The 57,671-nt window shown below is 40.3% G+C and carries 50 protein-coding genes and 8 pseudogenes (1 of these 58 running past the window's edge); 15 read left to right on the forward strand and 43 right to left on the reverse strand.

The genetic code is table 11. The features are described 5' to 3' along the window. From E0H80_RS09260 to E0H80_RS09270, 3 genes and pseudogenes are all read right to left on the reverse strand, one after another. Positions 1–158 (reverse strand): annotated as a pseudogene (locus E0H80_RS09260) (electron transfer flavoprotein subunit alpha/FixB family protein); the annotation flags it as partial. A gap of 17 nt (positions 159–175) precedes the next feature. After that, positions 176–307 (reverse strand): annotated as a pseudogene (locus tag E0H80_RS09265) (electron transfer flavoprotein subunit beta/FixA family protein); the annotation flags it as partial. A 68-nt stretch (positions 308–375) separates the two neighbouring features. Further along, entirely contained in the window at positions 376–1,731 is a 1,356-nt protein-coding gene (locus tag E0H80_RS09270) for an MFS transporter (protein WP_131365158.1), read from the reverse strand. A gap of 292 nt (positions 1,732–2,023) precedes the next feature. Between E0H80_RS09270 and E0H80_RS09275 the strand changes: the two genes are divergently transcribed. The 4 genes from E0H80_RS09275 (at position 2,024) to E0H80_RS17015 (ending at position 4,394) form a co-directional block, all read left to right on the forward strand. Next, positions 2,024–2,374 (forward strand): enoyl-CoA hydratase/isomerase family protein, encoded by a 351-nt coding sequence (locus E0H80_RS09275; protein ID WP_131365160.1) that lies wholly within the window; start codon positions 2,024–2,026, stop codon positions 2,372–2,374. Positions 2,375–2,700: 326 nt separating this feature from the next. Then, a complete protein-coding gene (locus tag E0H80_RS09280; protein WP_131365162.1) occupies positions 2,701–3,198 on the forward strand; it encodes a MarR family winged helix-turn-helix transcriptional regulator in 498 nt (165 codons plus the stop codon). Between the two features lie 95 nt (positions 3,199–3,293). Then, the gene (locus E0H80_RS09285; RefSeq protein ID WP_131365165.1) at positions 3,294–3,992 is read left to right on the forward strand and encodes a nitroreductase; all 699 of its coding nucleotides are present in this window, start codon (positions 3,294–3,296) and stop codon (positions 3,990–3,992) included. A gap of 270 nt (positions 3,993–4,262) precedes the next feature. Beyond that, positions 4,263–4,394, forward strand: a complete 132-nt coding sequence (locus E0H80_RS17015; RefSeq protein ID WP_265937227.1) for a hypothetical protein — start codon at positions 4,263–4,265, stop codon at positions 4,392–4,394. 102 nt (positions 4,395–4,496) lie between these two features. On the opposite strand, the gene E0H80_RS09290 is transcribed toward E0H80_RS17015, so the two are convergent. Beyond that, positions 4,497–6,170: a phosphoethanolamine transferase gene (locus E0H80_RS09290; protein WP_131365167.1), complete on the reverse strand. Its 1,674-nt coding sequence runs from the start codon at positions 6,168–6,170 to the stop codon at positions 4,497–4,499. Positions 6,171–6,541: 371 nt separating this feature from the next. On the opposite strand from E0H80_RS09290, the pseudogene E0H80_RS17070 reads away from it, so the two are divergent. From E0H80_RS17070 to E0H80_RS09310, 5 genes and pseudogenes are all read left to right on the forward strand, one after another. Then, positions 6,542–6,711, forward strand: a pseudogene (locus E0H80_RS17070) (hypothetical protein); the annotation flags it as partial. A gap of 87 nt (positions 6,712–6,798) precedes the next feature. Next, on the forward strand, positions 6,799–7,788 hold the full coding sequence (locus E0H80_RS09295; protein ID WP_131365170.1) for a phosphatase PAP2 family protein: 990 nt from the start codon (positions 6,799–6,801) through the stop codon (positions 7,786–7,788). Positions 7,789–8,560: 772 nt separating this feature from the next. Further along, positions 8,561–9,139, forward strand: a complete 579-nt coding sequence (locus E0H80_RS09300; protein WP_067870031.1) for a nuclear transport factor 2 family protein — start codon at positions 8,561–8,563, stop codon at positions 9,137–9,139. After that, positions 9,109–9,609: a chalcone isomerase family protein gene (locus E0H80_RS09305; RefSeq protein WP_131365173.1), complete on the forward strand. Its 501-nt coding sequence runs from the start codon at positions 9,109–9,111 to the stop codon at positions 9,607–9,609. Before E0H80_RS09300 ends, E0H80_RS09305 begins: the two co-directional genes overlap by 31 nt. A 17-nt stretch (positions 9,610–9,626) precedes the next feature. After that, entirely contained in the window at positions 9,627–10,313 is a 687-nt protein-coding gene (locus E0H80_RS09310) for a response regulator transcription factor (protein WP_067870025.1), read from the forward strand. Positions 10,314–10,318: 5 nt separating this feature from the next. Here the strand turns inward: E0H80_RS09310 and E0H80_RS09315 are convergent, their stop codons facing one another. From E0H80_RS09315 to E0H80_RS09430, 23 genes and pseudogenes are all read right to left on the reverse strand, one after another. Next, complete coding sequence (locus E0H80_RS09315; protein ID WP_131365175.1) at positions 10,319–11,641, reverse strand: sensor histidine kinase; 1,323 nt, start codon at positions 11,639–11,641, stop codon at positions 10,319–10,321. A gap of 45 nt (positions 11,642–11,686) precedes the next feature. Continuing rightward, positions 11,687–12,736, reverse strand: a complete 1,050-nt coding sequence (locus tag E0H80_RS09320; protein ID WP_131365178.1) for an SAM-dependent methyltransferase — start codon at positions 12,734–12,736, stop codon at positions 11,687–11,689. Positions 12,737–12,744: 8 nt separating this feature from the next. Continuing rightward, positions 12,745–13,524 carry a DUF1295 domain-containing protein gene (locus tag E0H80_RS09325; RefSeq protein WP_131365180.1) on the reverse strand — a complete coding sequence of 260 codons (780 nt, stop codon included), beginning with the start codon at positions 13,522–13,524 and terminating at the stop codon, positions 12,745–12,747. Positions 13,525–13,550: 26 nt separating this feature from the next. Beyond that, positions 13,551–14,747 (reverse strand): SAM-dependent methyltransferase, encoded by a 1,197-nt coding sequence (locus E0H80_RS09330; RefSeq protein ID WP_131365182.1) that lies wholly within the window; start codon positions 14,745–14,747, stop codon positions 13,551–13,553. Then, the gene (locus E0H80_RS09335; RefSeq protein WP_131365184.1) at positions 14,744–15,538 is read right to left on the reverse strand and encodes a DUF1365 domain-containing protein; all 795 of its coding nucleotides are present in this window, start codon (positions 15,536–15,538) and stop codon (positions 14,744–14,746) included. The genes E0H80_RS09330 and E0H80_RS09335 overlap by 4 nt, the downstream gene beginning before the upstream one ends. Before the next feature lie 9 nt (positions 15,539–15,547). Then, positions 15,548–16,834, reverse strand: coding sequence for an NAD(P)/FAD-dependent oxidoreductase (locus E0H80_RS09340; RefSeq protein ID WP_131365186.1), 1,287 nt, complete (start codon positions 16,832–16,834; stop codon positions 15,548–15,550). Beyond that, positions 16,834–17,817 (reverse strand): acyl-CoA desaturase, encoded by a 984-nt coding sequence (locus tag E0H80_RS09345; protein WP_131365188.1) that lies wholly within the window; start codon positions 17,815–17,817, stop codon positions 16,834–16,836. The genes E0H80_RS09340 and E0H80_RS09345 overlap by 1 nt, the downstream gene beginning before the upstream one ends. 137 nt (positions 17,818–17,954) lie before the next feature. After that, complete coding sequence (locus E0H80_RS09350) at positions 17,955–18,506, reverse strand: lipocalin family protein (protein WP_131365190.1); 552 nt, start codon at positions 18,504–18,506, stop codon at positions 17,955–17,957. A 640-nt stretch (positions 18,507–19,146) separates the two neighbouring features. Then, positions 19,147–19,564 (reverse strand): annotated as a pseudogene (locus E0H80_RS09360) (DDE-type integrase/transposase/recombinase). A 36-nt stretch (positions 19,565–19,600) separates the two neighbouring features. Further along, positions 19,601–20,314 carry a hypothetical protein gene (locus E0H80_RS09365; RefSeq protein ID WP_228259975.1) on the reverse strand — a complete coding sequence of 238 codons (714 nt, stop codon included), beginning with the start codon at positions 20,312–20,314 and terminating at the stop codon, positions 19,601–19,603. A gap of 262 nt (positions 20,315–20,576) precedes the next feature. After that, complete coding sequence (locus tag E0H80_RS09370) at positions 20,577–22,985, reverse strand: filamentous hemagglutinin N-terminal domain-containing protein (protein WP_131365194.1); 2,409 nt, start codon at positions 22,983–22,985, stop codon at positions 20,577–20,579. A gap of 64 nt (positions 22,986–23,049) precedes the next feature. After that, positions 23,050–24,717: a ShlB/FhaC/HecB family hemolysin secretion/activation protein gene (locus E0H80_RS09375; RefSeq protein ID WP_131365196.1), complete on the reverse strand. Its 1,668-nt coding sequence runs from the start codon at positions 24,715–24,717 to the stop codon at positions 23,050–23,052. Between the two features lie 265 nt (positions 24,718–24,982). After that, positions 24,983–25,180 carry a hypothetical protein gene (locus E0H80_RS09380; protein ID WP_131365197.1) on the reverse strand — a complete coding sequence of 66 codons (198 nt, stop codon included), beginning with the start codon at positions 25,178–25,180 and terminating at the stop codon, positions 24,983–24,985. A 78-nt stretch (positions 25,181–25,258) separates the two neighbouring features. Further along, positions 25,259–25,486 carry a hypothetical protein gene (locus tag E0H80_RS09385; RefSeq protein WP_131365199.1) on the reverse strand — a complete coding sequence of 76 codons (228 nt, stop codon included), beginning with the start codon at positions 25,484–25,486 and terminating at the stop codon, positions 25,259–25,261. Between the two features lie 109 nt (positions 25,487–25,595). Then, on the reverse strand, positions 25,596–25,811 hold the full coding sequence (locus E0H80_RS09390; protein WP_067869987.1) for a cold-shock protein: 216 nt from the start codon (positions 25,809–25,811) through the stop codon (positions 25,596–25,598). A 686-nt stretch (positions 25,812–26,497) separates the two neighbouring features. After that, positions 26,498–26,883 (reverse strand): annotated as a pseudogene (locus E0H80_RS16860) (DDE-type integrase/transposase/recombinase); the annotation flags it as partial. 160 nt (positions 26,884–27,043) lie between these two features. Then, complete coding sequence (locus E0H80_RS09400; RefSeq protein WP_131365203.1) at positions 27,044–27,691, reverse strand: 3-oxoacid CoA-transferase subunit B; 648 nt, start codon at positions 27,689–27,691, stop codon at positions 27,044–27,046. Positions 27,692–27,694: 3 nt separating this feature from the next. Further along, complete coding sequence (locus E0H80_RS09405; RefSeq protein WP_131365205.1) at positions 27,695–28,396, reverse strand: CoA transferase subunit A; 702 nt, start codon at positions 28,394–28,396, stop codon at positions 27,695–27,697. A 16-nt stretch (positions 28,397–28,412) separates the two neighbouring features. Then, positions 28,413–28,988, reverse strand: coding sequence for a VOC family protein (locus E0H80_RS09410; RefSeq protein ID WP_131365207.1), 576 nt, complete (start codon positions 28,986–28,988; stop codon positions 28,413–28,415). A 21-nt stretch (positions 28,989–29,009) separates the two neighbouring features. Further along, positions 29,010–29,660 (reverse strand): maleylacetoacetate isomerase, encoded by a 651-nt coding sequence (gene maiA / locus E0H80_RS09415; protein WP_131365209.1) that lies wholly within the window; start codon positions 29,658–29,660, stop codon positions 29,010–29,012. After that, on the reverse strand, positions 29,647–30,963 hold the full coding sequence (gene fahA, locus E0H80_RS09420; RefSeq protein WP_131365211.1) for a fumarylacetoacetase: 1,317 nt from the start codon (positions 30,961–30,963) through the stop codon (positions 29,647–29,649). The genes maiA (E0H80_RS09415) and fahA overlap by 14 nt, the downstream gene beginning before the upstream one ends. A 184-nt stretch (positions 30,964–31,147) precedes the next feature. Then, entirely contained in the window at positions 31,148–31,333 is a 186-nt protein-coding gene (locus E0H80_RS09425) for a hypothetical protein (RefSeq protein WP_131365213.1), read from the reverse strand. Continuing rightward, positions 31,330–33,039, reverse strand: coding sequence for an FAD-dependent monooxygenase (locus tag E0H80_RS09430; protein ID WP_131365215.1), 1,710 nt, complete (start codon positions 33,037–33,039; stop codon positions 31,330–31,332). The genes E0H80_RS09425 and E0H80_RS09430 overlap by 4 nt, the downstream gene beginning before the upstream one ends. Before the next feature lie 295 nt (positions 33,040–33,334). Here E0H80_RS09430 and E0H80_RS09435 point away from each other — a divergent pair, with 295 nt between their 5' ends. Further along, positions 33,335–34,543, forward strand: coding sequence for a multidrug effflux MFS transporter (locus E0H80_RS09435; RefSeq protein WP_131365217.1), 1,209 nt, complete (start codon positions 33,335–33,337; stop codon positions 34,541–34,543). A 547-nt stretch (positions 34,544–35,090) separates the two neighbouring features. On the opposite strand, the gene E0H80_RS09440 is transcribed toward E0H80_RS09435, so the two are convergent. The 3 genes from E0H80_RS09440 to E0H80_RS09450 all read right to left on the reverse strand — a co-directional run bounded on the left by E0H80_RS09440 (position 35,091) and on the right by E0H80_RS09450 (position 38,958). After that, positions 35,091–36,458, reverse strand: a complete 1,368-nt coding sequence (locus E0H80_RS09440) for an MFS transporter (protein ID WP_131365219.1) — start codon at positions 36,456–36,458, stop codon at positions 35,091–35,093. A 134-nt stretch (positions 36,459–36,592) separates the two neighbouring features. Further along, a complete protein-coding gene (locus E0H80_RS09445; protein WP_131365221.1) occupies positions 36,593–37,765 on the reverse strand; it encodes a CaiB/BaiF CoA transferase family protein in 1,173 nt (390 codons plus the stop codon). Beyond that, positions 37,765–38,958: a mandelate racemase/muconate lactonizing enzyme family protein gene (locus E0H80_RS09450; protein ID WP_067869952.1), complete on the reverse strand. Its 1,194-nt coding sequence runs from the start codon at positions 38,956–38,958 to the stop codon at positions 37,765–37,767. The genes E0H80_RS09445 and E0H80_RS09450 overlap by 1 nt, the downstream gene beginning before the upstream one ends. A gap of 433 nt (positions 38,959–39,391) precedes the next feature. On the opposite strand from E0H80_RS09450, the gene E0H80_RS09455 reads away from it, so the two are divergent. Next, positions 39,392–40,549, forward strand: coding sequence for an acyl-CoA dehydrogenase family protein (locus tag E0H80_RS09455; RefSeq protein ID WP_213073403.1), 1,158 nt, complete (start codon positions 39,392–39,394; stop codon positions 40,547–40,549). Positions 40,550–40,665: 116 nt separating this feature from the next. Here the strand turns inward: E0H80_RS09455 and E0H80_RS09460 are convergent. The 10 genes and pseudogenes from E0H80_RS09460 to E0H80_RS16865 all read right to left on the reverse strand — a co-directional run. Continuing rightward, positions 40,666–40,803: pseudogene (locus E0H80_RS09460) on the reverse strand (helix-turn-helix domain-containing protein); the annotation flags it as partial. Positions 40,804–41,210: 407 nt separating this feature from the next. Then, on the reverse strand, positions 41,211–41,885 hold the full coding sequence (locus E0H80_RS09470; protein ID WP_131365223.1) for a TetR/AcrR family transcriptional regulator: 675 nt from the start codon (positions 41,883–41,885) through the stop codon (positions 41,211–41,213). A gap of 327 nt (positions 41,886–42,212) precedes the next feature. Continuing rightward, a complete protein-coding gene (locus E0H80_RS09475) occupies positions 42,213–43,442 on the reverse strand; it encodes a CaiB/BaiF CoA transferase family protein (protein WP_131365225.1) in 1,230 nt (409 codons plus the stop codon). A gap of 186 nt (positions 43,443–43,628) precedes the next feature. Then, positions 43,629–45,095, reverse strand: coding sequence for an aldehyde dehydrogenase family protein (locus tag E0H80_RS09480; protein WP_131365227.1), 1,467 nt, complete (start codon positions 45,093–45,095; stop codon positions 43,629–43,631). 133 nt (positions 45,096–45,228) lie between these two features. Continuing rightward, a complete protein-coding gene (locus E0H80_RS09485; protein WP_131365229.1) occupies positions 45,229–46,467 on the reverse strand; it encodes an OprD family outer membrane porin in 1,239 nt (412 codons plus the stop codon). A gap of 261 nt (positions 46,468–46,728) precedes the next feature. Continuing rightward, positions 46,729–47,433: a fumarylacetoacetate hydrolase family protein gene (locus E0H80_RS09490; protein WP_131365231.1), complete on the reverse strand. Its 705-nt coding sequence runs from the start codon at positions 47,431–47,433 to the stop codon at positions 46,729–46,731. A gap of 36 nt (positions 47,434–47,469) precedes the next feature. Then, positions 47,470–48,108: a maleylacetoacetate isomerase gene (maiA, locus tag E0H80_RS09495; RefSeq protein ID WP_131365233.1), complete on the reverse strand. Its 639-nt coding sequence runs from the start codon at positions 48,106–48,108 to the stop codon at positions 47,470–47,472. Then, positions 48,105–49,325 carry a 3-hydroxybenzoate 6-monooxygenase gene (locus E0H80_RS09500; RefSeq protein WP_131365236.1) on the reverse strand — a complete coding sequence of 407 codons (1,221 nt, stop codon included), beginning with the start codon at positions 49,323–49,325 and terminating at the stop codon, positions 48,105–48,107. The genes maiA (E0H80_RS09495) and E0H80_RS09500 overlap by 4 nt, the downstream gene beginning before the upstream one ends. A gap of 23 nt (positions 49,326–49,348) precedes the next feature. Further along, positions 49,349–50,383, reverse strand: coding sequence for a cupin domain-containing protein (locus E0H80_RS09505; protein ID WP_131365238.1), 1,035 nt, complete (start codon positions 50,381–50,383; stop codon positions 49,349–49,351). A gap of 428 nt (positions 50,384–50,811) precedes the next feature. Further along, positions 50,812–50,978, reverse strand: a pseudogene (locus tag E0H80_RS16865) (IS6 family transposase); the annotation flags it as partial. Positions 50,979–51,109: 131 nt separating this feature from the next. Between E0H80_RS16865 and E0H80_RS09515 the strand changes: the two are divergent. Both E0H80_RS09515 and E0H80_RS09520 read left to right on the forward strand, forming a co-directional pair. Further along, positions 51,110–51,301 (forward strand): annotated as a pseudogene (locus E0H80_RS09515) (IS5/IS1182 family transposase); the annotation flags it as partial. A 270-nt stretch (positions 51,302–51,571) separates the two neighbouring features. Further along, positions 51,572–52,273, forward strand: coding sequence for a VIT1/CCC1 transporter family protein (locus E0H80_RS09520; RefSeq protein ID WP_131365240.1), 702 nt, complete (start codon positions 51,572–51,574; stop codon positions 52,271–52,273). A gap of 138 nt (positions 52,274–52,411) precedes the next feature. On the opposite strand, the gene E0H80_RS09525 is transcribed toward E0H80_RS09520, so the two are convergent. Continuing rightward, the gene (locus E0H80_RS09525; protein ID WP_131365242.1) at positions 52,412–52,924 is read right to left on the reverse strand and encodes a cytochrome b; all 513 of its coding nucleotides are present in this window, start codon (positions 52,922–52,924) and stop codon (positions 52,412–52,414) included. Positions 52,925–53,847: 923 nt separating this feature from the next. Next, positions 53,848–54,108, reverse strand: a complete 261-nt coding sequence (locus E0H80_RS09540) for a hypothetical protein (RefSeq protein ID WP_131365246.1) — start codon at positions 54,106–54,108, stop codon at positions 53,848–53,850. 233 nt (positions 54,109–54,341) lie between these two features. Between E0H80_RS09540 and E0H80_RS09545 the strand changes: the two genes are divergently transcribed. Further along, on the forward strand, positions 54,342–54,599 hold the full coding sequence (locus E0H80_RS09545; protein WP_131365248.1) for a hypothetical protein: 258 nt from the start codon (positions 54,342–54,344) through the stop codon (positions 54,597–54,599). Between the two features lie 318 nt (positions 54,600–54,917). On the opposite strand, the gene E0H80_RS09550 is transcribed toward E0H80_RS09545, so the two are convergent. Then, a complete protein-coding gene (locus tag E0H80_RS09550) occupies positions 54,918–55,112 on the reverse strand; it encodes a hypothetical protein (RefSeq protein WP_016165158.1) in 195 nt (64 codons plus the stop codon). 1,578 nt (positions 55,113–56,690) lie between these two features. Here E0H80_RS09550 and E0H80_RS09555 point away from each other — a divergent pair. Next, positions 56,691–57,671, forward strand: partial view of an OmpW/AlkL family protein gene (locus tag E0H80_RS09555; protein WP_131365250.1) — the 5' portion only. 144 nt of this gene lie beyond the right edge of the window; only the first 981 of its 1,125 coding nucleotides appear in the window; its start codon is at positions 56,691–56,693; the stop codon falls past the right edge of the window.

Consider the following 57,671-nt stretch of genomic DNA (forward strand, 5'->3'; position numbering starts at 1 on the left):
CCAGCCACTTGAGCCGCTTGGTCAGCAACGGCCTGAGCGCCCGAACCCGCAACCAATACAGTGATATCACCACCGATTTTTTGAGCTGCAGCAACAACGTTTAAAGTTGCACCGTTTAGTGCTTTATTGTCGTGCTCAGCGATAACTAAAATACTCATGATATTATCCTTCTGTATTAGATCACTTTCGCTTCGTTTTTAAGTTTTGCCACAAGCTCGTCCACAGATTTCACTTGTACGCCAGCTTTACGCTCTGCGGGTGGTTCAACCTTCACTGTTTTAAGTTTGGTGGTCGCTGAAACGCCATATGTCCGGTTTAACGCGAACTTTAACGTTGGCATCAACCACACGTTTTACAGCAACCACCGCTCTCATTTTATGCTTCCTCAACTTTTAAATTAAAATTGGTTTCACTCTGTACTTGCTCCATATCTGCACGTCTATGATTAATCAGAGATAAAGCTACCGCGCCAATTAAACCTGCCAAAGCAATGACAAAGAAGTTTTGCTGAATGGGTAAATTTAACGACACAATCAAACCAATTAATAATGGTGCGCCGATTGCTCCCAAGCGTCCCACTCCAGAGGCCATACCAATGCCTGTGGAACGAATAATACTTGGATAAAATTGTCCACAATAAGAATAGGCAACAATTTGTGCACCTGTTGAACAAGCACCCACGACAGCAATAATGAAATACAGCATCGTGATTGGCATAGGCAAGGTCATTAAATACAGGAAGACACTGCCTAAGGCATACATAATCACCAGTACCCATTTAATTGGGAAACGGTCTGCTAACCAGCCGCCACCGACTGCGCCAACAATTGCGCCCACATTCAAAGCGATCACAAAGGTAAGTGCTGAACCCAATGAATAGCCTGACATTGCCATTAACTTGGTGAGCCAAGTGCTCAGCGCATAAACCATAAACAGGCAGGTAAAAAATGCCACCCAAAACATTAAAGTACTGAAAGCACGTCCGTCACTAAATAACAGCCCTATCGTCGGTTTTAAATTACTATTTGATGAACCATTTACAAAAACTGCATCCGCAGGGAATTGTGCTTGCGGTGCCATTTGTTCTGCAATCTTACGCAGTTCTGCTTGTTTATTTTTCTTCACCAAATAAACCACAGATTCAGGCATAGATTTTAAGATAAAAGGCAACAAAACTATCGGTAGACCGGCAGCATAGAACACTACCTGCCATCCATATTGCACAATAAACTGTTTGCCTAAAACTGCCGCTAAAATTCCGCCTACGGCATAACCCGAAAACATTAATGAGGTCATGACATTACGCACTTTCTTAGGGGAGTATTCCGTCATTTGCGCAACCACATTCGGCATAACCCCACCAATGCCTAATCCCGCAATAAAACGCACGATACTGAATGTCACAGGATCATCGGTTAAACCTGCAAGCGCAGTAAACGCGCTGAATAAAAATACACAAATGGCAATAGTTAAGCGTCGACCAATTTTATCTGCTAGTCCCCCAAAAAAAATAGCGCCAATCATCATTCCAAATAAAGCTGAACTCGCCATAAATCCAGCAGTTGAAGCACTTACATTCATTTGCTCCATAATAGAAGGTAAAGCTGCGCCTGCAACAGAAATATCATATCCATCGAGAACGATAATCAGCATGCACCACATTAGAACTTTGGCATGAAACCCGTTAAATTTAGATCCACTCGCTAAACTCTGCATATCGACTTGAAACATCAATTAACTCCTTGATTATTATTTTATTCCATTAGTGTTTTTAGTACTTTGTCAGCCATACGCATCCAATTCCATTCTGGCTATTTCTTACAGAAATCAAAACCCGAACTTGTTGAATAAACAGCCAGTTCAGATTAGTGAATGAATTTTTTTATGTCAATACCATTACATAAATATATTAAAAAATCCTAATATGATCCATTTTAAAATTAAATATATAAATACCTATTGACATAAATAGCTTTGGATCTATGCTTTCATTTAATGTAATCATTTACCAGGGATAAGGGTAATGAGTGCGAAAATTCGCTACGAAGATAATATTGCCATAATTATTTTAGATTGCCCTGAAGCAAGGAATGCGCTGAATTTACATATGATTGAAAAGCTTCAAGCAATTGTGGCCGAAATTTCGCTTTTAAATCTTCGGGCAGCCATTTTTACTGGAGCGGATCAAGCCTTTTGCGCTGGCGCAGACATCACCGAATTACGGAATAAAAGTCCTGAAAAACACCTAAATAAAATACAGATTGGGCAGACGTTATTTCAGCAAATATATAAGTTGAAATTTCTAACCCTGACATGTATCAATGCTATGGCACTCGGGGGAGGTATGGAACTTGCATTGGCAAAACATATTTAGATTCACTTGCACCGCAATTTCCAAGATCAACTCAACAAGCGATTCAGGCTGCAACAGATTTAAATATACAAGCCGGGCTAGCATTAGAAGCCGAATTATTTGTGCAATCTAGTCAAACTAGCAGATGCTACTGAGGGTATAAAGTCTTTCCTAGAAAAACGAACAGCTAATTTCACTCCGTGCTAAGTTGAAACAGAGCACGATATTAATGACCAACTACAGCAAATCAGGGTTTGCTAAACGAAATCAATTTTGGCTTGTTCATTTTACTACTACAGTCGATATACTATTTGCAGAATTTTCATACCAAAATGTGCTCCATAATTATGCCAAGCTCAAATACAGAAATTTATGATCAATCTTTATATATGATTCATAATCGGCTTTTTTTTCGATTATTTCAGGTAGGTAATAGTCTTGATCGCCAATGTCTAAATGAACTGGGTATTTCACCCGTCCATTGGGCAGTACTGGGTGCCCTATCACGCCCCCAATTAACCGAAGCCGGTATGTCATTTTCTGACCTAACAGAATATTTAGGTATTAGTCGGCAAAGTTTAGACAATGTCTTAAAACGTTTAGAGCGTGAAGGGAGTGTAGAGCGTATCACCTCTCATCAAGATAAGCGGGCTAAAAATGTAGCTCTCACTCCTCTAGGACAACAAAGTTGGCTCGAGTTACAAGAACAATTCTTTCAGTTCTACCGTCAAGCAATGTCTGGATTTGCATTTGATGATTTAGCGAGTTTAATTCACTTGCTCAACAAGTTAAATACGGGCCTCAAACAAATACAAATTGCTCAAGCTGATGATGACACCAAGTAGGACGATTTTTATTTCTAGTTATTAATCATGTGCTGAACTAAGAAAATTTGGGAATTTAAATAAGATCACAATATCAATATTAAAAGGAGTTTCGAATGCAGCAACATACATTGGTTGATCAAGCCATTACCTCAAGGCATTCTGTACGTGCTTTTAAAAACACCCCACTTGATACACAGACTATCAAAGATATTTTAAACGTCGCCTGCCGTGCACCGTCCGGCAACAATATTCAACCTTGGAAAGTTTATGTGGTGATGGGGGAAAAACGTGATGAACTGATTGAGCAGGTCTGTGCAGCGCAAAGTAAGATTTTTGAGAAGCCGGAAATTGCACTTCTTCATCAAGAAACTTTTAAATATTATCCTGAACAATGGACATCACCATTTATTGAACGTCGCCGTGAGAATGGGTGGGGACTCTACGGTTTGCTGAATATTAAAAAAGGTGAACAGCAGAAGATGCAGCAGCAGCATTTACGTAATTATCAGTTATTTGATGCGCCCGTAGGAATATTTTTTACTTTAAGCACCAGCTTAGAAACTGGCTCAAAAATGGATATTGCGATGATGATCCAAAATGTCATGATAGCGGCCAAGGCACGTGGAATTGATAGCTGTCCACAAGCAGCATGGAACCCATTTCATCAAACTGTTGCCAATGTGCTTGGAATTCCTGAAAATGAAGAATTAGTTTGCGCTATTGCACTGGGTTATGCAGACCCAACTCAAGTGGTTAATCAATTACATACACCACGTGTTACTGTCGAAGAGTTTGCTATTTTTTATGATTAAGGCTAAAGAGTTGAAAGGCACAGAACGTGCCTTTTATTTCAGCTTTAAAGATATAGACAAGGCAGCTTCGGCCGCCCGCTCAAGGAGATAAATATCTGCTGGGGTGATGTCATTGCATTTTAAGAGGCGTTATTTCTTCTATTTTGATCTATCCAATTAGTGCTAATGACTAATTGAGTAAGCCAATCATTCTTGCTGCTACAAGTTCACTGTTTTAAGGTTCTAGATGATTTAATTTCTATATTGTTTTAAATCTCTATAGAAATTCTCATGACTAGCCGATTTGAGCCTAAAACCTCAAAGTTTCCTTTAGAAGCGGCTTTATTACAGGATTTGAATCTTTCTAATGCACATTCAGAGTTACTTGGTTTTCAGCTAACTGAGAAAGAATTAGATCAATAAATTTATAAATCTCCCAGAATTTATACTTTTATTCATGATTTTTCCTCAGTTATAGACACCTTTTTAGGTGTCTATAAACTTAATAGCTATTCAACTCACGGTTCAGACTTTATTCTTTAGAGCGTGACTACAATCTTTTAACATATCATTTTTCGATTCAATTACTTGAGTTTTAATATCCAGTAGACTTAATAAACTCGGAAAAAGATTGTCATGACTCAAGATTTGCTTTGATTGAGTATTTAAACAGGCGACTTGTTCTGCATTCTTTAACTGCCATGTCTCTGAAAACCACATCAGCATAGGAATATGGGTTTGTTGAGTCGGTGCCATAGAATAAGGTGCACCATGTAAATATAAACCATGTTCTCCAGTCGATTCACCATGATCAGATAAATACCAGAAGCCAGTTTGGTAGTCAGTATTCTGTTTTAAGGTCTGAATAATTTGACTCAATACATGGTCTGTATAAACAATCGAGTTGTCATAACTATTGTGTAATTCAGTGGTGCTGCATCCCTGAATGGCATTGCTATTACACATAGGTTGAAACGGTTGATAAGGGGCTTTGGAACGTTTGAAGTATGCCGGCCCATGGCTACCCATTTGGTGCAAAACAATTAAATGAGATGCGGTATCATTTTTTTGCAGGTTTTTTAAATAGTCTCGCAGACTATCCACTAAAATTTCGTCCAGACATTCACCGCTGGCATCGCACCATTTTTGTTTTAATGCCTGGGGGATTTGATATTGTTCAACTCGATCACACGTACCTTTACAGCCAGAATTGTTATCAATCCATGTGACTTTATAGCCTGCACGTTGTGCAATATCCAGTAAACCTTCACGATGGTTGGCTAATTTTTCATCATAGTCTTTACGTATCATTCCTGAAAACATACACGGAAGGGATACTGCCGTTGCAGTACCGCAAGAACTTACTTGACTAAAGTTGATAATATTTAGTTTTGATAATTCTGGATTAGTATTTTTTGCATAGCCATTCAATGAAAAACTTTCAGCCCGGGCTGTTTCCCCTACCACTAAAACCATCAATTTAGGCTGCTTAGATGGTTGGGCGGGTTGTACTACATGAGCATCTTCACCATAGGAAACAAGAGGTAATTTTTCTTTAGGACTTTTTTTCTTATAATAAGACAGCGTAGAGGCGATTGTATTTTGGGGCGAGATCATGCTTTTTAGATCACGATGTTCACGGAATATCGCTGCATAATCAACGTAAAAGCAAAATAATAAAGTCACTATGAATAGGATAGAAACTGAACTCATAACAGCTTTTTTTAATATTTGTTTCTGTAGGGACTCTTTCTCAATTTTTAATGTGGCCATAACAGCCAGGGGGGAAATAACAAAAATGAGTGTCCAAATGATTAGACGTATAGACCATAAATCCTTGGCTTCCCGTACATCTGTTTGCAGTAAATTTTGTATTTGATCGGGGGTAATGATGACGCCCAAACTATTCACAAAATAGGCACTCAATCCACCAATAATAACAAATAGACTTGCAAAAAATTTAGCACTCCATTTCCAACTGATTAATTGTAATAGCAGGTTATAGGTTGCAACTATGACAATTACTGTTGCCCCCAAAAATAACATCGATTTTATGCCTTGATAGGGCGTAAGTTGATTAATTTTTTCAAAAAAACCAAAATTTAAAACCAGACCCAACCAAATCGCCAGAATCAAATTAAACTGCATGAGAGTAATGGTTTTTTGTAATTTTTTGAGTTTTAAAAACGAAGTAGGCATCACTAACCAATTATTAATTATTAATTATTAATTATTAAAATTATATTCTAGATACTAAACTTTAAAATTAAGTTAGACAATATAATAGTTATCTATAATTTAAAAATAAAATCAATTATTTAGGTAAATTAAGCAATAAGGACTTGCTCTTTTTGAGTAAGTTTATAGGACTAAAATTTTAGGATTTTGGGGGAGGCTTGATAAGTGAATTAAGTAAATAGCTACTTTATTTACTTCGAGCTATAAGGATAAAAACCATTATTTAATCTTAAGGTTAGATTAATGAATTTGTTTTAAATTATCAGAAAAGACCTTGAAGGAGTCAGGCGGATGAATCAACAAGAACTAAGCATTATTCATTATTATTCTGAAGTGCATTTGTTTTAACTCGTCCATTAGGTGCAGTGGTGGGTGATTTTCTGGATAAACCGATCGCTTCGGGTGGTCTGGACTTAAGCCGCTTCACCGCTTCAGGTTCATATTGATTGCTATTTTATTATGTATTCATTTTAGTCATAAATCTGGTGTAAGAGAAGCTTAGATATAGATCGTATTAGGCATTAGCATTATTGCTGTCTTAAGTAATGAAACTCACAAAAAATTGCTCCAAAAGGATAATAATTTACGCATGACTCCCTCGAATCAACAATTATTCCTCTTAAGTATCATAACTTTATTAGTAGTTATTCTTTTATGGGTTCTGCAGTATTTAATTACTCATTATGGCAGACAAACGTTTGCTGGATTTATGCAATATGGGATGAGACTTAAAGCGTTTTTTTTGAAAAATAAACTGTTCATTCGATTAAAAAATACTTATCCAGGTCTTTTTTATTTTTTGTCGAGAAGATTTCAACAACAAAATTTTTATGGTTTATCTTTCACACTTTTAATTTTAGTCATCGGCTATATTTTAGCTTTGTTTAGCGGACTGGTTGAAGATGTAGTTACTTCAGATTCAATCGTGACAATTGATCATTTTGTTTCACAGCAGATGAATCTGCGGCGTGAACCCGGGGTGGTGAATTTTTTTATTCTGATCACCAGTTTTGGTTCTACAGCAATTTCTTGTTTGGTGGTGATTTTAGTCGCTGCCCTATGCTGGGTCATTCGCCAACCCTATATATTAATTGGGTTGCTTGTATCCACTCTAGGAAGTTCTATATTTACCCAAATAAGTAAACTATTATTTCATCGCGTGCGACCAGAAGATGTTTTACTGTTTGAGTCCTCATACTCCTTCCCTAGTGGCCATGCCACTATTGCCATTGCCTTATATGGGTTTATGGCTTACCTGGCTATTCGTTTTAGCCAAAACTTTATCCGGCAAGTTCGTATATTTTTGACTACCCTCTTCTTTGCTGGACTGTTGGGATTAAGCAGAATTGTATTGAATGAGCATTATCTAAGTGATGTGCTGGGGGGCTTTCTAGTAGGAACATTATGGCTCATTGTAGCGATTAGTCTGACAGAAAGGTTAACTGCCCATGGAAAGATTTCATGGCGAATCCGTTGGTCAGCTCTGCAGATTTATATGGTGTGGTTGAGTGTTATTTTCGTCCTAATCGCCGCGCTGATATATGCAAAAATCTATCAATTTCCGTTCTTATTAAAGTGAAATCAAATTTTAAGACCGACTTAATTCATTTACTGCTGCAGATATGAATATTATTTTTGTGTGGGAATAAGCTTGTTTCACTGCGAAAAAGAAATTTTATATAAACGCTGGCTAGATATTTATAAGTTTAGGGGCTGTTAAACCCTTATATTGTTAAATTATTTTATCCATAAAATTAATTAGTTATATAAAATATAGGCGGATATTTTTAAAAATAGTTACAGTGTTATTCATCTCAATTCTAGCGATAATATCAAGCAAAGCATAGAGAAAAAAATCAGGCACTGAATAGCCCTCGATTTTGTAGAGGTCTTTTAGCGAAGGTAAAAAGGTTACTGCAATAAGTCACATTATTAGCTCAAGGACAAAATCTAAAACTTTGCATGAAATAGCTTTTTGAAACAGAGGAAATAGCCATTTTTTTCTATTTCCTTTTTCTATTGCTCATGAGAAGAAAAAATCCATGATGATAGGATTGCTCTCAAGACGAAAACTAGCCTGAATGATGGAGATATTATTGTATTACAGCCATTTTTATCAGTAGAGTTTCATATTTTTCCAGTTGATCGGGTGTGGAGTACAAAACAGCTCATCAAAGAAAAATAGCCTGAAGATTTAGTCCCTATTTTCTCATCGCTATCATGTTGTAATTAAGGACTGAGATCCAACCATGTTTACTGCATTTATTTTCTATCAACAGCGTTTCATCTTCACATTCTGTTCACGACACCCTGTCTAAAGTAGCAAAATAAGATTTAAAATGGACAGAATCATGAAACATGCTAAAAAAATTATAGCAGCCGCCCTTACGCTGCCATTGCTGTATATATCAGGCTGCAAAAGTATTCCCAGCTATTCCTCAGATTACAGTCAGGCTCGCAACAGTATTCAAGGGGTAAAACTCGATAATGCTCAAGCATTAGAGATTGGGACTCGATTTACTTCAACCTTTAACACTCTGGGTACACCCGAATTTGTAGAAAAAGCCAGTTCCTTATATGCAGACCAGCTGTATATTAATGATACTTTGTCACAATTTTCATCGCGTAGTGACTTGGTTGAGCACTTCAAAGGTATGAATAAACGTGTTAGCAATGTCACCGTGAAACTATTAAATACCTCTTACTATAATGATTCTGCCTATGTGCATTGGCATATGGCCTATGATTTTAAAATGTTTGGTAGCACACGTTCTATGGCCTCTTATGGCATTAGTGAAATAAAAGTTGATGACAGCAATAAGATTATCTTCCAGCAAGATTTCTGGGATCCGGCAAATGGCCTGTATCGTGCATTACCTTATGTGGGAGGTGTCTATTCATGGGTACTGCCATTCAAAAAATCACCTTAAGTTTTAGCGTATTAATGGCCTGTGCTATCAGTCCACCGGCATCTGCCAATAAACTGCTGAAATGTAGTACAGGCGAATTACTGGTCGGACAAAAGCAGGTCGGCACAGCCAACTATTATGCGGAAAACTGTGCCCAAACATGGCAAGGCCAAAGCATGCAAATGGATTTTGCCTATAGTCACAATATTCCGGAATGGGCTTTTAAACGTGCTGCAACACATTTTCTAAAAAAGAACATCAATGGCTACACTGAAAGCTCGGCTTTGCACCAGGTAACTGCGTTATATCACCCAGTCAAAAAAGGTGATTTTTATCGTCTCAATTATGTGCATTCCAGCAAAACATTGGTCCTTTCCCTGAATCAGCGAGTGCTTGGACAGATTCAAGATGCTCAAGCCCAGCAATATTTTAATATTTGGCTCGGTAAAGTCCCATTTAGTGCTAAATTGAAGCAACAACTGTTAAATTAATTTCAGAACCCAAGGTTATGTCTAAACATTTTGTTCTCATGGTTGAAGATCACTATGAACTTGCCTCTACCTTGTGCGAGTTCCTGGAAGAGCATGACTTCGTGGTCGATCATGCCCGGAATTTAGATGCTGCGCGTCATTTACTTAAGCAGCGTCCTTATCATGTACTACTTCTGGACATTAATCTGCCAGATGGCTCGGGTTACGAGCTGTGCGAGTGGCTACGTAACCAGCAAGGTATGGACATTCCCGTCCTGATGCTGACTGCACGCGATACTTTGGATGATAAACTCAAAGGCTTTAAATCAGGCACAGATGATTATCTGGTCAAGCCTTTTGACTTTAATGAATTGGTGATGCGCGTTCAGGCCTTGATTAAACGTTCACTTGGCGAAGTATCAAATAGTCAGATCAAAATTCATGATTTAGTTTTAGATCCTGCCCGTCAGCATTTAAGCCGTTCCGGTCAGACCATTGAACTGCCGCCCATTCAGTTTAAATTACTCAAACTTCTCATGCGCAATTCCCCGAAGGTCATGACCAAACAGGAAATCATGATGGAGCTTTGGGGCGATGAAGAACCTGAAAGTGATGCGCTGCGCAGTCATATTTATAACTTGCGCAAAACAGTCGACAAACCGTTTGCACAAAAACTCATTCATACAGTTTCGGGGGTCGGCCTCAAAGTTTCATTAGAGCCTTAGTCGACCTAGTTCAAATAGACGACCACAATTAAACCTGTGGTCGAACTTAAATTCACATCTTGATGTGTGCTGATATAGTACTGACGGTCAAATAACTCCACACGCCAGCCCAATTGCATACAGAGCTTTTGCACCAATTGCAGGCCAATACCATGCCCCTTCACCTGCAGTTGTAACTGACGATTTGAGAGCTCTTGCACTTTGGCATCGTTGGGTAAATGAATCCCGATACCATTGTCCGCAATGAGGACCTTATTTTTTTGTAAAACCACATCAATTTCTGAACCTTGAGAATAGTTCAACGCATTACGTAAAATATTACTAAATACCATTTTGGTCATGGATGGATAGATTTTACGGGTTTGCTCATCCAGGTCTTTTTGCAAATCAATCTGTATCCCTTTGGCATGGCTGACAGGATTTAAATCTTGCACCAGTTCATCCAGCAAATCCGACAACATGGTATTTTCAGCGGTTAAGGTATTGGTGGTGTTACGTGCGATCGCCAATAAAGTATCGACCAAAAGCTGCATGTCTTCGATGGTGTTTTGCAAGCGAGTAAAGGATTTATTGTCACCATAACGGGTCTGACACAGCTGTACATTGCCTTTTAAGATGGTTAATGGCGTTCTGAGCTCATGGCTGACATCACCGGTAAACTCACGTTCACGGTTAATAAACTCACTCAATACCTGATGATATTTTTCCAACGCCTGTTTAAGATACTCTGCTTCCATATTAGAATCGGTGCTAATGTCCTGAAATGGCGAAGCTTCTTTGCTTTGATGTTCCCAGTCAATATTTTCCAGCGCATTGGCCAGACGGGTAATGGGAGAAAAATAGCGCCGCGCACGACGGTTCCACCACCACAACAGGCTATATAAGACAAATAGACTCACCATTAAGGGGGCAAGTCCAAACAGCCAGATCAGTTTATTGACATTACTCTCACCAAAAACCAGAAATACATGCTGTCCATTGCGCTCACCATAGACCGTCATACGTTCTTTGCCATCTATAAAATGGCGGCTGACGCCTTGGTGCAGTTGCATATTTTGCAATTTAGCCGGTACTTCAGTGTTCCAGCGATAGCCATACAGGTTCTTGGTATCCGGCAGGTCTGCATTGGGATTTCGCTCCAAACGCTCCCAATAATGTGACATTTCCTGTTCGAGCGCAGTTTTCAGTAAAGTGCCCTTGATCACCCAGGCACTACAACCAATGCCAATGACCACTGACATGGCAATTAGGCCGATTTGCAACCAATAATAACGATTAAATACCTCACCTAAGGGATGAGCACGTTTGTCTCGAAACAGCTTAAACATAAACTCATCTCTTACTTGATCTTTAATTTAAACGCGATGAAAGTATCATAGGACTTTCTTGTTAAACAAGAAATGTCCAATTACCCACTCTTGGCCTTTTTCATGGCCAAATAATTCAGCACACGCCATAAAGAAAATGCGCCAACGTTGCCACCAGGCAGCCGCATCTTTGCCATAGGTTTTTTCAAATACAGGTTTCAGTATAGTTGCGCTACGGTCCATATTTTCAAGCCATGCATTTGCGGTACGCTCATAAGCGGTGCCCGGCCATTGCCAATGCTGGATCACTTGTAAATGATCCTGAAAATGCAAGAATGTCGATGCCGCCGGCATTAACCCGCCACTGAAGAAATACTTCGACATCCAGTCAAACTCATTTTTGACTTCGAATGGATAATGCAGGAAACGATGACAGAAAATATGACACCAGAGTAAGCCATCGGGCTTGAGCCAGGTGCTAATTTTCTCAAACAGCTTCTGATAGTTACGCACATGCTCGAACATTTCAACAGAAACCACACGGTCAAAAGATTCAGCAGCCAATTCAAGTACATTCACATCACAGGTGATCACACTCAGATTATCAAAGTGTTTTAACCGTGCCTGTTCCTGAATGTATGCGCGTTGTGTGGCCGAGTTAGACACCACAGTAATCTTTGCGTTTGGATAGTGCTCTGCCATCCACAGACTCAAGGAGCCCCAGCCACAACCAATTTCAAGAATATCCTGCCCATCTTGTAATTGAGCCCGCTCACAATAGCTTGCCAGCGCCAATTCTTCAGCTTGATCAAGCGTGGTTTTATGAGTGTTGAATAAGCTTGCGCTATATTTTAACCGCTGACCGAGAACTGCCTGAAAGAATTCGGTCGGTAGCTCGTAGTGCTGCTCATTGGCTTTGTCCGTTTCAATCGCAATGTCACTGTGTTGAAGCATCTGCAACACCTCCATATAGCGCTGTGCCGCCAGAGCGGGATCAAACCGCCCTTCTTGTGCCAAACGTTTTTTACTTAAATGACGGATTGCTGCACGAATCGCCTGATCTGGCACTTTGCCACTTTCAATCATTTTTAGGGTGTTTTTAATCATAAAATCCATGTGTTTAGCTACTCTTTAGGTTGCCACGGAATAAACATTGAAGTTCGTCTTTGATAATCTTTGTAATTGTCGCCACGATGTGCCAGGGCTTGTTTTTCGCTAAATGGGATACCGGTGATGTAGTACAGAAACAGCCACATCAAAATCGGATAAATCCAAAGTCCATACACGCCTGCCGCCAAGCCTAATAGCGGATAGGCAAACCAGTGCAGCCATTCAAAAAAATAATTGGGATGGCGTGAATAGTTCCATAAGCCTTGATCCATCGTTTTGCCTTGATTATCTGGATTAAGCTTAAAGCGATATAACTGCTGATCAGCAACAGTCTCACCGATCAGTGCTACCAGCATAATCACTGCAGCCAGAATAACGGCAGTGACTGTCCATCCATTCCACTGCTGTGCTGGAATACTCAGCAGTTCCAGCATTGGATAGGAAAACAGCAGCACTAACCCTGCCTGAAAGATGAAAAATGCCAAAAACCCCAAATGTTGATAATCTCCCATCGCTCGGCGCATATTGGCATAACGGGTATCTTCTTTGGTTTCATTGGCATAACGACGCAGCAGATGCCAGCTCAATCTTAAAAACCAAATCCCACTGGCGAGTCCAAGAAACATGCGTACCAGCACAGGGGCATCTTCTACTACCCAAGCCGCTACAATCACATTCAGGGCAATACTAAAGCTCCAGCTAATGTCGACCAGTCCCGCACGCTTGTTATAGGTGACCAGTATCCAGCTGCAGAACATAATAAAAATATTGACTAAAAATAAATGAAGCAACATCTCAGTCTCCCCTCTTGTATTGCTACTCAGTAAGCACTGGCTTCAAACAGCAGGTGTACATCACTGATGACACCTTCTCTAAAGCCACCTTCGCAATAACACAGGTAAAAATCCCACATGCGCATAAACTTTTCATCGAAGCCAAGTTGCAATACTTGATCGCGCTGTGCCAGAAAACGCTGACGCCAACAGTTCAGGGTTTCTGCATAGCTTTGCCCAATATCGTCAAGCTGCTTTAGACGCAGTTTTTGTGCTGACGCCACCTGAGTCATGACACTCATACACGGAATAAAGCTTCCCGGGAAAATATAACGCTTAATATAATCGATGGTATTCAGGGCTTTTTCATAACGTGCATCTTCAATAGTGATGGCCTGAATCAGTGCCAAACCATTTGGCTTCAACAGCTGACGGCATTTATTAAAATAGGTCGGTAAATACTGTTCGCCCACGGCTTCAATCATTTCAATCGAGACCAGTTTGTCGTATTTACCTTCCAGCAAGCGATAATCTTTCAGCTGCACATCGACCCGATGCGACAGTCCCGCTGCTCTCACTCGTTCCACAGCCTCTTCATACTGGGCCTTGGATATGGTAATGGTGGTGACTTTACAGCCATAATGCTGGGCGGCATAAATGGCAAAACCACCCCAGCCACTGCCGATTTCAACCAGATGATCCATCGGCTTAAGCTGCAGTTTCTGGCAAATCAGCTCTTTTTTATAATCCGAGGCTTGTTCCAGGCTCATGCTTGGCTCTTTAAACACAGCACTTGAATACATCATGCTGGAATCAAGAAACAGCTTAAAAAATTCATTGCTCAGGTCATAATGCTCGGCAATATTTTTACGGCTGCCATCAATCGAGTTTTTACGTGATTTATACCAAGTCTTTAAAAAGAACTGGCTGGCCTTAACCACAGCATTCTGATTCATCCGGTCCAGCACATCACGGTTGCGGGCCAAAATTTGAATCACCTTGACCAGATCCTCACTGCTCCAGTAACCCAGAATAAAGCCTTCCGCTGCACCCAGAACCCCATTTTTGAACAGTAAATCCATGAGACGTGTGTCGTGTACCTGAATCACTGCATGCAAGTCACTGTTTTCCCCAACAATTCCGTTCCAGACCCCTTTGAAGATCAGCTGACCATGCTGCAATTTCAGTAAATGGCGCAGTACCACAGGTAATGTGCTGAGTTCTCCCATTAACAATGTTTTCATAGCAATGTATTTCCTTTGTCTTTTTTAGGATTCGGGTAAAACGGAATTTTTTTCTTCCATAAACGAAAGGCGTTTAGGTAGATCCCCATGACCATCTTGAAGGGTTCGAAGACCTTAAAGACAGCATAACGATGCTGCTGTGAAGGATTTGTGATGCTCTGCAGGCTAAAATTCATGGTGGCATCAAATTGCAGCACATTGTGTTCAAACAACTGCATATGGATCACATTCTGCTGATCGGAAAAGCTGAAGCGCCAGCGGTAATCCAATGCCATTGGCATAAACGGTGACACATGAAAGGCTTTTTGAAAGTCGAACTGATGCGACTGATACGGTGCATGTTCAACTGCATTTTTTCTGCAATCATGGATATAGACTTTACGTTCATTCCACGGCGTATTGGTAATTTCACTGAGCACGAACAAGGGTTGCTCGGTCGCATCAAAGACCAGGTAAAACACCACCGAATTAAAACGAAAACCGAGTGTGCGCGGTAAAGCCAATACCCTGATGGCATCGGTATGGGTTAATCGATAGTTTTCTTGTTTGATCAGCAGTCGGGAAACTTTCTGCCGAATCGAGCCATATTCCATGTTCAGAAAATCACGCTCATCCAGCGTCAGAAAATTCCAGCGGCGAGAAGACCAGAGCCATGATTTTTGGCTAAAAGTTTCAATTTGATCGGGATCAAAGCATAAGTAAGTGAGTTGTGCGCTAAATGTATGCGATTTGGGCAAATAACGGCGATGACGAATCTGTGCAGATGCAACAGCCAATGGATACATGCGCATATGACTCTCCTAAGCGGCCTGCCCAGTCTGGGTTAGCAACTGATCCACGACCCATGAGGCACTGCGAACCCCATCTTCATGAAAGCCCCAACCCCAGTAAGCGCCACAGTAGAAAGTACGATTTTGACCATTCACCTCAGCCCAGCGTCTTTGTGCATCAATGGCTTTAGCATCAAATACCGGATGACGGTAATGTCGTTCTACCCATATCTTTTTAGGATCAATGGCAAAATTTGGATTGAGGGTGGCCAAGATTTGAGTGTTGCAGTTGAGGTTTTGCAGCTTGTTCATCCAGTAACTAAAGCCATAGTGAACACCATTGTTCTGGAACGGCGTTTGCTCGGATGCCCGACTCGGGGTGACGTGGACATGCCAGCTCGCCCACTGATGCATGGATTTCGGCATAATACTGATATCCGAGTGCACCACCATACGGTTGGCCTGATAACGAAAATTACCTAATACCTCCCGTTCCCGTTCGGAAGGATCCTTAAGTAACTTCAGGTTGTCATCGGCATGGCTGGCAAATACCACCCAGTCAAAGCGTTCCGTGCCTTGCTGGGTTTCAATCAAGACATCATTTGCGGTACGTGATACCTGTTCAACACCGACCTTTCGGAAGTGAATGTTCTGTCCCTGCGCCTGAATCGCACGAACATAGCGTGCAGAACCGCCTTTCACGGTTTGCCATAATGGCCGGTCTTTGAGTTGCAGCATGCGGTGATGCTGAAAAAAACTCACCACAAATTTATACGGAATCTGCCCTGCCTGCTCGACCGGACAAGACCACAGCGCGCCGCACATCGGGTATAGATGCTCCTGACGAAAGGCCTGCGAATAAGCATGTTGATTTAAATACTCATCAATACTGAGCCCTGCGTCGATATCTTCAACATTCAGATCTTTATTGGCTGCATAGAACCTGAACAGATCGGACAGCATCGCGCGAAAATCAGATTTCAAGAAGTTTTGTGGTCGACGCAATAAAGAGGATTTTTTCGAAGGATTGTATTGCAGCCCTGTGACCTGATTGTTGACGGAAAAGCCCATGTCACTGCTTTGTGAGGCTATGCCGAGCTCTTTCAGCATGGCACAAAACAATGGATAGTTATGTTGATTAAAGACAATAAAACCACTGTCTACCGCAACTTGTTCCCCTTCTATATTGAGCTGATGGGTATCGGTATGCCCACCAAAATAATTGTTCTTTTCAAATACGGTCACTTCATGTACTTTGCCCAGTTTCCACGCGGCATACAGCCCGGAAATACCTGAGCCAATAATGGCAATTTTCATCATGATTCCCCAGATTGAATATTTTGAGCGCCTTTCTTTGCAGCTTTTTTCAGTTTTCTGGCTTGCGCAATTTTGCTGAACTCATACACGCGTGCTGGAATCGGTTTCAAACCCCAGACCAGTCCGAACCAAGACATGATTTTTAAAATATAATAGGTCACATCAATTTGCCACCAGTAAAACCCTTGGCGGGTACTGCCGGCATAATAGTGATGATTATTGTGCCAACCTTCACCTAAGGTAATGATCGACAAAAATAAATTATTGCGGCTTTGATCGTCTGTATCAAAGTCACGACTGCCAGAGTGATGTGCCAGTGAATTAATACATAAGGTGGCATGGGTCAATAAAACCGTGGAGATCACAAATCCCCATACCAGCAGTTGTAAACCCGACGTGCCCAGTTGAGGATAGCTCAGGGCCAGCCACTCTCCCAGCGCATAAATGCCACTCGCAGTCAGCAGCACCACAATCAGACTAAAACGGTCCAGCCAGATCAGTTCAGGGTATTTGAGCCAATCTTTAATCACTTCTTTACGTGGAGCAAAGTTATATTCATTCAGAAACCAGCCTACATGGCTGTACCAAAACCCATGTGTGGATGAATGTGGGTCTTGCAGGGTGTCGGTATAACGGTGATGGTAACGGTGATGTGCTGCCCACCACAGCGGTCCACGCTGCGCACTCATGGTGCCAAGTAATACAAAAATAAATTGCATAACACGTGAAGTCTGAAAGGTCTTATGCGACAAGTAGCGATGAAAAAATGCAGTAATTGAAAACATGCGAATCAGGTAAAAGACCAGCATAAAAGCAATTGCAAACCAGGATACCCCGACCCAAAACGCCGCAAGGCAAGCGAGGTGCAACAGAATAAAGGGCAAGATGCGAAGCCACTGGATTTGAGTATTTTCAGCCGTAATCGTTTCTGCCTGTGCAGGCATGGACCAACTATCAACCCATCGCATCAGACTTTTCAACATGGACTTATCCTAATGGCAAAATATTCTATTTTCTTTCAAGCAGTTTAATCGTATTGATATCAATTTTATGTGAAGCAGAATAAAAAAAAGCCGAACTGTGAAGGGAGATGTTGGCAGCTCGGCAAAGGGCTTGAAGATTAATGCGGCATTTTGACCAGCTTGCTGACGTCATAGCCATACTGTTGTGCTGTTTGCAGATAAGATTGATAAGTCGCCTCTTCTATCTGAGGCTCACGAGATAAGATCCATAAGTATTTATCGCTTGGCCCACCCACCAGTGCAACCTTATAGTCAGGGTCGATGCGTAATACCCAATAATGACCTTTAGTAAATGGCAACCATCTTAAGCCCTTAGGCAGAAAGCTCACCTTAAGTTTGCTATTCCCTTCATTCTGCGGATAGGCAACCCCTTCGGAACTGATCATTTCACCGCTTGCAATACGGCAGCTATTTAATACGCCCATCGTTTTATCAGCATTTACACTGTATTGGGCGGTAATATCGGCAACACACTTACGTTGAAAATACATCGGTAGATGTGCAATTTCATACCACTTACCGGCATACTGTTGAATGTCGACTTTGTCTACCGCTTGGGGGGCAGTCGTTTCCGCTTGAGCGTTAACAGATAAGTTTAAACCGATAATCGCCAGTGCCATACCCGCAATTGACTTTAATAGAGTATTCATTTTCCAGCCTTATTTAATCCTGTAGTTAAGATAACCCCAGCATATGTGAACAAAGCGTGAAGAGAAGTACATGAAATTCAGTATCTGGAATTAAAACAGCTTAAGGTTTTGGCAAATGTTATAAATATAGCTACTTTGCAAAACAGCTTAAGGTTTTGGCAAATGTTATAAATATAGCTACTTTGCAAAAAAGACTGATACGAATTTTCCTAATTCGAAGCCATGCGTTGATATCATTTGCCCTAGGTGTTCCATTCAGCAAATGCATGAACATGGCACAAGCGATGCTGCCCTAGAATGGAATCTGTGCTCACTGAGCAAACTTGAAAACTGAGCATCACTCAGTTCATTTTCATCTATTTGAATGCCACTGGCATAGTATTCAGCCTTAAATGCCATCATCGCTTACAATATAGGTTGAAAATTGTTCTGCTCGGGTAACTCAGAATTTATGACGCTGGATGCGCTGATTTTTACAGACATGTAAAGGGGTTGAGTCCATCTATAAATATAGCTTGTGCAGACCTTTCATCAAAGGGCACTGTCGCAAATAGGGATTTGATTCGATGATGCTTCCTTTAAAAAGGACTTAGAGACCGAAAACTCTATTCACTAAATACACTTCACCCTGAGGCTGACCCTAAGAAAATGACCAAGCTTATTCTTTACGTGGTGCTCGCATCACTTCAATACCTTTAATTGTGGCCTAAATTGTCTTCATGGATTTGAATCCTAGTGGCCCTGATGATCCACTTTAGCTTGCCATGATCACATTCCATCACGTTATTTTTGTATTTAATCTGCCTGTGCTCAAGGTCTGCTGGACATTTTTTTTGCCGGTTTAACCGTGATAAAGCATCTCCACATGTGTGTGCTTTATCCGTGTTGATCACTTGGGGAATTTGCCACTTCTTCACATGATTTAAAATTTTTCCAAGAAAACACTATGCTGAATTCCCACCACGTTCGGCAAGCATTGCCTCAAGTTCACGATAGCTAATGCCATAGTGACAATAGCGCACAGCCCAAGTACTTACACAAAATTTAGACCAGTCCACTTATCTTCGAATCAGATCCCTATTTGCATCAGTGCCTTACTGCTCAAGTGCGCGATCTGCGACATTATATGATCCAAAAACTTCTTGGATCGAACGCGTATCGGGTAACACATAGACGATTCCATTTGTTCCAGTGAATGCTGGACTTACCACTTGGTCATAAAACTTGACGGGAACGTTAATACACCCATACGAAATTCGACGTTCTAAAGGGTTTTGGGATTCTAAGCGCTGCAAGCGACGTTCTTTAGGAGACGAGGTAACAACGCGATGTAATGAGATTGCCGCATTATAATCTACCCATAAAATTTCTTTATTCTGTATGTTCTTACCCAAGGCTGCGACGAATCGACCAGCAGGCGTAGTACGTTGTTCTGGTTTAATATTCACTAAGGCCATGTTACCAATATTAGGGATTGAATTATCGCCTAATGCTAAGCCAAGAAGTGCAGGTGCTGTACCCGTTAATTGCCCCAATGCATCAAACACATAAACCTTGGCTGCCTTTTTATCCACAATCACAAAAGGCATCTGCTGATTATCCCCTGAATCAAGCACCCAATCTGCTAAATATACAGAAGCTTGGGTGCCAGTTTCCTGTTTAAAGTTGGCGCGTTTGGGACTGAGCTTGGCTATTGGTGAGCCAACTGGTACTGCATGAATTGGAGATTGACTAGAGTGATTGGCCACAACTGGAATGACCGGTATTCCCGCTTCCTGAGTCCCGGCAGCATATCCTGGACTCGTCATACAGCCAACCAATATCACACCCAGGCCCAGCCGCAGACTTTTCATAAGCGCTGCCGATTGTATGAGTCTGCTAAATATAATCCCTGACGACAATTTTTTAGCACCTATTCGCCTTATTTTTATAAAATTTTTCATTGGATTACCTGATTACTCAAAAGTAATTCCTGCCGATTAGATTTTATCGACAGGCTTTGCTCGGTGTTTCGCTACCATCTAATTTCATGCAGTCCATGACCGATCTAAAATTAAACTTAAAAAAGCATTAGTTGCGATCCTGCTTAGGTAGATAAACGGGCGGCACGTAGGTTACAGGCGGTTGCGTTACAACTACGGTTTTAGGTGGAACAGCCACAGGAGGTACTGATACTTCTACAGATGGCAATTCGGCTGGTGGTAAAACTGTAAGCAATGGAGGTACCACGATGACGGGTGGCAATTTCCCTGGTGGAGTCGGTTGAATGACCGGCGTAAAAACAACTGGTGGTACGACCACAGGCGGAGTTACCGGAGGAACAACAACTGGTGGTACAACCACAGGCGGAGTGACTGGAGGAACAACAACTGGTGGTACGACCACAGGCGGAGTTACCGGAGGAACAACAACTGGTGGCACACCGCCAGCTGATATCGTTCCAGTGGTTGTGCGTACACCAGTACAACAATCAGCAGCCAAGGCAAAATCACTCGCATTTAAACCAGCAAGGCTATAACCATCAAAAGTGATGGTTTTATCTGTGCCTATAGTAGCATCATCAAATTTAGCTGAGCTATTTGGGCCTGCAACTAAGCTTACGCCTAAAGGATTACCGATAAGCCCCGTAAGCGTGGTTTTATTTGAACCATCCAATGTTTTATCACCACCGGTTGCATAGACCAACATATGTTGTGTCAGTTTAGCGTCAGTGAGTACGAAGTTCTTAGCGTAATCGGTAGGCGCTGTATAAGAGACCGGATTATAGTTAATGGTAACGGGTGCATTTGGACCTGTTACAGTGATCGGTGGCGCAAGTGGCGCAAAAATCACTGTGCCGCCATCAATACCCGGTTTGTTCGCCCCATAACCCGCACTAAGCACTAAGCCCAAAGGAAGGCCAAGGCTTTGATCTGGGATGGTTGTACCTCGGGTCAAGGTAATTTTTTCATTTATATGAATATCTTCTTCTGCACAGAAGGTAATGTTGCCATCAGTCGTCGTGGTTGCGGCATTCATGTTTATATTATGGCCAGCAGCCAGTAAAACACTGCCATTGACTGTGGTAATCGGTGCATTGACGTTGATGTCGCGTCCACAGCACACTTCAAAATTACCATTGGTTGCAGTAACGGCTTGGTTAATGTTGACATCACCACCAGCAAGCAATTTCAGGGTTGTGGGGCTGGAACTGGCTGACCAACTGACTGCCTGCTTGATGTTGATGTCACCATTACCCACTATTGCGGTATTCAGATTTGTTACTGGGGGTGTACCAGCCTGAGTAGTATCAGGGTCAGCTAAGGTACTAATAATGACACTATTAGTCACCAGTAAATCTGACAGGGTTGCCCCTGAAATATTATCTGTTGAGTCACCACCGACATTGAAGTCTTGTGATGCTATTAACCAGTTTCCAGTCTGGCCTAAAGGTGCCAAGGCGGTAATCTTGGCAGTATCGCTAATGCTCACTTTTGCCGCTGAGGTTTCGATGACACCACCCGAACCACCTGTCGGCGCACTCGCGTCAATTGTTCCTGCAACGAGCGTGCTACCATTTTGCATGCCGGCTAGCAGTTTAATCGTGCCTTTAACATTTTGAATGGTTTGTGCTTGAATCACCCCAGTGTTGTTGACTGCATTGGGGAGTAGACTTCCTGCAGTTTGAGTGGTCATGAGCACTTGACCGCCATTGGCTTGAATCAGCCCACCATTTTCAACCAGTGCATTGACCACGTCTTGGTTGACCACGATATTCAGTAACTTGTCGCCCGCAACATCCAGCGTCATGGCTTTACCTGCTGCCAGAGCAACTGTGCCAAGTTTGGCTGCAATCACGCCTTGATTACTGACGTTGGCACCTAATAGTGCGACAAAGCCACCATCGGTAGTATTAATGCTACCCTGATTCAGCACCGTCCCAGTTTCTGTACCAGAAAATTTATAGTTATTTGCCATAAAATCAGCATCGCTGATATTAAGCGTAGACGCCACAAGTCCGCCCACATTGACGGATGCAGTCTTGCCAAACAACACACCATTGGGATTGATCAGGAATACTTTACCGTTCGCTGACAGGTTACCCATAATGCTGGATGCATCAGAACCCAGAACGCGGTTCAGTGCGATGGCGCTGCTATTGGGTTGCACAAAATTAACTGACTCACCGCTATTGATGTTGAAGCTTTGCCAGTTGATCGCCACATTCTGTGAGTTTTGCTGGATCGTCATATTGCCCGGCAAAGTGCTAATGTTAGCGTTTCCTGCCGATATCACACCACCCACGGGTTGTGCATACGCCAGACTAGTACCGCACACCACAAAGAGTGACGCGGCTAAGGTTTTTAAGGCGAAATCTACACTGCTATTGCTCATCGTATTACATAACGATGACTTTTTGCCTGCGCTACGCGCGTTCTCGGACACGGCTATAAATGTACCAGTCCTTAGGTTGCAAATCGATCTATATATGCGATTCATGCTGTCGTTCCTTTATTCTTTAATTTATGAATTCAATGCCGTTTGCTTTTTTATGAGCAAGAACTTAGAAGTATTTGACCAGCTGAACCCAGAAACGACCGCTTTTGTCAGGCGCAGATATTGCCTTTTCACTGCCCAATTTGTGCGCGTAAGCAAGTTTCATCGCAAAATTATTGTAATCCATCCAGTTTATGCCAACACCTGCCCCACTCAGCGTTCTAGTGTTATCGCCAGTTGTCCAAGTGGTTTCATCAATATTGATGCGGCCAGTATCAATAAAGCCTACCAATTGCATTTGACCGGGTATTTGCTCAGAAAACTGGGGTAAATCTTTTCTGACTTCTACTGTCAGTACATAGCCCTGATCACCATAGGCTTCGCCTTCAGGATAAGCCCGCACTGCATTCATGCCGCCTAATCCCATTTTTTCCGAGTTATCAAGATTCTTTGATGCCAACTGACCATTCAACCCAGCATAGAGCGAGACAGTATTGGTCACGCGTTGGAGACGATTGGCGCTAAGTGCCAATTTATTATAATGACCATCACTATGTGCAGTGAGTGCATCAACTTGATAGGCAGCAGGAGTTTGGATATTGAGATCACCAAAAGTCGCAGCTAATGAATAGCTATTTAATCCACCACCACCCAAATTATCTATATGGTTACCACGTAAAGCAGCCGTCAGTGCATTGACCTTTTTATCGGTCACCATAGAGATTGCGTCGATTCGATCCTGTAGGATTTTATTTTCATACAGAATATCGGCATACAGATTAGTATTGCGTGAACGCATTAATGGATAGCTGCCATAAATGCTGGCGATTTTTGCATCCCCATGGGCATCTAAAGTTTTAAACTCTTTGCCAAGGTCGTACTCTAACCAGCTATAAGCTACACCTGCGGTGGCTTTAGCGAACTGCATTTGATAAGCGGCTCTGGCATAATTTAAGCCTTTGCCCGATGTCAGTACACGTAATGAGGCAATGTCACCATGCCCGGCTAAATTGTTCACGTTTACTGTCGCGCCAATTCGATTTTCACCGGTGTAACGATTGCCTGCGTTATCTGTATCAATACTGCCATTGATCCGTGGTGCCGGGCTTACATCTACAATTAAATCAGACGTTCCTGCCGTTGCACCCGGTGCCAATGTTGAATTGACATTTACGCCGGCAATATCAGAAAGCAAGAGCAGGCGACTTTCAAGTGGGGCATTGGTAATCGTATCCCCGCTATTAATGCCTTTAAGCTGACTCGCCACTAAGCCATTCGATAGATTGGTCTGATTACGCACAATAACTTTGCCGTATTCACCTTCGCTCACGGCCAGAGTGACGATGCCATTTTCAATATCTTGGGCGGGTAAATAAGCTTGCGCTACAAAATACCCATTATTATGGTAGTAGTTCGCAATGCTGGCTGCCATTGCGCGCAGATCCGACAGGCTGAGTTCGCTATTGGGTTTAAAGTGGGTGAGTTTCAGTAATTCAGCTTCAGAGTAAGACTGCATTCCAGTAATTTGAAGGCTTTTAACATTAATTTTGACATTGTCAGATTGGGGGGTTGCTGCTGTTTCACTCGGTACAAGGCTAATTATGGGTTGTTGTTTTTGTGGAATAGGTGAAGCTGGAATTTGTTGCAACTGGCTGCCAGCACTAGGTGGCTGGGCAGCTAATACACTTTGGCTCAATGCCAGTATTGCGAGCGGCCATACTTTTTGATTTAACATAATTCCCCTGGGCGAATAACCCATATGACTAAATTTTAAGTTTAAAATAATTTTAAGCTTAACTAATGAAATCCATCTTGAGTGCCGGGATAGCATCTGTGCGTTACAGCAGCTAGCAGGTACGTGGCAAGTGCCTGATTCAAGAAGAGTATATTTTCAGTGTAAATTTACGGGTAGAAGTGATAAGAAGCTTGAGAAAAGTTTTATGATCTGCCTTGCTATAATCAGTATTAGGAGACAGGGGCTTAAGCAAAATTTGGCTTATCTAGACAATTTTAAAAATTTTTCCACTTAAGGTACTTTGAAAATACATTTCAAAACTCGGACGAATATCTTCACCTTCAACTGTAATATGTTTCACATTGGAATAAGATTGCGTATTCGCAAAATGGTGATCCACTGTCGCTTGAATAGAGTGTTTAATCCCAAACTGATCTTTTACGCTGATACTTTGTTTAAGCATGAATATACCTTGTATAATATTATGATTATGATGAAGCGATGATGTTAAATTAAATGTTTTATATCTATCTAATTTTATTCAAATAACTTTATGATTTAACTTAAAAAGCTGATGTAAAGAAGTATAAAATGAACGACCATCTAAATTTAAATCAACCTCAGCCCCAGACTGAAGCAGAACCTTTTTCCCTACTTCAATTTTTTTAAAACCCTGACGTGTATTTTGCATTTTATTTAAGGGAATTAAAGACACTATAATTTCGGTACCATTTTTAGATTTAGCAATTAAATCATTTATTTTTAACAATTTATATCCTGTTTTTTAATACTTTTTTCCAATACGGAAAACAACTTTAAAATTAAATTTTGAACCATAAAAAAGCACATCTAAGTGCTTTTTTAATCTTTATTCTTACTTATACAGCAACAATATTTACAGCATTTGGGCCTTTTTGACCTTGAGTAACACTGAATTCAACTTGCTGACCTTCCATTAAGGTTTTGAAGCCTGAACTGGCGATTTCGCTAAAGTGAGCAAAAACATCTGGACCTGATTCTGGCTGGATAAAACCGAAACCTTTAGTTTCGTTGAACCACTTTACTGTACCTTTAACAACATTTGAATTAGACATAATAAATCCTACTGATTTTTAATAATTTTTAGCCATTTTATTGACTGAATATAACTTTGAAAATAATAAAGAATGAAACTTAAAATCTGAAAAAACGAAGGATTATGACTAAAACTGCGATACTTAAAGAAGATTTACCGAAACAAGACTTTTTTCTAGTTAAATTAACTATACACTAAAAACATGAATTATCAAGTTTTCTTATATATATATTTATATATCTTATAAAAAAATAAAGATCCATTAAAAAAGTTAGTTATTTCAATAAGATTAACTATATATTGTAAATGTAACAAGATAAGGTTACCCTGGTGATCTAGTAAGTATGATAAGTAATGAATGCGTTTATATAGCTCTGTAATAACAATATTGGCTTTTTTAATTTCGGGAATGATGGTTTTTCCCCATATGCAAAGAATCAATCCACCTCCAAATTTAACCACTTTATTTATTGCTCAATAGTTAAGTCGAATAGAAAAAAACCGCATAACAGGCGGTTTTTTTCTATTGAGTTATACTGATAAAATAATAAACAATATTTCTTTTTATCTAATATAAAGTCTCTTGTACCAAGTAAAAAATGGAGGCTATCATCCCCTATTTCTATTAAAAACTTCAACTATCTAAGCACTTCTCTGACAAAAGAATGAATAACCACCAAAATTCTAGACACATCTAACCATCATATTCAAGATATCTGATCTTGCTTCAGCTCTTGAGGTATATATTTTCTTCTTAATCCTCTCTCGCTTTAGTAGCTGAAAAGAAGCTCTCGGATACAACCTTATCATGACATGAGCAGTGTACTGCGCAAGTGACGACTCATACTACTTTCAAGATTATGATGTCTGAGAAATGTCTGCCATTCATAACTAGTGTATTGGCTGCCCTGGTTAGGGTGGATCAGAACTTTATTCTGTGGTTTTGTCTGCTATATGGCCATTAATAGTGGATCTAGAACTAGATCTGTTGTGATTCTCGACTTCATAGACCAACCCACAACTAGACGTGAAAACAGGTCAATCACAACTGCAAGATACACCCATCCTTCATGAGTACGAATATAGGTAATATGGCACTGTGAGTGCGGAGAGTCCACATTGGAAACTATCCATTGCGGTACGGCTGGCTGCAGCAATTACAATTTTTTTCATGTTGTATCTCATTATTTCAGCAGAATAAATACAACCAAAGCAGCCGAAGCTGCTTTGGTCTATGCATGAGTTCTACATTTATGCAGCATCTAGTGGATTGGTAATCAGCTCGACGCCTGTAGCAGCTTTGATCTGCTCTAAAGTGACATTTTTGGCAAGTTCGACCAGTTTGACGCCTTCAACGCTAATATCGAGCACACCCAAGTCACTGATAATACGATGTACAACGCCTTTACCAGTCAAAGGCAGTGCACACTGATTCACGATTTTCGGGCTGCCATCTTTGGCATTGTGTTCCATCAGCACCACGACTTTTTGTACCCCAGCAACCAGATCCATGGCACCACCCATGCCTTTGACTTTTTTACCCGGAATCATCCAGTTGGCAAGATCACCCGTTTCAGACACTTCCATGGCACCTAAAATCGCAATATTGACATGACCGCCACGGATCATGGCAAAGGATTCTGAACTGGAAAAAAATGCAGCACCGGGACGAGCCGTGACCGTTTGCTTGCCGGCATTAATCAGGTCGGCATCGACTGTGTCTTTAGTTGGAAATTCGTCAATACCGAGTAAGCCATTTTCTGACTGTAACCAGACATTAATGCCTTCAGGAATATAGTTGGCAACCAAGGTCGGCAAGCCAATGCCTAAATTTACGTAGAAGCCATCTTCAAGCTCGAGCGCAGCGCGCTGTGCCATTTCGTTGCGTGTCCAAGCCATGATTTAAGCCTCCACCTTTAAGGTCATTTGTTCAATGCGCTTTTCAGGCGTTGCATTGATAACGATACGGTTGACGTAAATACCGGGCAGATGGATATCATCCGGATCGATCTCGCCAATTTCCACCAGCTGTTCAACTTCAACCACAGTGAACTTGCCAGCAACCGCACATTCAGGGTTAAAGTTACGTGCTGTTTTACGGAACACCAAATTGCCGGCTTTATCTGCTTTATAGGCTTTCACCAAAGCCACATCGGCAGTCAGGGTGTTTTCCAAAATATATTCTTTGCCATCAAAAAAACGGCTTTCTTTCCCTTCGGCAATCAGGGTTCCGACCCCCGTTTGCGTATAGAAAGCCGGGATGCCTGCACCGCCAGAACGTAATTTTTCAGCCAGAGTCCCTTGAGGCGTCAATTCCACTTCAAGTTCACCATTTAAATACTGACGTTCAAACTCCTTGTTCTCACCGACATAGGATGAAATCATTTTTTTGATTTGCTTGCTTTGCAGCAATTTACCCAAACCAAAATCATCCACACCGGCATTGTTGGAAATGCAAGTTAAACCTTTCACACCCGTTTCTTTTAATGCATCAATCAATGCTTCAGGAATGCCACATAAGCCAAAACCGCCTACGGCTAAAGTCTGATTATCAGCAACAATACCCTCTAAAGCTTGTGCTGCGCTCACCACCAATTTATTCACATTTTAATCCTTTAACTCAGTGATCAACTTTTGCTGTAGCTGAATTGTTTTCTAATTCGTCGGCATGCAAGAAATGGGTGTGGTGCGGAGCACGTTTATTCTTACTCCATTCTTCCAGCATGTCGTATTTCATTTCTTCGGTAATCATGGCGATTTTTGCCGGTGCTTTTTCATCGTCATAAGCCAATTCCAAACGGTGACCATTTGGATCGAAAAAGTAGATAGAATGGAAAATACCGTGATTGGTGATGCCCAATACATTGTTGCCATTGGCTTCCAGATGTTCTTTCGCTTCAAGCAGCGCTGCACGGTCTTTTACTTTTAATGCAATGTGCTGTACCCATTTTGGCGTGTTTTCATCACGGCCCATTTCCGGTTGGGTCGGCAATTCAAAGAAGGCCAAAACGTTGCCATTACCGGCATCTAAAAATAAATGCATGTAGGGGTCAAAAGCTTTGGTTGAAGGGACATAGTCTTCAGCAAAGGCCAAAATAAAATCCATATTGAGATTTTTTTTGTACCACTGCACGGTTTCTTTGGCATCTTTACAGCGGTAAGCCACGTGATGAATTTTTTCAATTTGAATCGCCATATCAATATCCTTATTTAAAATTTAAGCTGCATCAGCTTGCGCTTCAGGGGCGGCATTCTGGAATGCAGGGAGCGTATTGCAGTACTGGTAAATCGCAGCAATTTTGGGGTAAGCTGCTAAATCAATATTGAAACCTAATGCGTTATACACTTGTGGCACCAAGCAACAATCTGCAAAAGTGACTGTTTCGCCAAAGCTGAATTTGCCATTTGAATTTTTAAGCTGGGCTTCTAATCCGGTAAAACCGGTTTCAACCCAATGCCTGTACCAAGCAGTTTTTTGCTCATCCGATACTGCTAAAGTGCCGGATAAATATTGCAAGACCCGTAAGTTATTCAGTGGATGAATATCGCAGGCAATACTTTGGCTAAAGGCACGAATCAAGGCGCGTTGTTCAATGTCCTGAGGCAATAAGGCTGTTTCTGGATGCTTTTCTTCTAAATATTCCAAGATGCTTAAAGATTGAGTCAGGGTGAAACCACCCTGAGTCGCATCTTCAACCCAAGCAGGGACAAGTTCACTTGGATTAATCTGACGGTATTCAGCGCTATGCTGTTCACCGCCATTTTTAAGCAAATGCACCGGGATCACTTCGGCTTGCAGACTTTTTAAGTTCAAGGCAATGCGTACACGGTATGCCGCAGAACTTCGAAAGTAGCTATACAGTTTCATTGAGTTGCTCCTCGGCAGTATCGGCAGCGAAGTCAAATTCAACCGCAGGCAGCACGGTGCCAGACACTTCCCCAAAACCGATGCGTAAGCCATCTTTTTCACAGTAGCCTTTCATGGTCAGTGTGTCGCCATCTTGGATAAAGCTGCGCTGTTCACCATTGGAAAGCGTCAGGGGCTGAGTCGCATTCCAGCTAATTTCCAGTAAAGAACCATAAGAGTCAGGTGTAGGGCCAGAAATCGTACCTGAACCCATCAAGTCACCGACTTGGACGTTACATCCGGCAATGGTGTGATGGGTTAACTGTTGAGACATCGACCAGTACATATATTTGAAGTTGGTTTGGCTGATCACGTCTGCTTGTTCTGCACCTTCTGCCTGAATTTCTACAGATAGGTTAATGTCATAACTGTTGCTGGAATGGTCTTCGCGCAAGTAGGCCAGAGGTTGTGGTTCTTGCACAGGTGAGCTGGTTTTAAATGGCTCAAGTGCATCCATGGTCACAATCCATGGCGAGATTGAGGATGCAAAGGTTTTTGCATTGAATGGGCCCAGCGGTACATATTCCCACTGTTGTAAATCACGTGCCGACCAGTCATTGAACAGCACCATGCCAAAGATGTGATCCCAGGCATTTTCAATAGAGATCGGTTCACCGAGTTTATTGGGTTTGCCCACAATGAAACCCGTTTCAAGTTCGAAATCGAGTTTGCGACAAGCTGAGAATACAGGGCGTTCACTATTTGCAAGTTTAATCTGGCCGGATGGACGCACTACATCAGTACCACTCACAATCACTGAGCTGGCACGACCGTTATAGCCGACTGGAAGTTCTGACCAGTTGGGTAAAAGTGCATTTTTAGGATCACGGAACATGCAGCCTACATTGGTCGCGTGTTCTTTCGATGAATAGAAGTCGGTGTAGCCTGGAACATGGACCGGCAAATGCAGCGTGACTTCTGCCTGTTTAAAGAAAGCCTGCTGACGTAAGCTTTGATTGTCACGCAGGATTGAATTATCTGCAGATAAAATATCTTGCAGTTCGGCCCGCACTTTAGACCAGTGGGCTTTGCCGGATTCAATGAACTTATTCAATGTCGGTTGATTAAAGTAAGTTTCACCTGAATTGATTTTTAAGAAGCCATTGGCTTCAAGAGCAGCAAGATCGACCACCCATTCGCCCAATGCGACACCTACACGACGCTCGCCTTCAGCTGATGCACTAAAGACACCAAAAGGCAAGTTCTGGATGGGGAAATCCGAATCTTGTGCGACCTCAATAAATGATTCTAATTTTTTTTTCATCTGACTCTTCCTATTTGATCATTACTAATTTTAATAAGTAATCTAATTATGCATAACGTAATTTATTACTTCGGGTTAATATCTATTTTCTTTGCAAGAATATATTTTCAACACTACAAGTTTGTCTGTTGATTTCATTCAATACATAAAAAACAAGTAAACTCTAAGAAAAGACTTAGGAATTTTAGTCTTCAAAAACTTTTGCCTGATTGATTAATTGAGCAAATACAGCGCCATCTTTAATTTGATTGGCGCTGAGTAAAGCCAGTTTCACTAAAAACAATTTACGCTTGGCCTGTGGAATAGCATCAATGCTTTCCGCCAGTTGGTCATATACTTTTTCTAAATCATTAATCGAAATTGAGTTCATGCTGCTACTCCTTCTGCGCCCTGGGTAAATTGATCTAAGGTTTCAGTAATGGCATTTTCACGATAACTCAGCCAACGACCATTAATATGGTGACCCGGGCGAACCAAATAAATTGCACCTGCATCGGCAAAGAAACGTTCTTTGGCAATTTCTGGATTAATGGTAAATGTCACATCTGCATCAATCACCGCTTGACCATCAATCGCCAGTGCAATCACTTGTGCAGGAATGCGCTGTTGTTTCAATGCATTCATTTCAGCAATTAAACCCGCAGGCACTTGACCATTTTTGGTGAGCACCACGGCCGAGAATTTGCCGCTGATTGAATCATATAAGAATGAGCCATCTGCAAATTTCACGTTGGGAATAAGCGCACCGTTTTCAGTCAATTCATTCATGAGAGCATTGTCATCATTGCGACTGTTCAAGGGTGAGTGGGTGTAAGCATGTGGACGTGAAGTACGCCAGTGATATAAGGGACGAACAAATTCATGTTCAAGTGACAATGACAGTACGGCATTACGCAGTAAACGGAAGCCATCGGTTGGTGGCGCCATAAAGCGTGTTGATTTACCTGCTTCAGCAATAATTTCACGTGCCGCACCGACACGGTCAAAAGTATAGCTTTCAAGTAATTTTTCAGGCGCCCAGCCTTTAACCACCGCAGCCAGTTTCCATGACAAGTCTTGCGCATCTTGGAAACCGGTATTTGCACCCCGTACACCAAAAATTGGCAGTAAATGCGCGGCATCACCCACAAACATAATGCGGTTATGCACGTAATTATCTAAAGTTAAGGCACGTGCTGAATATACCGTACTCCAGTCCATTTCCCAGTCAAGATGATCTTGGCCAATCATTTTTAATTGATCATTTACCGCTTTATGCAAGTTTTCAGGTTTCAGTGCTTCTTCAGGAGAAATATTAGGATCTAACTGATAATCAAAACGCCAGATATCATCTGGTTCACGGTGCATTAAAATGGTGTTGCCCGGATTCCAGTCTGGCGAAAAAAATGCAAGACGCTCTGTTGGATAATCCAGTTTGATACGAATATCTGCAATCACGAAACGACCTTCGTAGCTTGCACCTTCCATCCAGAGCTTCATGCTTTCACGAATCGGTGAACGACCACCATCTGCAGCCACGACCCAGTTTGAAACGTGTTTGTACTCGCCTTCAGGGGTATGCACAGTCAAGGTCACGCTGTCATTATCTTGTTCATGTGCAACGACTTTGTTACCCCAGCGCACTTCAATATTGTCTTGTTCTTTAATGGTGTCGAGCAAAAAACTCTCCAGCCAGTTTTGTTGCAAGTTATTCAGGGGTGCAAATTGATCATGTTCATTAGTAGGCGATGCCATACGGAATGCCACTTGCCCCTTATAAATTGAATTACCATGCGTCCAAGGTAAAGCTTTGCTCATAATACGTTCAGCAGCACCGGCTGCCTGTAAAATTTCCATAGAACGCTTTGTGTAGACTAATGCACGACTGCCTTCAGATAACTGTTGTTCTGAAGACAGTAAAATAACGTTGACACCCTGTTTTGCCAATAACAACGCATTTGCCATCCCAATCGGACCTGCACCGACAACAGTGACCGTATCCGCATCCGCTACAGTATCTTCCTGACTATGAAAATAGGGATAAACCTCATAGCGATAGTAGAGTGATTTTCTAGCTTGAGTTTCCGGAAAATGCATGTCGAACTCCTTGTAATTTTTTCAAAAGATTATTGAATTAAAGCGAATAAGTTTTTAACTTGTCTTCTCATTCATGATCTTGGACTTAAAGATATCAACCTAAAGAATAATACAATATTAAAAACCAAACAACTGGTTGATAGATATTAAATAGCATAATAAAATAGGGCTTAAAGTGCTTGGTCAGCAAATGAAGTTTCATTTGTTAAAGTTCATTAGAGAAAATTTATAAATCTATAAACTCATTTTATTTTTAATTAAAAATGACTTAGACATGTTTAGGTAGCCTAAAAAAATGAATCAAACTTCCACCAATAACTCATATACACTCGGATGGGTATTTTTACTCACCTTGCTTACTGCATTTAGTGCCTTATCAACTGATATGTACTTGCCTGCATTACCTATGATGGCTGAGGAATATCAGGTCAGTACCCAAATGATTGCCAATACATTAGGCGCTTATTTTCTTGGCTTGGCATTTGGCCAGTTGATTTATGGCCCTCTCAGTGATCGATATGGACGAAAACCCCCTCTTTACTTCGGTTTAACGGTTTATATTGTTGCCAGCCTTTGCTGTGCCATAGCACCCAATGAGACTATTCTACTAATTTTTAGAGTACTTCAAGCTTTCGGTGGTTGTGCAGGTGTAGTGATTGTAAGAGCGGCCATTCGTGATCGACTCAACATGAAAGAATCGGCACAAGTCTTTTCCACCATGCTGCTTGCGATGGGCTTAGCACCCATATTCGCTCCAGCTTTGGGTGCTTTATTAATTCAGTACTTCCATTGGTCAAGTATTTTTTATCTCCTGACTGCAATTGGGGTGGTGACATTGGTTCTGGTACATTTTTATTTTAACGAAACACTCCTCCAGTCAAATCGGCAGAATATTTCAGCCAAACAAATATTCAGAAATTATTTAAGTTTATTTAAAGATCATACTTTCGCAGTGCCCATGTTTGCAGGCGCAATGTTATATGGGACGTTATATTGTTATATTGGGGCTTCTTCAAATTTATTTATTAATTTTCTTAAAGTACCTGAACAGCAATTTGCCTATCTATTTGGCCTGAATGCCTTGGGTCTGATGCTGTTTGCTTTCATCAATAAACGTTTAATTCCTTATTTTTCAGTGAGCCATTTATTTATACTGGGAGCCTTTATACAAATATCCGGTATCTTCATTATCAGTATAAATGCATGGTCTGATCTCATTAATCCCTATCTGATTTGTTCAGGCTTATTTCTATTGGTGGGCGGTATAGGACTTACCGGACCCAACTCACTGGCCATTGTTATGCAAAATCAAGTGAAACAAGCCGGCTTAGCAAGCGCACTTATGGGAGGCGTACAATTTTTCTGTGGTTTTATCATGACTATACTCTTATCCGTGCTTCCTTTTAACATATTACAAAACATGAGTATTATCATGCTGGTCACCGGGCTGCCAAGTATGTATTTTGCAATTTATAACCATCAATTTTTTGTAGAATTAAAATAACCCTAAACATTTTTGCATAAAAGACAGGCCAAATCATAAGCTCGGTTTTTGCAATAAATTTGTTGAGTTATGCCTTATGTGATTGCCTATTTTATGCCACAAGATCCATAAAAAATGGAGTGTTCTAGAAGACATTTCTTTTTTTAATAAGCTTCTTTAACTAAAATTAACCTGATGATTTTATTTATTTTGTTCTGATATGCCCCTACCAGGTAAATATAAACATCACGTAACTAATAATGAACACTCGTGCTTGTCGCTCTTCCTTTTGTTTGGGAATGATTCATTTAACTCTTTGGATAACGGATTCCCACACTCTAGTTTTAAACTAGCTTGATCCATTAAATTCAGTAGGGGATAAATAGCCCTTATAATTTATCTTTATATTATTCATAAAATGAAATTTCTGATATTAAAACTATCGATAAGATTATCAAATGAGTACTACCCCAATAGGGTCAGAATCTGTCATCAATAAGTCAAAAAAACCAGCGATTTTCATCACTGGTTTTTTATCTGGCTAGCGCTGAGATTTATCTATCTGAATCTAAACATTCGCTTTCTGTAAATTCATTGTTTCTATTTTCTTACTTTTTTTCATCAAGCGAGTGATTAAAAACATTGAGATTGCAGCCAAGAATGCAGGAATCGTTAATAAATTCACAATTTGTTCACCTGATAAGCCAGATACCATGAGCCAACCTACCGCGCCAGAACCAATAAATGAGCCTAAACGGCCTGCTCCACCAGCCCAACTTACGCCTGTAGAACGACAATGTGTTGGATAGTAGCTTGAACAGAACACATGTATGCCAATGTGCGAGCCACTGATACCTGCACCAATCCCGAATATTCCAAGTACGATAAGCAGTGTATTTAAATTTGCTACACCCGCGCTCAATGCCAATACACAGATCGCACCAATTACATAAGATATGGTTAAAGTACGGCTATGACCTAATTTATCCATAAAGTAGGCAATGATTAATGCACCTACTGTACCCCCAATTTGGAATGCCGAAGTGATCCATGAGGCACTTTGCATATTAAAGCCTTCATTTTTCAGAATCGTTGGCATCCAACTTGAGATCATGTAAATGATAATTGAACCCATGGTAAACGCACACCAAAATAATAACGTACCCGCAATGTAATCTTTACTAAATAGTTCACGGACACTGACATTTTGTTTTTCGGTTACTGCTGCCACCAACTCGGGAATAGGTTGCCCCTTAGGCGCCATTTTTTGGATAACAGCATCAATTTTCTCTTTAGAAAATTTATTTAACACCATGAAACGCAATGATTCTGGCATAAAATAATAGATAAACGGCAATGCTATTAAAGGAGCAATCCCACCTATCATTAAAATACCTTGCCAACCGATTAATTGAATAAGCTGACCTGCCAATAAGCCCCCCATCGCTGCCCCAATGGTATAGCCACAGAACATTACAGTTACCAGAGTAGAACGTCGTTTGGTGGGACAATATTCTGAGGTAATGGTAACTGCATTTGGCATAGCACCACCCAAACCTAAACCAGTAAGAAAACGTAATAAAATTAATACGGTTAAATTTGGAGAAAATGCAGAGATTAAAGTACCAATACTAAATATGATGACACTGCAGATGATAATTTTTTTACGGCCAAATTTGTCAGCTAACGGTCCAAATACAAAAGCACCAAGCATAAGACCAAAGACGCCTGATAAAAATAGTGGGGCTAAATCGGCTGGTGTCAGTGACCACTGTGCAATTAAAGCAGGAGCAATAAATCCGACTGCTGCAATATCAAAACCATCCAGTGCGGCAACAACAAAACATAATATAATGATTATCTTTTGCAGTTTAGAGACGGGTACGCTATCGATAAAATCTTGAACTTCCATTCGTCCATTTGTATGTTGAGTCATCCTGCTTCTCACTTAATTTTAGATTTTTTATGACTGAAATCACATCCTTGTTCTTCAGCTTGCTTTACTTAGAGCAACTCCAAAGAAAATTATAACTATTGAATTTTCCTTAAAGTCATTGCCTGTTTTTACATCTATACCTGTTGCGCAACCGTATTAATAATTAAATGCGCTCTTTCGTCGAAGCTATACCCCAACTCATTCAAAATCTCTTGAGTATTTGCTGCCACCGGATTTACCGGATTGCAATGCCGAACTGTGGTCTTGCTAAACTTAGGTGCAGGACTGGGCTGAACAATATTATTGACAACTGTATAAGTACCTCGACTTTGATTATGGGGATGCTTTGGCGCTTCAGCCAAACTTAAAACAGGTGCAAAACATGCATCTGTACCTTCAAAAATCGCACACCATTGATCACGGGTTTTGGTGAGAAAAATATCGGTCAAGCGCTGTTTCAATGCTGGCCATTTTTTCGCATTCCATTGTTGCTTGAATTCAAGATCATCTGTTAATTCCAATTTTTCCAGCAACAGTGCATAAAACTGCGGTTCCATGGGACCAATTGAAATGTAGTTATCATCTGAACATCGATAACTATCATAAAAATGAGCACCACCGTCCCCATTATTAGTACCCGCTTGATCATTCCATAAACCCACAGAATGCCAACCCTGAATTAAAGCGGTTAATAATGCCGAACCATCGGTGATTGCTGCATCCACCACCTGCCCTTCACCGGTTTGTTTAGCATGTAAAGCCGCTGCTAAAACGCCATATACCAGTAACATTCCACCCCCACCAAAATCACCAATTAAACCTGGCGTGGGTGTTGGCTGGCCCTGAGCACGTGCTGTTGAATGCAAAGCACCGGTCAAAGCAATATAATTAATATCGTGTCCAGCTGCCTGGGCCAATGGTCCGGTTTGCCCCCATCCTGTTACCCGTCCATAAACCAATTTTGGATTACGGGCGTGACAAATTTCTGGGCCTAAACCTAAGGATTCCATCACACCAGGACGAAAACCTTCAATTAGAATATCAGCGCTTTCAATCAGCTTTAATGCGATTTCAATGGCTTCAGGTTTTTTTAAATCCAGTGCAATTGACTCACGTCCACGGGCCAATACATCACTATCCCGTGCTGTTAGAGATGCCATGCCATCTTGTTTAGAAGGCTTGATCAGGCGATCAATACGAATCACCCGAGCACCTTGATCTGCAAGTAACATTGCTGCAAAAGGTGCAGGTCCAAGACCTGCAAACTCAATTACTGTTAAATGTGACAGTGGTCCTGAACGCGTCATTAAGCAGCCACCTCACTACCGACTTCCACAGCACGACCTTCTACACCTACAGTCTTATTGCTGATGAGGAATGCTTCATTTAATTCAATGCCATAACCCGGACCTTCATTCGGATAACACATGCCATTTTCAAACTTCGGAATGTTGAGTGCGATATCTGTACCGACTTTAATGTTCTTACTTTCCATCGTACCGTGAATCAATAACGGGCCAATGGATTCATTCAGACCTTGAGATGCCCATTCATTTGCAACCCAAAGATGTGCCGCTGGACTATGTTCTAGGCCGGAACCGATCATACAACCACAATGAACAGGTAAACCTGCCAAACGCGCCATGGTTAACCAACGCTGAGCTTTTACCAATCCGCCTACTTTTTGAAGTTTGATGAATAGGCCATCAGCTGCACGACGATCAATAATTTCTTTAAGGTTATAAAGTTCTTGAGCAGATTCATCGGCATAAATTGGGGTTTTGACCTGTGCACGCAAACGCGCCATACCTTCAATATCCCAATGTGCTAGCGGCTGTTCAATTAAGTCGAGGCCAGCAGAATCGATACGACGAATCACATGAAGTGCTTTTTCATAACTCCAGAAGCCGTTTGCATCAATTGTTAATACTGCATCTTGACCTACGGTGTCACGTACCGCATGAACCATATCAATATCGTCTTGTAATGTACCGTGACCGATTTTCATTTTAAACAATTCAAAACCAAGCGCTTTAGCTTTCTGTGCTTCAGCCGCAACATCTTCAGGTTTACCCGCAGACAATACCCAACCTTGACGTGAGCCTTCAGTGGTACGTCCACCCAGCAAGTCATATACAGGTACGCCGTAGAGTTTTCCTTTCAAATCATGTAATGCGAAGTCGACCGTTGCTTTAGCTTGATTGTTATCGCGCACCAACAGATCCATTTTTGCCACAATTTTTTCGATGTTACGAGGATCTTCACCAATTAAAATACGCGGTGCAATGACACGGGTAATCATCGCAATAATTGATTCTTGTAATTCACCACGGTACCAAGAAGAGGTATCACCGGAATCTGAAAAACCTACCGTACCGTCATCTGCAGTAATTTTTAAAACCACACTATCAATAGAGGTAATGCGCGTATTTGGCATAATCACGGGTTTTTTTAATGGGGTAGAAACTGGGAAACATTCTACTTTTACGATCTTTGGCATGATTAAATCCCTTTCCTTTTGAAAATTTCTGCGTGTCAAAACGCAAATTTTAGTGTCTATTCGCTTAGACCTACTTGCTTATATCCAGCTTTAAAAGGCTGATATAAGATCCATTTTTAAAAACAACTCAGCGCAGAATAATGTTCTTCGCTGATAAAAAATCTTTTTAACAATTTGGTCATTTTTAGATTTCATTCATTAAAAATATAAAACTTCAGACCTGTCCTGCAGTAATGTAATTTCGATTTTCCTAAAAGTCAACCAACAAGTTGGTTGAATAAATAATAAATCAACCAACCTGTCGGTTGACAAAGTTATAATATTTGTTAAAACTAGGTTTTATCAGAACCAGTGTTTGGCTCAGAGTACGTTTTAGCAGGCTGAGTCATTCAATATTTAGCTAATTTAATTTGAAATAAAAAAGGATTGCCCCATGATTTATGGATATCGCTCGCCATGGATGACAGAAGAACTGGACCAGTTACGTGTTACCGCACGTCGTTTTTTTGAACAAGAAGTTGCACCAAATGCTGAAAAATTTCGTAAACAGCATTTTATCGATCGTGAAATTTGGGAAAAAGCAGGAGAACTCGGTTTACTCTGTATGAGTGTTCCCGAAGAATATGGTGGCTTGGGCGCATCCTTTGCCCATGAAGTCATTATGATGGAAGAACAAGCGCGTATCTGTGATACTACGTTTGGTTTTATTCCTGGTTCATTGAACAGCCCGGGTTTCTTTTTGGGCACAGCTACACACGAACAACTGTTAAAGTGGATGCCAGGTATTGCTACAGGTAAAAAAATGATTGCTGTGGCGATTACCGAGCCTGATGCAGGAACGGATGTAAAGGCACTCAGAACTACTGCACGTCGTGATGGTGATGAATATGTTCTGAACGGTTCTAAAACGTTCTGTACGCTTGGCGATCAAGCTGATTATGTCTTGGTTGCTGCACGTACCGGCGATTCGGGCTCAGGTGCACGTGGAATTTCTTTATTCATGGTCGAAAAAGATAAATGTCCAGGCTTTAAAGTAAATAACATCATTGATAAAATTGGGCAAAATGCCTTAAATACTGCTGAAATTTTCTTAGATGATGCACGTGTTCCTGTCGAAAATTTAATTGGGGGTGAAGAAGGAAAAGGCTTCTTCCAGTTAATGGATGTATTCACCCGTGAACGTTTATCAATTGGTATCGTGGGCATTGCGTGTGCAGAACGTGCCATTGAAATGACAGTTGAACATGCTAAAAACCGTAAAATGTTAGGGAAAACCCTATGGGATTTCCAAAACACTAAATTTGAATTGGCGGAATGTTTAACCGAAGCACGTGTGGGTCGAGTATTTATTGACACGATTATCAATGATTTAGTTGAAGATAAAGAACTACAGCCAAATGATGCCATGATGGCAAAATGGTGGGGCTCACAAAAACAATGTGAAATTATCGACCGTTGTTTACAGCTGTTTGGTGGCTATGGTTACTGTACAGAATATCCAATTGCACAATTGTATATGGATGCACGAGTTGCAAAAATTTACGGTGGCTCTAATGAGACCTTAAAAGATGTGATTGCACGTTCAATGTAAAAAATAGCAGATATAAAAAAGAGGCATCTATTGCCTCTTTTTTTATTTAACAATTTAATTGATTTAATCCGTATTAAAATATTAATTCTTTATTTTAAAAGCTCTTAAGCTTATTTTCAGCAAGACCAGACTGGATCAGAGTCTGCAACATGAGGTACAATTCTTGAGGCTGTTGGCTCTGAAACCCCATAACTCGTAGCAAGGTGAAATAAAGTTCGGTATTCACGCCAATAGCTTAGGCACAGAAGAAACTGATCCTCTAGGCTTCACTGGGGTGGTCTGCCTTTAGCTGGAACCTGCTTGCTCAATTGCTCAACCATTACATAGAAGGTTGATCATGAGAGCCCTTATATCGCTTAAACTGTGTTGCAGAAAGCTTCTTTGCATCGATGTATTTCATCCGCAGATTATGCACGAATACCAAGAAAGTTAGAGTACAAATATCAACCCAAAAGAGGGTCGTTTTTTGATTTATGAAAGAAATCTAATGAAGAAAAATTAACTTTAAATTATACAAAAGCTTAAAATCTTGGAATTTTTTACTCTTTATTAAAGCAATACATGTTTAGTTAACTAAAAATGAAAGAGCTTTGCAAATGAATAAAATGTCTTATTTTAAGCTTCTGTTAAAGGACTGTCGGTTTATGGTCTGGTGTATAGATTAAGCTTTAAGACCATTAATCATGGTATTCATGAAGGTATCTGTAATTTCAGAAATCGTGATTTTTGAGTCCTCTTTATACCATCTTGGTACCCAGTTTAATGCCCCGAATAACATTGAAGAAATAATACGAGGCGAACACGGCTTAATTTTACCATCTGCAATGCCTTCTTCAATCAGTGCACGCACCGTTAAATCTAAACGTCGTTGGAATTTTCTAATTTCATCACTCGAATAAACATCTAACGGACGCGCACCCACAAGCAACATACAGCGACCAAATACATTATTTTGTGCCATCGCCAAACTTGAAGAAAATTTTATCAGACGATCAAATACACACATCTCTTTGTTGTTCATTTCTGCAATCAGTAAATCTAAATCTTTAAAGGACAGCTGCAAGCATTCAAATAAAATGCTCTCTTTATTTGAAATATAATGATAAAGCGTCGCTTTATGAATACCGACATGCTCAGCAATTAAATCCAAAGACGTTGCCTCATACCCTAAGGTTGAGAACAGCTCTGCAGCAGTCGTTAAAATTAATAAGCGTTTGTCTTCATGACGTGCATCTGTACTTGGACGACGTTTGCGTGGTTGACGTGTTTTCGCAACCAAGCCACCCGCGCTTAACTCTTTCGTTATTTCAATTTTTTCTGTTTCTAATTCAGACATTTAGTAATCCTAAAAATAAAATCATGATCAAGCTGGCTCAAACAAACTGTATGAATGAGTGCATTTAAATAAAAGTAGGCAGATGAAAGCAAACAATAAATATTTAAAACCAATCAGAGAAAATTTTAAATATTTATTCCATCAGCAGTTTACCACTTAAATATCAATCAACTATTTGGTAGTATGATAAATAAATTACATTTTTTTAATAGTACTTATTTTAGAAAGCCTAGAACACTTAATTTTCTCATAAAAAGCCATAATCCACCGGAGTGGATTATGGCTATAAATCAATAGATCATTGTAAATTATTTATTCAAAGAAGATTTACGCTGCATATAAAATCCCACTTTCAAGTAACTGCGCAATACGTTGGTTATCCCAACCCATTTCATTCAAAATTTCCCGAGTATGTTCACCGAGTTTAGGCGCACGAACACGAACCTCTCCTGGGGTAAGTGACATTTTCACAGGAATGCCCGGTACTGCTGTTGGGGTTGCCGTTCCAGGGTGATCCACTAGCGGCAACATATTCCGTGCAGCAAAATGTTCATCATTGAAAATGTCTTCACCAGTATAAATCGGACTAAATGGAACACGACCACCAAAAAGTTCCTTTAACTCTAGCTTGGTTTTCAGTACGGAGTATTTTTCAATTTCTGCATTGAGTTCAAGATGATTTGTCCAACGCAAGCCTTCATTTAAATATTTGGCTTCAGTTTTTAATTCAGGACAACCGAGTAAATCGCACAATAAATGAAATTGTGGATCGTGCGGTGCAGCAATCGCAATCACACCATCTTTAACTTTAATGGTGCCAAAAGGTGCCAACCCCGGAATTCCGTTACCGACGGGCTTTGCAGAAACCCCTAAATATGAAAACTGACTGACGACAATTTCAGACAGTGCCAAAATACTGTCGGTCATCGCCACATCTACATATTGACCTAAGCCTGTATTTTTCGCATGCAATAAAGCAGAAACTGTTCCAAATGCTGCGAATAACCCAGAGACCGTATCACCAGCGCCACCGCCCACTTTGACAGGATGATCCGCATCCATACCTGTTACGCCCATCCAGCCACCCATGGCTTGAGCGACGATATCGAATGCAGGCCAGTTTTTATATGGGCTTTCTCCGCCAACACGATCACCAAAACCGCGAATAGAGGTATAAACAAGACGTGGGTTGATTTCTTTTAGTACCTCATAACCCAAACCCATTTTTTCGAGTACGCCAGCACGATAGTTTTCAACTAGACCGTCAGCATTTTTAACCAGCTCAAGCAATGCTTCACGCCCTAATTCAGTCTTCAGGTTTAATGAAATAGAACGCTTATTGCGGTTACAGGACTGAAATAGCCCGCCAAAGAATTTGTCTTGATCATCCGCACGGAATGGTCCCATTTTACGGAAAAAATCACCTTCTAATGGTTCGACTTTAATTACATCCGCGCCATGATCTGCTAGCATTTGTGAACAAAATGGACCAGCCAAGGCATGCGTTAGATCAAGAATACGTAATCCTTTTAAAGATCCCTGATGATTACTTTCCATAAACACTCCGTTGTTATTTTTTAAATCAACCAAATAGTTGGTTAATTGATTATCAGCTAATTCGGCATCACTGTAAAACAGTTTTTACAAATTTTAGACTAAAGTTAAGAAAAAAATATTTATAAAAATAAGCAGAATGAATAAGCATTTTCTGCCTATTTATGCTGCCCGTTTAAGCGTTTATATTTAAGCAGTTTTAGGCTTAGTCTGTAGCGTTACCCAATGCGTACGGGTGAATTCTTCAATAATCCAGTGCCCATTAAAGCGCCCTAAACCAGAGTTTTTCTCACCACCAAAAGGTGCATGTGACTGATCATCGACAGTAATGTCATTAATATGCGTCATCCCTGCTTCAATCCCGAGCGCAAAATTAACCCCACGCTCATGATTGGTGGTGCATACTGCACTGGATAAACCATATTCTGTATCATTGGCCAACTCTAAAGCGTGTGCTTCATCACGCGCCTTAATCACCGGTAAGATTGGACCAAAGCTTTCTTCACGTGCCAATGCCGATTGCGGGTCGACATCAATAAAGACATGGGGCGGAATGACTTGACCTTGGGTCTCCCCCCCTATAAGCATTTGAGCATTTGAAGCTTTCGCTTGCGCAATAATTCGTTCAATATTTCGAACTTGGCTTTGATTAATGATTGGTCCAATGAGGGTGCCCATATCATCTGGATCACCTATCACCAATTCTTTTACTTTATGTCCAAGCAGGGCCACAAAGTCATCATAGATTTTTGCATCGACAATGACCCGGTTGGTACTCATGCAGATCTGGCCTTGATGTAGAAACCGGCCAAGCACTGTCAGTTCAACAGCTTGTTCTAAATTGGCATCATCAAGCACCACCATAGGTGCATTTCCACCCAGTTCAAGTGCAATTCGTTTAAGATATTTTCCACCCACAGCCAGTTGGCCGACTCGTTTGCCAATCTCGGTTGAACCGGTAAATGAAATTAAACTTGGTACTGCATGCTCGACAAAGTAATCACCGATTTCACTTCCCGCACCCACAACGACATTGAGTACCCCTGCAGGGAAACCAGCTTCTTCAAAAATTTTGGCTAACAGTGTCCCACCCGTAACCGGGGTATCACTTGCTGGCTTGAGGACAACCGTATTTCCTAGTGCCACGGCAGTAATGACAGAACGCATACTCAGGTGAAATGGAAAATTCCACGGGCTAATCACCCCAATAACACCCAAAGCTTTTCGATAAATCCGGCTTTGCTGATGTGGCACACTGGTCGGCAAAATTTCGCCATTGACCCGTAATGGAAAAGTTTTTGCTTCAGCGGTGATGCCTTGTGCCGCAGCTAATTCGATTGATGCTTTTAAGCGGGTACTTCCTGACTCACGAATAATCCAGTCAATAAGTTCTTCACCCCGCGCTTTTAGAATTTCTTCTACACGTTGAATCAGCGCCATTCGTTCTGCGGGTGAGGTTTTCTCCCATGCAGATTGCGCGGATTTTGCTGCTGTATATGCAGCATCTAAATCCGCTGTATTTGCCAATTGAAATTGGTGAATGAGCTCTTGATTATAGGGATTAATATTATCGGCTTGGCGTGTCGATGATCCATTGATCCATTGACCGTGAATATATTGATGATTTAGTTCGGTATAAATGTTAGAAGAACCCATAAAATAAATCCTTGTATCTCTACTCTGTTTATTGTCAACGATTGCTGACAATAAACATAAGTTAAATAAAACGAAAAAGCAATCAACTATTTGGTTGGTTAATTAACCAAAAAAATATTTAAAATTTTAGCTATTAAAACTTATAAGTATAGTTGGTATAAAAACGGTGCTCATCCAGTTTAATACCACTATTTTCAAAGTCAGTTTTAATTAACATATATTGAAAGCCTAATCCCTTGAATAATCCTTCTTTAATTCCATAGTTGACCACGATATTAAATTCGCTTTCTTTGACATCATCAATGGTGGGATGCTTGATATGATCCGCCATGATATAACGTGTCATAAAATACAAGCCATCTATACCCATAGCTGCAAAATCATAGTCATAACGGAACTGAACGGAGCGCTCTTTTGCTTTATAGAAACTGATGCTGCCCCACTGGGTTAAAAATGGTGCGGGCGTCCAACCACTGAGTAAAGGAAATGCCGTTTCACCCGACATCTGTTGATAACCTAAACCAAATTTGTGCGGACCATAACTGAGCATACTCATAAAGTTATATGCCTGATTATCAATTTCACCCTGTAAGCTACTCCCTGCATCCTGGGTATCAAAGACACGAAAATCAGTGATTAAGCGAGTCGTGTTATTAAATTTATGCTGATGTTTTAAGCCGACATAATGTTGGTTATAAATATCTTCCAGTCCCCCATAGAAATATGAGGCATCCAAGTTTGGATTCACTTTGTAATCCAGCCCAAAAACATTTAAACCGTCTGAAAATTCACCTGTTTTATTGACGTCTAAGCTCAGTTTTTTATAATCATCTCTATCACGTGCTTGAATCCGGGTAATTCGACCGGCAGTAATCTTGGTATTTTCAATATCATTCGATTCAAGCATGAGACCTTTAAAAGTTGTCGGCAAATTTCGACTGTGGTCAATATGAACCACCGGAAGCTTAGGCATCAATTGCCCGTAACGCACTTCGGTTTTAGCTATTTTGGCTTTTAAAGTTAATCCCAATTGGGTCTGGTCTTGTTCTTGCTTTCCAGTCACCGGATCATTCGGCATGGTTCCATCACGCACCAATTCATTGTCATTTTTGATTATACGCTCTGCATGCATAACCGTTCCATCCAGACCAAAAGCAACTGGACCGATTGGCTCTGCATAACCCGACTTAATACTTAATGATGCACTTTGAGACCAATGCTCGAACTCTGGTACAGGTTTGGTATCAGGAATACGGTGCATATAAAAGTTACGGAAATCTACCTGTACCTGTGCATCTTTGACCACATCTGCCTGTACCATTCCTGAAGAACAGATGAGACACCCCAACGATAAAAGTTTTAGTTTAAACATGTTCGCAATCCTCTTTGCTTGATTTTTAACTTTCCATAGTTGCAATGGTGGATCTATCCAAATTCATCCTCAGGATGTTAGATACACCGTTTCTGATTTTGTTTTTAGGACAATATCCATTGCATTATTGATATTTCGTTATTCATTTCCTTGAACAACACTTCCGTGATCCTACGAAATTCCTTCTTATATTCTGTTTCAATCCTATGAAAATCAGAACTATAAGAAGCTAAACAACATCCCTGTCGTAAAGCCCACCTGTTATGCGACTTTGACTGTAATGCCTGTCAGGCCATCCACATCAGCTCGCATTTCATCTCCCGGTAACACTGCGCCCACACCTTCAGGCGTTCCGGTAAAAATCAAATCGCCTTGTTTCAATTCAAATAAAGTCGATAAATTGGCAATTGTTTCAGCAACATTCCAAATCAAATGGGTGATATCACTACGTTGCTGGGTTTCACCATTCACGGTCAGGTGAATATCAGCGGCATTTAATTCACCCACATCGGCCAAACGATGGATTGGGCCCACGGGTGCCGAGTAGTCAAATGCCTTACCGACTTCCCATGGACGACCCTTTTCACGTTGCGCCATTTGTAAGTCACGACGGGTCATATCCAAGCCCACTGCATAGCCATAGATATATTCAGCAGCTTGCTCGACTGAAATATTTTTCCCATCTTTACCAATGGCCACGACCAATTCGATTTCATAATGGTAATTCGACGTTAAAGGCGGATAGGGAATAGTGACTGTTTCGCCCGCAGGTACAGGTACAATAGACTCGGCATCATTCGGCTTACAAAAGAAAAAAGGTGGCTCACGGTCTGGATCGAAACCCATTTCACGGGCATGTGCAGCATAGTTACGGCCAACACAATAGATACGACGTACTGGAAATAATACATCGCTATCTTTTATCGGTATGCCGACCACTGGCATTGGCTTAAATACAAAACTCATCATCTACTTCCTTGATTTTATTGGTTGCTCTATGCTTTAAACGGCATCTGGTTGATTATGTGGGGCTGCCGCCTGAAATTCAGGCAAAGCCATACATGTGTTGTAAATCTTTTGAATAATTGGGTATTGACTTAAATTAACCTGAAATCGTTTTGAGGATTCAACCTGTGGAACCAGATACGCATCTGCCAAAGTAGGGGTATTTCCAACACAGAAATCCCCTCGCCCACGGTCTCTATCCAGTAACTGTTCTAAAGCATCAAAACCTTGTTCAATCCAATGCTGGCACCATGTGAGTACTTGCTGTTCATCTAATTGCAACGGCCCACGCAAGTATTCCAAAACACGTTTATTGTTAATCGGATGAATATCGCAGCCCACCAACGCAGCGATTGCACGTACTTTGGCACGTTCCAATTCATCTTTAGGCAATAAGACAGGCTCAGGATATTCAGCCTCTAACCATTCAATAATGGCTGGACTCTGAATCAGCAACTGATCATTGACTTGCAATACAGGCACAAAGCCTTGCGGGTTAATGTCCTGAAAACCCAGCTGCTTATGTTCGTTTTTCATCAAAGACACAGGCAATAATTCATAATCAATCTTCTTAAGATTCATTACGATCCGGGTACGATGCGAGGTTCCGCTTCGGAAAAAGCCATACATTTTCATGCTGCTGATCCCGTGTAATGTTTTGCTGCATCTAAACAGTTTTCAACATTCCAGCCATACAGCCATTCCATCGCATCATAAAACCGTTCATTGGGACGCCCACGCCATAAATCATTGCGCACCATGCGCTGAACACCTTTGGCATGGTAAATCTTGCCCATTTCTCGAGAGGACAAAACAATACGTGCGGTACGCGCAACACGTGCACATTGGTAAATTTGAAAGGCTTGTTGAATATTATTGTTGCTGATACGCAGGGCTTCACCCAAAGTCACTGCATCTTCCATCGCCATACAGGCACCTTGTGCCATATATTGTGTGGTTGGATGTGCCGCATCTCCCAGTAAAGTTATACGTCCATAACTCCATTGATCGATAGGCTCACGGTCTGCTGTTGCCCAACGTTTCCATGATTTGGGTAACTCAATCAATTTGCGGGCTTTCGGACAGATGCCCTGGAAATAAGAAAGTACTTCTTCTTTTGAGCCGTCTTTTACGCCCCATTCTTCTTGTTCACGGCTATGGAAGGTCACCACGACGTTATATTCTTCGCCGCCTCGTAATGGATAATGGACCAAGTGACAATTTGGTCCTACCCAGATACTGGCCGCATTCCACTGCAACTCTTCAGGAAATTCACTCTTTGGAACCACGGCACGGTAAACCACATGCCCTGTTACTAAAGCTGGATCACCCACATATTTTTCACGGACAACTGACTTAACCCCATCGGCACCTATAAGTGCTTGCCCAGTATAAATTTTTCCATTTTGATCTGTAATGGTGACACCAGTATCGTCTTGTTCCACATGAGTGATACGACAATTGGTGATGATTTCAATTTCACCGCGTTCTTGTGCACCTTCCACCAGAGAGCTATGAATATCTGCACGGTGAATCACTGCATACGGATTACCAAAGCGCTTTAAAAATGCATCACCTGTATCAATACGCCCGACTTGATATTCATCAATTGCATCATGCATGACCATATAATCTGTATAGACAGCCCGCCCTCGAGCTCGGTCACCAATTCCCAACGCATCAAACGCATTAAAGGCATTTGGCCCAAGCTGAATGCCTGCACCAATTTCTCCAATTTCTGCTGCCTGTTCAAAAACCTGAACTTTAAAACCTTGTTTGGCCACTGCGAGGGCAGCTGCAAAACCGCCTATGCCACCGCCTGCAATCAAAATTGGACTTTGCTGATTTGTCATGTTTTCATCCTTTAAAAACAGATTTAATTACGTTCACGCACTGAATAAAGGTCGAGTTTCTTTTGAATCGGTGCCTCATCGGCAATAAAAATGAAACATGGCTCACTAGATTTATTGATTAAATCGACCTGTGCAAAACATGGAGCACATGCGGTATCGGCTTTTTCTAGATTGAAAGTGTCAGTACCAATTTGCAGTTCTAGCTGTCCCTCAATAACATGAAAAACTTGTGCTGCCGAACATGGACTCATTTGAATGGTTTCATTTGCTCGCACCATAACTGCTGAGTAGCCAATAATTTTTTGGCAGTCTTCCCCTGTTTCCGGATTGACATATGCCACTTGAATGGGACCTTGTGATTGGGCTTCAGCTAAATCATTCAGTAATTGTTTGGCTTCCGCCCACGGATAACGAAGCATTGGATAATTATTTTTTGCCCGAATGTGATGTTGAGTTGGGACTAAACCTTTGCCATAACGTGATTTTGTGCCGGTATTCGTTACTGGTTGACATTCCCCACCTTCTACATAAGAGGCTTCCATGTAGTAGACCAAAGGTAAATCAAGTACATCCAGCCAAATGACAGGTTCATCTCCATCATGACCATGTTCATGCCACAGACCCGATGGCGTAAGGATCAAATCGCCATGCGACATTGGGCATTTTTCACCTTCGACCGTGGTATAGGCTTTTTCACCTTCTACTATAAGGCGCACTGCATTCGGTGTATGTCGGTGTGCGGGTGCCCATTCTTTTGGCAATAGCAATTGCATCCCAAGATAAATGACCGAAGTCGCGCGCATATTTTCTAAACCATGACCAGGATTGGCTAAAACCAGTACGCGGCGTTCGGCTTTCTCAATCGGCGTTAATTCTCCAGCTTCAATCAGCAATGGCTTGATGTCTTTAAATTTCCAGGAAATCGCCTGAGTATGGGGAATCGGTTTTAATGGGGGTAATACATTGCGAAGACTTGGCCACAATGGAACCAGATTCTTCTGTGTCAGGTCTGCAACATAACGTGTTGGCAGATCTTCTAATCTAGCAAGTTGTTCCATTTTCATCCCTAATATAATAATACCAACCAATCAGTTGGTTGTTTTATTTATTATAATAATTTTTATTATTAAATCCAGAGATTCTGATAATATTTTTATACGCTTCAGGAATTTAAAATAAATTGTTTAAATTCAAAATCTTAATTAAATATAGCTCTTTCAAAAATCATTTTAAGCAGCTCCAAGTTATAAATTCCTGCGATTAAATGAAAGCATAAACCTCATTTCTTGCTTCCATTTCGATCCCTTAAGACTCTAAATAACTTTAAATCACCAAAAATATCTTCTACACATATAGCTGTTTTATTGATTTTTAGGATTATATGTCTTAACTCAATTATGGATAATGTCCCCTTTAACAAAGGGAAAAGGCTTCAGGAGTTGCTTCGCTATGCAGAGCATTACATCCATATGCCATGAGCTCAGATAGGATTAGGCCAATCCCAGTCTAAGCATTTTTCTATTTCAGGCGCATCACGTTGAAGCCAACTATAAATCGTAGTGTGATCAACATTTACACCACATTCGGCAAGCATTTCCTCAAGTTCATGATAGCTAATGCCATAGTTACAATACAGCGCACAGCCCAAAGCATGGTCTCAGCCTGAAAATGCCGAGCATGGACGGGTTCATAGGCTGAACCTTGAGCTAAAAACTATTCAGCTTACCCGGAGTGGTTATTTGCAACAGTGCCGGAAATATCTCAATTTGGTTTGATCCCAATCCTCAATTTGGAAAAAGTGGTCTGGGCAACATCGCCGAAGCTTGGTGTAAACCAAGATGCATTGCATCAAATTATTGGGAGATAAACTCAGTGCCAGAAACTTTCCGATTCAGGGGAATGAGATTGATGCACGTGTAGCTGTGTTAAATAAATCCACCGAATTAGCTCGACCTCATCCCTTAGTTCTCTCTTAAATTTCATTTGCTTAGGGTGTTTTTAATTTTTAAATTTTTGTGCAACAAAGCCTCAATTAAGTAAGATGCGAGTGTTAAAAATCATGCAGACACTTTAGACGTGTATTGCAGTAACAATTGATCTTAAGCTCGTTGTGCAAGTTTCGGAGAGAGATTAAATAGTTAACTGCGATTACGCAGCTACTTTTTTAAAATGAGTAAATAATAAAATCTAACTATAGATGAAATAAATTTATTACAATCACCCTGATAACAAGAAGGATAGACATTGTGCGCCACTCTTATCATATTGAAAAACATTACATCGAACGTGCGGGATGGTTGCGTGCAGCTGTGCTGGGGGCAAATGACGGGATTATTTCAGTCACCAGTCTCGTAGTGGGAATAGCAGCCAGTGGAGCATCCACTCACACTTTACTGGTGACCTGTGTCGCCGGATTAATATCGGGGGCTGCATCGATGGCGGCGGGTGAATATATTTCCGTTAAATCCCAACAAGACATTGAAAAGAATGATCTGCAGATGGAAGAGCGCGAACTGCAACGCCATCCTGAACATGAATTAAATGAGCTAAAAAATATTTATATACAGCGTGGATTACAACCCGCTTTAGCGCAAGAAGTCGCGCAACAACTCACTGCACACAATGCTTTAGATGCACATGCGCGTGATGAAATTGGTATTTCAGATCATACCTCTGCCCAGCCCTTTCGTGCTGCATTCTCTTCAGCCATAGCATTTACTATAGGCTCATTATTTCCTTTAATTTCAATTATGCTGCTGCCTGAGCAATACTTAGAGAAAGGCGTCATGCTGATTGGGGTATTAAGCCTGGGAATTATGGGGGCTTTGGCCAGTTATGCGGGTGGTGCAAGTATTTTGAGAGGTTCGATTCGGGTCATGCTTTGGGGAATTATCGCCATGTTATTCAGTGCTTGGATCGGGTCATTATTTAATGGTGCGGTGGCATAAGATACTTTTTTATATGATCCAAATACCCCATTTTATGAGAAGTATAGATAATAGGTCTATAAAAATATTTGACATGCTTTATATCGATAAAGCATGTCGTTCTCGGTGAACAATATCGCTATTTCTTATAGATCTAAATCATTTCATTTTTTTAAAAAACATACTTTTTAATACATTATCTTTAAAAATAAAATGGTGGATTAATGCAGCACAGGCATGTAAACCTATGACTGTAATAAAGAAGTTACCTAAAAATTGATGTATCTGACCAATATATTTAACTTCTCTAACACTGCTCAAAAGTGGCAAGTTTAAAGATAAAACTTTGAAATTATCAGTGAAACTCGATAATGCAAGCCAGCCCGCTATCGGAACGCCACATAAACTTAAGTAAAGCGTAAATCTGACAATTTTAAATAATTTTATTTGATACGAATTAATGATCTCATTTTTAGGAATCCTTCTGTTATAGAGAAAAATAAAACTCAACCTCACGAAAAATAGAATAAATATTGAAATTCCACCTATCACATGAATCTGGCCCTGCAAGCCTGTTCTTGTTGGATCTCCACTCGTCAAATATACAATCACAACTAAAACAAAGGTAATCCAATGCATTATTATCATAGGTTTTGGATAGTTATTGTTCATGATTTTTCCTGATATTCTAAATATTTATATAGAACTGAACCGATGAGTGGACAACAATATACTCCAGAATTTAAAGATGAAGCTGATAAATTGAGATTGAACCTGAATATTCTGTCACTGAGGTTGCAAAATGTTTAGGTGTATCACAGCATTTATAAATGGTTAAAGGTAGTACAGCCTTTGAATGGGTTTTTAAGGTATTGATCAGATTTCACCCTATTCATCAGCTAAACTTAATTGAGTCACCCATTTTTATTCAGTCAATTTTCGGCTTTTAAATAGCGATATCCTGCTTGGCGACTAATCTCAAATGCCTGACCTAATGTTATAATCATAATTTCAATGACTTTGTCTTTAAAACTTTTGCATATCCCCTGCTTCTATTGTTCTATATTTTTTAGTCTTTGGCTCTATATTTAAACCTGGCTCTAACGGTATTGAATTTCAGCACACAGTTCAGCCACAAGCAGATGAAACGGTGGTCATTAAAAATCACATCAACGCGTTATTCAATACGAATCTCAAAGAAATTTAGATACCAATCAAGTGACTGAGTTAGTCGTGATTGGTGCTATAAGCCATATATAGGTTGACGCTGCTGTTCGTTCTGATTTTGGTTATAAAGTAAAAGTTGCTCATGATACTTGTGCAACGCTAGACCTAGAATTTGATGGTATCAAAGTACCTGCTGGCCATGTCCATGCAACCTTAATAACCGCTTTTGAATTTGCTTATGCTCAAGTGATCTCCACTGAAGATTATATTGGCTAAAGATTAAGATTTCCTAAAATTGACATACTACAGCTTATGCGAAATGCCCTTGTTAGAACCCATTCAAAATGTCCAGTTTGCTTCATAGAAGCATCAGTAATTTATAAAAGACAAGCGTGGAATTTTGAAAAAATAATTTATTTTTATACGGTTTACTTCACACACTCTGTCCAAAATTTCATGCCTGAACTGACTAAGCTAGGATCATGTTCAAAGACTTCTTTTAGATGAGCAGCGCTGCCCCCTGAATGCCAAAATATAATGTGTAAAGCGATGGTCTGCTTTGCAATTTGCAGGGTATTTTCATCTGAGTATTGAATAAAAAGGGAAAGGACTTTTTGATTTTTACTAAAAAGGAAAGCAAAAATAATCTTCCGTTCAGGATCTTGCCCTAAAAAACCATCTCTTTTCATATGCTTTGACACTCATTTTATGCAGTAAACAGAATCGGACTTTATTATTTCTGTGCTATCGCTGAGTTGATGGATTCTATCTTTTTAAAGCTGAAATCCTTGCGTGATTAGCAATAATCAGTTTTTTAAGTGCACTCGTGCACAAATTTTACTCATTCATACTAGTTCTGCTAAGATTGGATTTACAAGAATTAAAATGTTCAAAAAATCTAATAAAATTAATGGTTATATTTATGAATAAACATACTGCCTTAGAAATTACCCAAAAGTTACGCTCTATTTATGTTCATCAAGTCAGAGTGGCTGAGCTATTCTTAAAAATAGGCGAAGTCACTAATCTTACCCCTCTCATCCTCACAGGAAATAAAACCGTTTTTTCTTTTAAAGAAACAGGGAGATCTCTCACTAAAGTTAAAAAAGACATTTCTGCTGTCAAAAGTACTTCACAAGCAGATGCAGTGTTGGCAGAGATCATTGCCGAGCTGGTATAGATTTAGGGTCTTGCAACTGGTCCTGCAGCGACTTTAATTCGTAGTTTTGATCCATATCCACCTCTGATTTAAAAATAGAGGGAATAAAAAAAACCTATCTTGATCTGTCCCTCAGAAATAAGACAGTAAGTAATGAAAAAGCTGAATTTCCTCATAGGAAATTCAGCTTTTTTACTTGCTGGTGAGGTTAATCCTCGCGATTACTTCTGTTTTTTAAGCTGCTTTTTGAACTTATTTAACTTGTTTTTGTGTTTTAAAATCTTTTCAAGACGTGCTTTGATCTTCTTTTTCAAGATTTTAACTTGTTTCGACATGATGTCACTCCTTGGTATGAATATCCGCTGACTGGTTTTTTTTCATAAAACTACGGATAAATTTTCTTAATTCTCTAGCGGCACTGGTGTCCATAGCTTCACACAATTGAATGAACTCATCACGTTCAGTGCTGTTAATGCGAATTAAGAGTTGCCCATCTTTTTTGTTGGCCTTTATTTTTTTGGGTTGATCAGTCATAAGATATTTATTCCCAAAGGCACTAATACAATAAAATGTATATACACTATATATACATTATGAAAGTTAAGCAACTATTTAATATATTGTTTTTTATTAAAAATATTTTTGAGGATGAAATTATTTTTGTAAATTTTAAAAATACAGTCTGACAGTTGCAGTAATATTTTTTTAATATGTAAAAATCTCGGTATTCTTGATCGAATGGCAAATCGGACATTTCTATTCAGGGTTTGCAACTTTAATGAATATCTAAAGGTAACTTTACAGCCCCCCCCCAAGTAACGTTATGACAGCTTTAATCCTCGCTGTAAAATCAATAATTTAGAAGCCGTGGAACATTACCTTCGCAAAGGTCAACGCAAGTCTCAGATTTATACGTGACATAAAAAAGTTTTACCCTACAAAATTTGGGGCTATTAATGACTATGACGGTCCAAGTCCAGATTGATGATTTGTAAATTTAAATAATATGTGATTTTAGTAATACTAACTTACAATTCAATGATCGGATTCTCATTTTATGCGGTGAATATTTGATCAATAGGTGGTTTAATCAGGATCAGAATAACAATAAATAAATATAAAGAAACAACGGTAACAGAACTTTAACTCTCTAATTCTTTGTTAGAAAAACACGCTCAAAGAAGCAAATAAAGAATTAGAGGGTTATGCTTTTCTTATCCAATTTACTCCACTTTCCATCGTATAAATCATATGAAGCATGGCTACAGATCCACATTTTTTTGACTTCATATAAGAGATATGATGTTAAGTAGAGGCTAAAAATGCCCTTGATCAAGGGTATTGCGCATAAGCTGTATTATATTAATTTTAGAAATTCTTCACTTTATGTTTTGATTTAATTTTTAACTCCCCGAAATCATATTGGTCTAAAAACATATGCCATAGCTATTACTAAGACCTTTCAAAGCTTAAGCAAAAAAATTAATTCAGTTTCTTTATAGCATGAACACTAATTTGCTTATTTTGATTTCTTTCACTAGAAGATAGCGAATCTTAATGTAAGCGTTTAAATGCATGGTTAATCAACATATTTCGCTTCCATAAAAATCTATAGTAGCTGAGTTAATCCTCAAGGCGACAGAACCAAATTTTATTACGTCCGATTGTTTAGTCGCTACTTTCAATATTAGAAGATCATATTGCCAACATAGCAAAGTTCAACTTGAGCGCCAGCTTATATTATTAACCAGTAACCACTTGAACCACACGCAGAAAGAAGAATGTTTAGAGTTAAAATTAAAGCTATAAAATCACCTTTGAAACCACTAAATAATTTCAATCTAATTTATGGAAGTTTCGTAAATTACACATACTGTTCACATAAAGTCTTAAAAAATGCGTAATTTTTTAAGACTTTATTTATATAATTAAAAAAAATATAATTTTTTTATATTTATTAATATCAATTATTTAAATACAATAACCTTTCTTTATTAATAATAAATTGTTTTTAATAAATTTCATAATAAAAAATTTATAAAGTATTTTTCAATAAAAAAAATTATAGTTGGTCTGGGATAAACGCCATCATTAAAAAAAATAGGAAGGGATATGACTACATCAAAAAACTGGGGTAAAGGACTTGCCGCCATCATGCTAATTGCAAGTGCACAAACGACTTATGCAGAATTTAAACGATTTTCTGTTTCTGCAGGCTGGTTACATATCAAGTCACAAGGTAATGCAAACTCGATGCATATTAATACAGGAGTGGAAGAAGGAAGGTCTGCACGGGTAGGTGATATTAGTGGCGATACGATTCGCTCAAATATTGATTATAGCAAGAAGGACTTAACAGGCCCTGAACAAGATTTGATTACTACTCTCACACAACCATTTACAACTTATCCATCATTGTTTGATAGGTTAAGAGATGGATATCATAAAACTTATGCAGATGATCCCGAAGCACTCAGAAATGCTATTACTCAGTTAACAGGCACAGCTGAGATTTATGGATTATCAAGTTGGAATTCAAATGCGGGTATAGAAGTCGAAGATATCGATACCTTGGGTTTAATGCTAGATTACTATGTTAATGAAAATGTTTCCCTGCAACTGATTGGAGGCATTCCACCAAAAGTCGATTTAAAGGGGCGCGGACAAGTATATGCACCATTTTCAGCAGTGGGTCATCCTATATCACCCGATCAGAATTTATATTTAAAAAGTGACATTCTGATTACTGACTTGGAAAAATATGATACTGCTGCTTCAGCACGTGCCTGGACACCTGCAGTTGAGGCTATTTATCATTTTGGAAAACCAGGAATCAACAAATTCAGACCTTATATTGGTGCTGGAGTGATGTTTGCCCACTATACCGATATTAAGCTGAATGATGGCGTTAAAAACGATTTGGTTGCAGCCGGTCACATGATCCAAAATATCTATGATGGTGAAGCAGGAGCGGCACTCGAAGGGCGAACATCTAGTGGGGATATACGAGTAAAAACTACTGCCGATGACGCAATTGCACCTATTATTTCCTTAGGATTTAACTACGATTTTAAACCTAACTGGTATGCTACT

Origin of the sequence: Acinetobacter sp. ANC 4779 (genome assembly GCF_004331055.1) — a bacterium.
Classification (GTDB): Bacteria; Pseudomonadota; Gammaproteobacteria; order Pseudomonadales; family Moraxellaceae; genus Acinetobacter.

Excerpts from the sequence above, each read along its gene's own strand:
- E0H80_RS09455 (WP_213073403.1), top strand. The coding sequence starts at position 39,392 with ATGATTTATGGATATCGCTCGCCATGGATGACAGAAGAACTGGACCAG.
- E0H80_RS09410 (WP_131365207.1), bottom strand. The coding sequence starts at position 28,988 with ATGGCGATTCAAATTGAAAAAATTCATCACGTGGCTTACCGCTGTAAA.
- E0H80_RS09550 (WP_016165158.1), bottom strand. The coding sequence starts at position 55,112 with ATGACTGATCAACCCAAAAAAATAAAGGCCAACAAAAAAGATGGGCAA.
- E0H80_RS09370 (WP_131365194.1), bottom strand. The coding sequence starts at position 22,985 with ATGAATCGCATATATAGATCGATTTGCAACCTAAGGACTGGTACATTT.
- E0H80_RS09270 (WP_131365158.1), bottom strand. The coding sequence starts at position 1,731 with ATGTTTCAAGTCGATATGCAGAGTTTAGCGAGTGGATCTAAATTTAAC.
- E0H80_RS09500 (WP_131365236.1), bottom strand. The coding sequence starts at position 49,325 with ATGACAAATCAGCAAAGTCCAATTTTGATTGCAGGCGGTGGCATAGGC.
- E0H80_RS09525 (WP_131365242.1), bottom strand. The coding sequence starts at position 52,924 with ATGAACAATAACTATCCAAAACCTATGATAATAATGCATTGGATTACC.
- E0H80_RS09545 (WP_131365248.1), top strand. The coding sequence starts at position 54,342 with ATGAATAAACATACTGCCTTAGAAATTACCCAAAAGTTACGCTCTATT.
- E0H80_RS09325 (WP_131365180.1), bottom strand. The coding sequence starts at position 13,524 with ATGTTGCTTCATTTATTTTTAGTCAATATTTTTATTATGTTCTGCAGC.
- E0H80_RS09330 (WP_131365182.1), bottom strand. The coding sequence starts at position 14,747 with ATGAAAACATTGTTAATGGGAGAACTCAGCACATTACCTGTGGTACTG.
- E0H80_RS09450 (WP_067869952.1), bottom strand. The coding sequence starts at position 38,958 with ATGCCAAAGATCGTAAAAGTAGAATGTTTCCCAGTTTCTACCCCATTA.
- E0H80_RS09380 (WP_131365197.1), bottom strand. The coding sequence starts at position 25,180 with ATGCTTAAACAAAGTATCAGCGTAAAAGATCAGTTTGGGATTAAACAC.
- E0H80_RS09350 (WP_131365190.1), bottom strand. The coding sequence starts at position 18,506 with ATGAATACTCTATTAAAGTCAATTGCGGGTATGGCACTGGCGATTATC.
- E0H80_RS17015 (WP_265937227.1), top strand. The coding sequence starts at position 4,263 with ATGACTAGCCGATTTGAGCCTAAAACCTCAAAGTTTCCTTTAGAAGCG.
- E0H80_RS09315 (WP_131365175.1), bottom strand. The coding sequence starts at position 11,641 with ATGTTTAAGCTGTTTCGAGACAAACGTGCTCATCCCTTAGGTGAGGTA.
- E0H80_RS09345 (WP_131365188.1), bottom strand. The coding sequence starts at position 17,817 with ATGTTGAAAAGTCTGATGCGATGGGTTGATAGTTGGTCCATGCCTGCA.
- E0H80_RS09305 (WP_131365173.1), top strand. The coding sequence starts at position 9,109 with ATGGGTACTGCCATTCAAAAAATCACCTTAAGTTTTAGCGTATTAATG.
- E0H80_RS09505 (WP_131365238.1), bottom strand. The coding sequence starts at position 50,383 with ATGGAACAACTTGCTAGATTAGAAGATCTGCCAACACGTTATGTTGCA.
- E0H80_RS09290 (WP_131365167.1), bottom strand. The coding sequence starts at position 6,170 with ATGCCTACTTCGTTTTTAAAACTCAAAAAATTACAAAAAACCATTACT.
- E0H80_RS09275 (WP_131365160.1), top strand. The coding sequence starts at position 2,024 with ATGAGTGCGAAAATTCGCTACGAAGATAATATTGCCATAATTATTTTA.
- maiA (WP_131365209.1), bottom strand. The coding sequence starts at position 29,660 with ATGAAACTGTATAGCTACTTTCGAAGTTCTGCGGCATACCGTGTACGC.
- E0H80_RS09435 (WP_131365217.1), top strand. The coding sequence starts at position 33,335 with ATGAATCAAACTTCCACCAATAACTCATATACACTCGGATGGGTATTT.
- E0H80_RS09445 (WP_131365221.1), bottom strand. The coding sequence starts at position 37,765 with ATGACGCGTTCAGGACCACTGTCACATTTAACAGTAATTGAGTTTGCA.
- E0H80_RS09485 (WP_131365229.1), bottom strand. The coding sequence starts at position 46,467 with ATGTTTAAACTAAAACTTTTATCGTTGGGGTGTCTCATCTGTTCTTCA.
- E0H80_RS09295 (WP_131365170.1), top strand. The coding sequence starts at position 6,799 with ATGACTCCCTCGAATCAACAATTATTCCTCTTAAGTATCATAACTTTA.
- E0H80_RS09470 (WP_131365223.1), bottom strand. The coding sequence starts at position 41,885 with ATGTCTGAATTAGAAACAGAAAAAATTGAAATAACGAAAGAGTTAAGC.
- E0H80_RS09285 (WP_131365165.1), top strand. The coding sequence starts at position 3,294 with ATGCAGCAACATACATTGGTTGATCAAGCCATTACCTCAAGGCATTCT.
- E0H80_RS09480 (WP_131365227.1), bottom strand. The coding sequence starts at position 45,095 with ATGGGTTCTTCTAACATTTATACCGAACTAAATCATCAATATATTCAC.
- E0H80_RS09390 (WP_067869987.1), bottom strand. The coding sequence starts at position 25,811 with ATGTCTAATTCAAATGTTGTTAAAGGTACAGTAAAGTGGTTCAACGAA.
- E0H80_RS09335 (WP_131365184.1), bottom strand. The coding sequence starts at position 15,538 with ATGCGCATGTATCCATTGGCTGTTGCATCTGCACAGATTCGTCATCGC.
- fahA (WP_131365211.1), bottom strand. The coding sequence starts at position 30,963 with ATGAAAAAAAAATTAGAATCATTTATTGAGGTCGCACAAGATTCGGAT.
- E0H80_RS09320 (WP_131365178.1), bottom strand. The coding sequence starts at position 12,736 with ATGGATTTTATGATTAAAAACACCCTAAAAATGATTGAAAGTGGCAAA.
- E0H80_RS09300 (WP_067870031.1), top strand. The coding sequence starts at position 8,561 with ATGAAACATGCTAAAAAAATTATAGCAGCCGCCCTTACGCTGCCATTG.
- E0H80_RS09430 (WP_131365215.1), bottom strand. The coding sequence starts at position 33,039 with ATGCATTTTCCGGAAACTCAAGCTAGAAAATCACTCTACTATCGCTAT.
- E0H80_RS09365 (WP_228259975.1), bottom strand. The coding sequence starts at position 20,314 with ATGACGAGTCCAGGATATGCTGCCGGGACTCAGGAAGCGGGAATACCG.
- E0H80_RS09490 (WP_131365231.1), bottom strand. The coding sequence starts at position 47,433 with ATGAGTTTTGTATTTAAGCCAATGCCAGTGGTCGGCATACCGATAAAA.
- E0H80_RS09540 (WP_131365246.1), bottom strand. The coding sequence starts at position 54,108 with ATGAAAAGAGATGGTTTTTTAGGGCAAGATCCTGAACGGAAGATTATT.
- E0H80_RS09375 (WP_131365196.1), bottom strand. The coding sequence starts at position 24,717 with ATGTTAAATCAAAAAGTATGGCCGCTCGCAATACTGGCATTGAGCCAA.
- maiA (WP_131365233.1), bottom strand. The coding sequence starts at position 48,108 with ATGAAAATGTATGGCTTTTTCCGAAGCGGAACCTCGCATCGTACCCGG.
- E0H80_RS09475 (WP_131365225.1), bottom strand. The coding sequence starts at position 43,442 with ATGGAAAGTAATCATCAGGGATCTTTAAAAGGATTACGTATTCTTGAT.
- E0H80_RS09310 (WP_067870025.1), top strand. The coding sequence starts at position 9,627 with ATGTCTAAACATTTTGTTCTCATGGTTGAAGATCACTATGAACTTGCC.
- E0H80_RS09340 (WP_131365186.1), bottom strand. The coding sequence starts at position 16,834 with ATGAAAATTGCCATTATTGGCTCAGGTATTTCCGGGCTGTATGCCGCG.
- E0H80_RS09425 (WP_131365213.1), bottom strand. The coding sequence starts at position 31,333 with ATGAACTCAATTTCGATTAATGATTTAGAAAAAGTATATGACCAACTG.
- E0H80_RS09440 (WP_131365219.1), bottom strand. The coding sequence starts at position 36,458 with ATGACTCAACATACAAATGGACGAATGGAAGTTCAAGATTTTATCGAT.
- E0H80_RS09280 (WP_131365162.1), top strand. The coding sequence starts at position 2,701 with ATGCCAAGCTCAAATACAGAAATTTATGATCAATCTTTATATATGATT.
- E0H80_RS09400 (WP_131365203.1), bottom strand. The coding sequence starts at position 27,691 with ATGGCTTGGACACGCAACGAAATGGCACAGCGCGCTGCGCTCGAGCTT.